Origin of the sequence: Streptomyces sp. NPDC050508 (assembly GCF_040655155.1) — a bacterium.
Taxonomy (GTDB): Bacteria; Actinomycetota; Actinomycetes; order Streptomycetales; family Streptomycetaceae; genus Streptomyces.
In genome coordinates, this window is the sequence record NZ_JBFAJJ010000010.1 from 1 (window position 1) to 54,872 (window position 54,872).

A 54,872-nucleotide genomic window follows, 5' to 3' on the forward strand; every position below is an offset into this window, starting at 1 on the left:
CGCCGCCCATGCCCGCCCCGCCCCTGGGGGCTGCCGCCCCCAGACCCCCGCTTCGGCCCTGAAGGGGCCTCGTCCTCAAACGCCGGACGGGCTGAATCCAGCCCCTCCGGCGTTTGAGGAGCGGGGTCTGGGGCGGAGCCCCAGGAGGATGGGACGGGTAGGGGCGGCGGGGGCGAGATCCCTCATCATGAAGGCATGCGCGCTGCCCGTCTCATCAAAATGGTGCTGCTGCTTCAGGCCCGCGCCTCCATGACAGCCGCCGAGCTGGCCAACGAGCTGGAAGTCTCCGAGCGGACCGTCACGCGGGACGCGCAGGCGCTGTCCGAGGCGGGCGTGCCGGTGTACGCGGAGCGGGGGCGGGCCGGGGGCTATCGGCTCGTCGGTGGGTACCGGACCAGGTTGACCGGGCTGGGCCGTAGCGAGGCCGAGGCGCTCTTCCTCAGCGGGGTCCCGGGGGCGTTGCGCGAGATGGGGCTGGAGGACGCCGCGTCGGCCGCTCGGCTGAAGGTGTCCGCGGCCCTGATGCCCTCCCTGTCGGATGCCTCGCGGGCTGCGGCCCAGCGGTTCCACCTCGACGCGCCCGGATGGTTCACCGAGCCCAGGACACCCGAGCTGCTCCCCGCCGTGGCGGACGCCGTGTGGGACGACCGGAGGCTGGTCGCGCGGTACCGGCGCGGGGACTCCGATGTGGAGCGGGAACTGGAGCCGTACGGGCTCGTGCTCAAGGCGGGCGTCTGGTATCTGTGCGCGCGGGTCGCGGGCCGTGATTCCTTCCGGGTGTACCGGATCGACCGGTTCACGGCGGCGGAGGCGGGTGCCGAACGTTTCGTACGCGAGAAGGATTTCGATCTTCCGGCGTTCTGGGCGGAGCGGGCGGAGCAGTTCGCGCGGTCGATCCTGCGGGCCGAGGTCGTGGTGCGGCTGTCGGCGGACGGGGTGAGGAGACTGCCGTACGCCGTCGATCCCGCCGCGGCCCGGGAGGCGCTGGACGCTGCGGGCGGGCCGGACACCGACGGCGGGTGGGTGACGGTGACCCTCCCGGTGGAGTCCGAGGAGGTGGCCCACAGCCAGCTCGCGGGGCTCGGCCCGGACGTGGAGGTACTCGCCCCGGAGAGTCTGCGGGCGCGCTTCACGGACGACGCGCTACGGCTGGCCGCTCTGTACCGCCGCCCATAACGATCTGCCCCGCTCCAGGTGACAATCCGCTGCACTCCACGTGCGCGCCACCTCTCCAGGACCGATGCTTGACCCGTGATGGACGAGACGGAGTTCTGGGAGCTGGTGGACGCCACCCGCGAGGCCGCCGACGGCGACCCCGAGGAGCAGGCCGACCTGCTGGTCGACCGGCTTCTGCTGCTGGACCCGGAGTTGGTCCTGGACTTCGCCCGTCATTTCGAGGCCCGCTACAACCGCGCCTACACCTGGGACCTGTGGGGTGCCGCGTGGGTGCTGCTCGACGGGGCGAGCGACGACGCCTTCGACTTCTTCCGGTGCTGGCTGATCGGCCAGGGCCGTGAGGTGTACGAGGGTGCCGTGCACGACCCGGACTCGCTGGCCGACCTCATCGACGACTTCGACGACGAGATCGACGGCGACGGGGAGGAACTGGGGTACGCGGCGGACGAGGCGTACGAACAGCTCACCGGTGCCGTCGCCCCCGACCTGGGAATTCCGCCGGCGCCCGCGGAGCCGCTCGGAGCGCCGCTCGACCTGGAGAACGAGGCGGTGCTGGCGGAACGGTTCCCGAAGCTGCGGGAGAGGTTCCGGCAGGAGTGAGAGGGGTACGGCGATGGATGCCCCCACCCACTCATCCATCCATCGACCGGATTCCAGTGAGGTCACCATGGCTCGCATACCGTACCCGGAGCGTTCCGCCGAAGCCGAAGCCGTGGACGCGCTCCCCACCCGGCTGAACGCGTTCCGCATGCTCTCGCACGCCCCCGACATGACGGGTCCGGCGATCGATCTGGGCATGGCCGTGCTCGGGTCGTCCTTGCCGGTGCGGCTGCGCGAGTTGGTGGTGATGGCGGTGGCGGCGCGTACGGACTGTGCGTACGGGGCCGTCCAGCACCACCCGGCCGCGCTGGACGCGGGGCTCACCGTCGACCAGTTGGCGGCGGTCGCCGAACTCCGTTGGGAGGAAGGGAAGTTCGACGCGGTCGAGTCGTTGCTGCTGACCGCGACCGAGGAGCTGATGGCCCAACACACGCTCACGGACGCCACGTTGGGCACCCTGCGCGAGCACTTCACCGACCGTCAGGTGGTCGAGCTGATCACGACGGTCGGGTACTACACGATGCTCGCCGGCCTCCTGAACGGCCTCGGCGTGGACATCGATCCGGTGGGCGAGAAGTACCTGGGGCTGGGCCGTCGTTGACCGGATCACCGTTCAAGCATGTCCTGCAGGAGACGTACTTTCGCCCAAGTCCCCTCGTCCACAGGGGTGTACGTGGTGAGCTTGATCTCCGAGCGCTCGCCGAACCACAACTGCGTGTAGTCCAGGGTCAGTACGCCGACCTCGGGATGCAGGTAACGCTTCGTGAAGTTCTCCGGTGCCCGCACGTCGTGCTGGTCCCACAGGCGCTCGAAGTCCGGTGACTCCTGCCGCAACCGGGTGACCAGACTCTTCCAACCGGGCTCGGCGGCGTGCGCTGCCATGCCGGCGCGGAACCGGCCGGCCAGGCGCGCGGCGGCGTCCTCCCAGTCGAGGGTGCCGGCCCGCCACCTCGGTGACGTGAACACCAGCAGCAGTTGGTTGCGGTCCTCGAACGGCAGATGCTCCAGTCCGCCGACCATCCGCTCGTAGGTGCGGTTGTAGGCGAGCAGATCGAACCGGGTGTTGATCACGGCGGCCGGGATCGGCTCCAGTTGACGCATCATCACCAGCATGGCGCTCGGGATGGCCTTGCAGTCGCGGTCCATCGGCGGCTCTGGATGTCCGGCCAGCGTGTAGAGGTGGACCCGCTCGTACGGATCGAGTCGCAGCGTGCGCGCGATCGCGGCCAGCACCTGCTCGGAGACGTTGATGTCCCTGGCCTGCTCCAGCCACGTGTACCAGGTCACACCCACACCCGCGAGCTGCGCGACCTCCTCGCGGCGCAGCCCCGGGGTGCGCCGACGGCCCGTGGCCGGCAGACCGGCCTGCTCGGGGGAGATGCGTTCCCGCCTGCTGCGCAGGAAGGACGACAGCTCCCGCCGCCTGATCTCATGATCGGTCGGCTGGGCCGGCTGGGCCGGCACAGCCTCCAGGGACGTCGTCATGCATCCACTGTGTCACTGCACGGAGCCTGTTACCAGTTAGTGCGAATACCTGGATAACCACGCTCTGGCACCTGCATAAGTCAGGCCCCAGAGTGGTGTCACGGCTTCGGACCTCACGACCGAGTCGCCCGCCCCGTGCACCCGCACACCACTGTTCCGGAGGTCACCGCCATGCCTACTGTCACGCCTACCACCATGACCCTGAAGTCGACGGTTGCCCTGGTCACGGGTGCCAGCAGCGGCATCGGTCAGGCCACCGCCCGCCGACTGGCGGCCGAGGGCGCCACCGTCGTGCTGGTCGCCCGCCGCCAGGATCGGATCGACGTGCTGGCCAAGGAGATCGCCGAGCAGGACGGCCAGGCCATCGCGTTGGCCGCCGATCTGACCGACGCCGACGTCACCGCCGACATCGTCGCCACCACCGTCGAGCGGCTCGGCCGGCTGGACATCCTGGTCAACGCGGCCGGCGTCATGCTGACCGGGGACTCGACGCAGGCCCCGCTGCGCGACTGGGAGCAGATGGTCGACATCAACGTGAAGGGGCTGCTGTACGTCACCAAGGCCGCCCTGCCGCACCTCGTCGAAGCCGCCGTCACGAGCCCGCGCCAGGTCGCCGACGTGGTCAACATCAGCTCGATCGCCGGCCGCTTCGCCATTCCCTCGGGCGCGGTGTACAACGCGACCAAGTTCGGCGTCACCGCCGCGACCGAGGCCTGGCGGCAGGAGTACGCGCGACGCAACGTCCGCTTCTCCGTGGTCGAGCCGGGCCTCACCGAGACCGAACTGTTCGGCCACCAGCAGCCGGCCGTCCAGGAACGCATGGCGGCCAGGTTCGCCGACGTCGAAAAGCTGCACGCCGACGACATCGCCGAGGCGGTCGAGTACGTCGTCACCAGCCCGCGCCGCCGAGCCGTGGCCGAGATCGTCATCCGTCCCACCGACCAGGTCTGAGAGAGCCAGTCCCGCTTCCGCTTCTTTCTCCGGTTCCCCGTAACGGTGTGTCGACTCACATGTCACAGGGGCGTCCTGATGCGACTCCGGTCACAACGCCCGCCCGGCTGCGGATGTCTTACGAGACATCAACGCCCGCCCTGCCAGGGCGAGTTGACGGACAAGTGCCGTCCACAGCCACCCCGGAGGGGTCATGTTCCCGATTGTTCGCCCGCGCTCGATGATTCTGCTCGGTGCCGCCATCATCGTCCTGGGGGGAGGCGCATTGGCGGGTGCCCTCCTGTTCGCCGGCGAAAGCGCCGAGGGCAGCGAACTCAACGACCCCGATCCGCAGGCCGTCAGCGACATCGCCGTCTGCACGGACGTGAAGGTCCACGCATGGGTCACGATGAACGTCGGGACGGTTGCCCGACCCGACAACAAGAAGGTCGACTACGACGTCGACGCCACCGGTCACGACCATGATCCGTTCGGCCGTACATTGGCCAAGGGCTGCAACAGCGCCTCCGGAGCCTTCGGGACCCGCGTGGAGTTCAAGGCACCGGGCCTGAACAAGGGCCGACCGTTCTACGTGACCGCACCGGCCGACCGCGCCCACGTCCTGGTCCTCCGCCTCACCCAGCACGCCGACGGCACGGTCACCAGCACGCAGGATCTGGTCGCCGTACGCTGACGCCCCAGCAGAACCGGGAAAGGTGAGATACCGACAAATGACGCACTCCGCAGGCCCGCCCGCACGCGGGCGCCGCCGCCCGAGCCTGCGGCACTGGCTGAGACCTCAAAGTTCACAGACGCTCGTCTTCGGCATCATTTTTGCCGTTGGCGGGCTCGCCGGTGGGGTGCGCTCTGCGATGGACGGCAAGGGGATCTGGACGATCCTCGGCACCTTCGCCGTGGGGATTTTCGGCTTGCTCGTTGTTGTGGGCTTCTTCGTCAACTACGAGGACCGGCGAGGCCGTCGCTGAGGTCGAGCCCGGTGTTGCGGGACGACTCTCAGGCGGCGGTCCGGCGGCGGGTCGTGTCCGTCGGGATGTAGGCCTGCGTCTGGTCGGCCCGTACCGCGTGGTGCATCGGGGCGGCGTTGGCCTGGTCGAGTGCGGAGGCCGTGACGGCGGCCGGGCCCAGGATGACCGTCGCGACCGCGCAGACCACCGCCCAGGGGCCGCGGGCGGACTTGGCCCAACCGGCCGACTTCTCCGTGGTGTTGGAGTGACTGCTGTTCATTTTCCCCACCTCCAGTCAGTGCGTGTGCATGACGATAGGGAGCTTGTCTCGGGGGACTCGGTGAGTTGCCTGCGAGAAACCTGTGAACGCCGGTCGGGGCCGATCGAGGGGTCGGATCATCGGCTCGTACCGGGCCCCGTTGAGCTGGGTGAAGGTACGTGCCGAGGCGCGCAGGGGTGGCTTGACCCGGCTGCACTTCGGCAACGTCGAGGAGCTCGACGAACCGATCTACGCGAGCACGACGAGTTCCCGGCACGGGCTCGCCACCGTCGAGATCCAGACCACCGACGAGCCGCTCTACCGTGCGTTCTTCACCGAGCTGGCCCACCTGTCCGACCGCCCGATCGCCTCGTGACACACGCCTGACAACGCGGCCCGCACCAGGGCGATCCCGTTGAGCGACACGGGAGTTGGCTCCGCAGGGGCGGGGACCAGTCCCGCGCAGCGGCGGCAGATGCCCGTACTCACCCCTCGCGGCAACGGGTCGCGGCACTCGCCGCACTCCGCCAGGGTCCCAACTGGCTTGCGTGGAGCGGGAATTGTCGGAGTCCGGGCTTCCAGGCGGTACGTGACGAGGGCGGCCGGGGAGCGGACGGGGTGGGGCAGGTCGGTGGTGAGGGCCTGACGCAGGTCGGCCTCCGTCGCCCCGCTCTCCAGCCAGCGGGCCGCGAGGGGAGCCAGCCGCTCGACCTCTCGGGCACCGAGACGCAGGGCGGGGGTGCGGTCGCCGAGGCGGGCCAGGAAGTTCGCGGCGCCGGTCTCCAACTCGCCTGGCGGCACAGGCTGGTTGGGGGTGTTTTCCTCGGTGTTCTCGCCCAAGGGGTATGCGCCGACGACCTGGTCCGCCCCGCCCCCGACCGGCGGGTCCTGGTCACTCGGATCAGGAGAGGGACGTACGGTCCCGAACGCGGCGGCGATCTCCTCCGGTGCGGTCAACGCCACGTTGGACACGAGGACTTGGGTGGACCACTGACCCGTCTCGGGGTCCTGGCTGCGCCGGGTGTGGAGGTAACCCTCTTCTTCCAGTTGCCGCCGGGCCTTGCGGACGGCGAGGCGGCCTTCCGGCATCTTCTCGCCGATGGACTGCACGGTCTCCCTCGAACCCTCGGGGAGGGACAGCGCCCACTGGAGGAGTCGTACGGCGGTCCCGTTGAGGCGGGGATGCCGGATGATCTCGTTCGGGGTCTGGGAGAAGAAACGGGTGGGCGGGATAGCATGCTGGAGCATCGCGATGGACCTCTGATCCACTCGTCGGTGAAGGCCCTCAGATTGGTGTTGGCGCACCGCTGAGGGCCGCTCCGTGTTGGACGCACGGAGGGTGAGGACGTGACTACTTTAGCGCCGACTGTGCGGCCAAGTTTACGAAAATCATCCATTCGTCCAGCGAAGACACCCCTTGCCGGACCCCGCCGGGGGACCCTCCTCGCGAAAGTGTGACACTTCGGGGCAGAGTGTCACACTTTTGTGGCCCACCCCCTGGGGTCGGATATCTCCGCCAACCGCCCAACCAACATCCGTGTTACTGACATCAATGTCAGTAACTTTGATGTCAGGCCTGCCGGACCGCGAGTTGGGCAACGTGGCAGCCGACGGCGAGTGGCCCAGCGGACTTACTTGCGGCATGGAGCCCCTGAGTCACTTCCCGGCGCTGAAGCCCACGAACGCCGTCCACTCGTCCAGCGAAAACGCCAGCGTGGGGCCGGACTTGGCTTTCGAGTCACGGATGTGGACCGTGGGGTGGGCTTGTTCCAGGGCGACTTCGAGGCATTCGCCGCCGGCGTCACCGCTGTGCCTGGACTTACGCCAATCCAGCGCGGCTTCAAGGCACTCACCGCCCTCCGCGCCGCTGTACGTCGACTTCCGCCATTCCAGGGCGACTTCGAGGCATTCACCGCCCTGGCTACCGCTGTAGCTGGACTTGAACCACTTCAGGTCGGCGGTCATAGCTCCCCTGCCATCTGCTCGATCACCTTCACGGAGTCGCTCGGCGTGAGCGCCTGCGTCCGGATCATGCCATAGCGCTGCTGGAAGTTGCCGACCTCTTCTCGGTCGTCGATCACGAAGCCGTAGGACTGCCCTTCGACGTAGGTGACCCACCGGCGTTCCTTCGTCTCCAGCAGCGTGAAGGGGCCGTCGAGACCCGCATGGCCCTCGTATCGCATCGGCATGACCTGGATCGAGACGTTCCTCATCTCCGAGAGTTCGAGCAGCCGCTCCAACTGCCCCTTGGCCACGGCCGGTCCCCCCATCGGCCGACGCAGTACCCACTCCTCGATGACCAGTGCGAGGGAGACGGCGGGCATCCGCGTCAGCAACTTCTGCCGTGCCAGCCGCGCCTCCAGCAGGCGCGCGAGCTCTTCGTCGTCCAGCATGGGGCAGTACTCACCGAGCACCGCACGCGCATACGCCTCCGTCTGAACCAGGCCGTGCACCACATGCGTGTTGAACGTCCAGACACTGACCGCCTCAGCCTCCAGATCCACGTACTCCCCGAACCACGACGGATGCGGACTCCGCTCCAAGTGCCCCGCGGCCGCCTCGATCGCCACCCTCTGTTGAAGGAACTCCGCCGTCTTCGCCACGAACCGGGGACTCGGCATCCGTTCGCCCCGCTCCACCATGGCCACCTGCGACGCCGAGTACCCGACGTACACGCCCAACTGCTCGCGCGTGCTGCCCTGTGCGTCCCGCAACGCCCGCACCACCGCCCCGAACATCTTCATGCTCGACGAGCCCTCAGCACCGTCCTGCACAGCCAACCCCCTTTGCCCGCACACTCCTTTGTGTGCCACCGAAAGTCCTGTTCAGGCTAGCCACATATAACCCACCGTGAGGGCATGCACACGCAATCACCCCCCGAAGTGGTCCTCCAACTCCTCGCGGAACCAGAGGGGTTCGCCGCCGTACGCCAAACTGTCCGCGAGCAGCTCACCACCTGGGGGTACCCCGAACTCGCAGACGCCGCAACGCTCTGCGTGACGGAGATGCTGGCCAACGTCCACCGCCACGTGAAGTCCCCGGAGTGCGAACTACACCTCCGCACCCTCCCGGAAGGCGGCGTTCGCGTGGCCGTCGCCGATCGTTCGCCCGAACTGCCCGTCTGGTACACCGAACCCGACTGGGATACGGAAAGCGGACGGGGCATCTTCCTGATCGCGTCCGTGGCGAGTCAGTGGGGCGTCACGCCCAGGCAGGGCCGACGCGGCAAGCAGGTGTGGGCGGAGTTCACAGCAGTGAAGTCTTGACCCGCCCGGTGAGCCCCGGCTTACGGTGGCCGCCGCCGAACAGGAGCGTCGCGCCCATGACCAGCCCGTACGTGAAGGGGATCACCCGCGAGGAACACCTCGACCATCTCCGCCTGCACCCCGACGCCAGCCATCTCCAGATCCCCGAGTGGGCCGACGTGAAGCCCGACTGGACGGCGGAGAGCGTCGGTTGGTTCGAGGGCGAGGCGTTGGTCGCCGTCGCGCTCGTGCTGTACCGGGCCTTCCCCGGCACCGGTCGCTTTCTCGCCTACCTCCCCGACGGGCCCGCGATCGACTGGCACAGCCAGCGTCCGGAACGGTACCTGGACCCCCTCATCGAGCACCTGGAGAAGGAGGGCGCGTTCTCGGTCCGCATCGGCCCCCCGCTCGTCGTCCGGCACTGGGACGCGGCCACCGTCGCGGCGGGCATCGCCGACCCCTCCGTACGGCATCTGCGGGATCTGCCGACGGACGGGATCGACGGGTACGCGCTCGATGCCGCCGAGCGGCTGAAGCGGCTGGGATGGCGGCGGTGCAAGGAGAACGACGGGAGTGGGTTCGGGCTGGGCCAGCCTCGCTATGGGTGTCAAATCCCCTTGGCGGGGCGGTCGGTGAACGAATTGCGGGCCGCGCTCTCCCCCAACTGGTTGCGGTCGCTACAGACGGCCGAAGCCGGCGGGGTCGGGGTCTTCTGGGGCTCGGCCGACGATCTGCCCGCGTTCCACCGTCTGTATCGGGCGACGGCGGAGCGGGACGGGTTCAAGCCCCGCCCCCTGGACTACTTCCGGCGCATGTGGCAGGCGCTGAACGCTGAGGACTCCGACCGACTGCGGATCTACCTCGCCGAGTACGACGACGAGGTGCTGTCCGCCGCGCTGATGATCAGTGTCGGTCCGCGGGTCTGGCACTCGTATCCCGCGTCCGGCCGCCGGGGGCGTGAACTGCGGCCCAGCAGCCTGCTGTTGTGGCGCATGCTGTGCGAGGCACTGGACTCGGGCGCGGACACGTACGACCTCCGCTCCATCACCCCGTCCCTCGTCGCCGAGGACCGCCTCGTCGGCCGCCTCCTCTTCAAGACCGGCGCGGGCGGCCGAGCAGTGGAGTACCTGGGGGAATGGGAACGCCCGGTCGGCAACCAAGGGAAGGTCCTGCAACGGGCGTTGGGGGTCTATCTCGGGCGCAGGTAGGAACTCGCGTCCGTCTTCTCATCCCCCTGCTCATGTCCCTGTCCATGTCCTCGCCCGGGTTCCAGCACATACCTGGCCACATCGAGGACGCCCGAGCGGAAGCCCGCCTCGCACCAGGCCAGGTAGAAGCGCCAGGTGCGTTGGAACGTGGTGTCGAAGCCCAGCGTCGTCAGTCGGTCGGCTCCGGTCTCGAAGCGTTGTCTCCAAAGGAGGAGCGTCTGCGCGTAGTGGAAGCGGAAGCGTTCCTCGTCGACGATGTGCAGGGACTTCTGTCCGGCAACCGCGGCTTCGATGGAGGTGACCGACGGAAGGGCCGAGCCGGGGAAGATGTACTTTTTGATCCAGGAGTTCGAGTCGCGCATCTCCAGCATCCGGTCATGACGCATGACCGTGGACTGGAGGATCACCCGGCCGCCTGGAGCCACGAGCCGGTCGAGTGCCGCCAGGAACTCGGGGAGGTAGGCGTGTCCGACCGCCTCCATCATCTCGATGCTGAACACGGTGTCGTAGCGGCCCTCGACCTCGCGGTAGTCCCCGAACTGGACGTCGGCCCGGCCGGCGAGAGCCGCCCGCTCGACCCGCTCACTGATGTACCGGTACTGCTCCTTCGAGAGGGTGACGGCCCGGACCTCGGCTCCCTTCGCCGCGGCGCGAAGCGCCAGTTCGCCCCAGCCCGCGCCGATGTCGAGGACGGTCCGGCCCGGCCCCACGCCGGCCTGGCGGAGCAGGCGGTCGAGTTTGTAGTCCTGCGCCTGCGTCAACGCGTCCGCGCCGGTGCCCGGTCCCACCGGGAAGACCGCGCTGGAGTAGGTCATCGTGTCGTCGAGGAAGACTTCGAACATCTGGTGGGGCAGGTCGTAGTGACGCGCGACGTTCTGGCGGGCGTTCTCCGGGGTGTTGTCATCGCTGTCCGGCCGCCGGTCGGTGACCAGCGGGCGCAGTCGCCTCGCGGCACGCGGCACGATCCGGTCGATGCCCTCCGCGAAGACCGTGAGCAGCCCGGCGAGGTCGACGCTGTCCCATTCGGCCGCCTGATACGACTCGCCCACACCGACCAGCCCGGCGGAACCGATGCGCCGGTAGAAGGCATCCGGGTCATGCACGATCAACGCAGGGGCTTCGGAAGAGCCCGCACCGAAAACACTGCCGTCGGGATGAACGATCCGCAGCGCCAGCGGCGCCACACTTCTCCGCAGGAAAGCACGCGCCGTCCAGGCGCGCACCCTGGATTCCGGGACCGGGCCGAGATCCCACCATGCAGCATTCCCGTCGGGCACGTCACCGCTCCTCGCTATATAAAGAAAGAACTGAAGAACACCGACTTGATTATCAAGAGGAGCTTGGTCCATGTCCGGTTCACTCGACCAGTCAGCCCAGCGCCTCAAGGCGACCGCGCAGTTCCAGGCACTCGACTACGACGGCAACGGCTATATCGAGCTGTCCGACTATCACCAGGCAGTCGACGGCCTGTTGGCGGAGTTCAGCGTGGACGGTGACGCCCCGGCGGCCCTCGACGTCCGCGAGCAGTACGTCGCGCTCTTCGACCGGCTTCGGGCCCGCGCGGACACCGATCACGACGGCCGGGTCAGCCGGGAGGAGTTTCTCGCCTCGGTGACCGGAAGCGTCGGGCGGTCGGGCGGTCGGGCGATCCGTCCCGTCGCCCATGCCGTCTTCACCGTCTGCGACCAGGACCGGGACGACCACCTGACCACCGAGGAGTTCCACCGCTTCGTCAAGGCCATCGGCGGCGCCGAAAGCCAGGCGGGCGCCGTCCTGTCGTACTTCGCGCCCGACGGCCGGATCTCGCGGGACGCCTTCACCGAGTTGCTCACACAGTTCTACGCCGACGGCGATCCGAGCAACCCTCTCGTCCATTTCTTCGGCTGAAACCGTCGACATGACTCCGCCGGTCCCCACCGAACTCCAGATCCGCAAGTTCCGCAAACGCTTCCGGGTCCTGGATTCCGACGGAAACGGCGTCCTCGACGCTTCGGACTACGAAACCGTCGCACAGCGCCTCCGGCTTCGATTCCACCTCCGCGAAGCATCACCGGAAGCCGATCGCATTACGGCTGTCTACCGCGAACTGTTCGCCAGGATGCACAAATACGGTGACCTGAACAACGACCACGTGATCGACGAGAACGAATTCGTCACGACGACCACGTGGAGTCTTCTCGGCCGCCCGGACGGCTTCGACCATGCGATCCTGCCGGTCCTCCACTCGATCGGTGAGGTCTGCGGCCTGCGATCCGACACCGTCCTGACGGACCGGCTCTTCGAAGACCTGCTCGCCGCCGAGGGCGTCACACCGCCCGACATCCTGGTCGCGCACGCCCATCTCCTGGACGCGTCAGGCTCGTTCACCTTCGCCGACCTCGTCCAGGCCAACCGGGACTTCTACTGTTCGGCCGACCCCGCCGACGCCGGCAACTGGCTGCTCGGAGACTTCTGACCGTCGAGTCCAGGCCAGGGCGGGACGGGTAGGGGCAGCGGGGGGGCGATTCACCGCCCCTGCAACCGCGCCGCCCGTTCCCGAACCTCCGGAAGCCGCGCCAACAACGCCGCCCCCGGGCAACTCGTCATGTACCCGTCCTTGTGCCCCGCCAGCGCGGGCAGGATCGCGGTCGTACCGCTGGCGTACCGGCTGAGGCTGTTGCTGGACACCAGCCGCGCCTTCGCACGCGGATCAACATCCGCGAGCCCCAATTTCCAGGCGGCCAGCGCAGCAATCGCATCGGTCATCACCTTCGGCACCGCCATCCCCGCCGTGAACGTCCCGATCGCCGCGATCCCCGCCGTACGGTGGTTGAACCCCTGCGTGTGGGCCCCGGTGACGGCCCGGTCGACGCCCCCCGCCCGCCCCTCGTAGATCGTGCCGCAGTGGTCGACGAGGAAGTTGTAGCCGATGTCGTCCCAGTCGCGGACGCCGGTCTGGCCCGCGTACAGGTAGCGGATGATGCGGGGCGCGTCCGCGCAGTCGTAGCCGTTCGGCGAGTCCGTGTGGTGGACGAAGACGGCGACGACCTTGTCGTCGTAGCGCGGCGGCGGCTGCGCGTGCCGGGAGAGGGCGTCCAACCAGGCCGAGCGCGGGACGATGCGCGGCTTGGGCGCGGTGTGCTGGACGGCGGCGGGGCGGGCCGCGACGGGCGGGCGTACGGCGGCCGTGGCCTTGTGGCCGATGCCGTTCGCGCACAGGGCCAGCACCAGGACGGCGGCGAGGCCGGGCACGCAGGCCAGCACCACGAGCGCGGAGCGGGGTATTCGCCCGCGCCACGATCGCCTTCGCGCACTCAGCGTTCTTCTTGGGACACGCATGGTCACACTCTCGGCCGGAAACACTCAGTCCGCGATGTGTGCTGTGCCACCCGGTGGAACCATCGTCCTGGTGCGGCACGTTTCTGCAGGTACACGCACGCGTGGTCGGTTCCCGGGGGCCACGCGCGCGTGACTGATCAGTGGGCCCGTTCCTCGCGTACTAAGGGTTCCGAGAGAAAGGCGGCTCCGTGGACCTGCTCGACCTGCTGTTGTTGCTGGTGATCCTCGCCTACGCGGCGTCCGGATACCGGCGCGGCCTCGTCGCCGGATGTGTGTCGCTCGCCGGGTTCGTGGGCGGTGCGGTCATCGGTGTGTGGGTGCTGCCGTGGGTGATGGACCTGGTGACACCGGGGACGACGACGGCGACGGTGACCGCCGTGCTCACCGTGCTGGCCCCGGCGGTGATCGGGCACGAGTTGGCGGGGCGGCTCGCGCTGAAGCTGCGCAAGGAGCTGGACCAGGGACCGCTGCGGGTGGCCGACGGGATCGGCGGGGCCGCGGCGAACTCGGTGGCGGTGATGATCGTGGCCTGGGTGGCCGCGAGCGTGCTGGGCGCGTCCTCGTCCGCCACGGTCACGACGGCGATCCAGGACTCAACGCTGCTGGGCAGCGTGCAGAAGCTCATGCCGGACACGACACCGACGTGGTTCTCGCGGGCGACCTCCGCACTCACGGAGGCGGGCTTCCCGCAGGTCTTCAACCCGTTCGAGAACGCGTCCACGGCCGAGGTAGCCAAGCCCACCGGCGACAGCGTCACGGCCGCCGCGACGAACGCCTCCAAGCGGAGCACGGTCAAGATCGAGGGCTCCTCGGGCACCCAGGGCCGCGAGGGCAGCGGCTTCGTGTACGCCCCGCAGCACGTGATGACCAACGCGCACGTGGTCGCGGGCATCGACAACCCGAGCGTCCGCATCGGCGGGGTCGGGCGGTCGTACGAGGCGCGGGTGGTCCTCTTCGATCCGCAGAAGGACGTGGCCGTGCTGTACGTGCCGGGGCTGTCCGCGCCGGTGCTGCGCTTCGACGACAGCGCGGCGCGCGGCGACTCTGCGGTGGTGGCGGGCTATCCGCAGGACGGCGACCTGAACCTGCAGGCCGCGACCGTCGCCAACCGCGTGAACGCGACCGGGCAGAACATCTACAACAACGGGACGGTCACCCGCGAGATCTACTCGATCCGCTCCACGGTCCGCCCCGGCAACTCCGGCGGCCCGCTCCTGACGACCGGCGGCAAGGTCTACGGCGTCGTCTTCGCCCGCTCCACCCAGGACGACGAGACGGGGTACGTGCTGACGGCCGACGAGGTCTCCGGGGACGCGCAACGCGCGGCGACCGCCACCGCCCGGGTGGACACGGGCGACCTGGTCACCTCATAGGTCACAAGGATCGGCCCATGAAGACGTCGTCGACGTACTCCCCGTCGAGCAGGAACTCCTCGGGCAGTACGCCCTCGACGGCGAACCCCTCGGCCTCGTAGAGCTTCCGCGCCGGGGTGTTGTGCCCGAGCACGCGCAGCGTGAGCCGGCGTGCGCCCCGGCGCCGGGCCTCCTCGGCGGCGGCCCGGATCAGCGCCCGGCCGACCCCCTTGCCGCGGGCCTCGTCGGCGACGGCGAGCCCCTGGATCTGCCGGACGTGCGCGTTGCAGGCGAGCGGGGTGGAGAAGCCCAGCCGGACGTAACCGACGATCCTGCGGTCGAGTTCGGCGACCAGATGATCGGCGGGCGCGTGCCGGTCGTCGAAGAAGGAGCCGTACGGCGGCTGCGGCCTGGGCATGACCGCGTGCAGGTGGGACCAGGTGGCGCGGTCCAGTGCGCCGAGTTCCTCGTCGTCGTCGGGCAGGGCGATGCGTATGTGCGGCTCGGACATGTGGGCCACAGTACGGCGGGGGCGGGGCGGTCCTCATGAGGGTTTTATGGATCAACGAGGCAGGATGGGCGCCATGGAACGCTCGCGAATCGCGGTGACCGGCGCCTCCGGTCTCATCGGCAGCGCACTGGTGCGGTCACTGACCGCGGACGGGCACGAGGTGGTGCGCCTGGTGCGGCGGGCAGCCAAGGGTGCCGACGAGGTGTGCTGGGACCCCGAAGGGCAGTACGTGGACGCGGCCGGGCTCGACGGGTGCGACGCCGTGGTCAACCTGGCCGGCGCCGGGGTCGGCGACCACCGCTGGACGGACGCCTACAAGAAGACCGTCCGCGACAGCCGCGTCCTCGGCACGGCGGCCCTCGCGGAGGCCGTGGCCGCCCTGGACCGGCCGCCGCGGGTCTGGGTGAACGGCAGCGCGATCGGCTTCTACGGCGAGACCGGCGACCGTACCGTGGACGAGGACGCGCCTCCCGGGGACGGTTTCCTGCCCGCGCTGTGCGTGGAGTGGGAGGAGGCCACGGCGCCCGTGCAGGAGGCGGGCGTGCGGACGGTGTTCGCGCGGACCGGGCTGGTCGTGGCACGTGAGGGCGGGGCGTGGGCCAAGCTGTTCCCCCTCTACAAGGCGGGCCTGGGCGGGCGGTTCGGGAACGGGCGGCAGTACTGGTCGTTCGTCGCGCTGCACGACGAGGTGGCGGCGATCCGGCATCTCATCGACACCGAGGGCCTGTCGGGACCCTTCAACCTCACCGCGCCGAACCCGCTGACGAACCGTGAGATCGCGGCGGCCATGGGGCGCGTGATGCATCGCCCGTCCCTCTTCACCGTGCCGGCGCCCGCGCTGAAGCTGGTGCTCGGCGAGATGTCGGGGGATGTGCTGGGCAGTCAACGGGTGCTGCCGAAGCGGCTGTTGGAGTCGGGGTTCACCTTCGCGTTCCCGGAGATCGAGGGGGCTGTCCGGGCTGCGCTGCAAGGGGCGGGCGCGCGGTGACGAGCGCCTGACAGCCGATGATGACGCACGGCGACCGTATGCGACCGCCGTGCGACCGTGCCCTGCGCATGCGCGACTCCCCTTGACCGATCACGGCCCTAACCTCGACCCGAACTCGGGTATCCCTGAAGGCTGTTGGGGGCATGACGTCTCCACCGGCCGCTCAACGTCGAGGAGGGGCACGTGTCTGAGCCCGCGTACCAGGCGGACGTCGTCATCGTGGGAGCCGGCGTCGCCGGACTCGCCGCGGCGCATCGGCTGACCAGCGCAGGAGTAACGACCGTAGTCCTGGAGGCCGCCCCTTACGTGGGGGGCCGTATGTCGACCGAGAAGGTCGACGGGTTCCGGCTCGACCGGATCGGACAGTTCCTGTCCAGCTCGTACCCCGAACTCCGCCTGACCCCGGGCCTCGACGCCCTGGTCCTGCGCCCCTTCGCCCCAGGAGTCCTCCTCCACAGCGACGGCCGCCGCCACCGCGCGGGCGCCCCGGCGCCCGGAGGGAGCGCATGGGGCGCACTCCACGCGGTACGCGCCCTGGCGAGCGCCCCTCGGACGGGGTCTCCGTGGGGCGGGACGGTACGGAGGGGCGCCCTGTGGGGCGGACCGGTGCCGAGGGGACGCGGGGGCGTGTCCTGGGCCGCGTCGGCGCCCGGGGGCAGGCCCGCACTCAGGGACCGAACGGGCGCCTCCTGGGGCGGGCCCACGCTCAAGGAACGGCCGGTGGACGCCCGGGGGCCCTCGCCCGTGCCCAGGTCGAGGTCCGGTGCGCCGCTCGGCGGTCCCGTCGACCAGGCCCGGCTCGGCGCCGCGCTCACCCGGCTCGCGGGCACGCCGGTCGAACGGCTGCTGTCCCGGCCCGAGTTGCCCGCCGCGCAGGCGCTCGCGGCCCGCGGGGTACCCGCCCGCACCATCGACGGGTTCCTGCGTCCGCTGCTCGCCGCACTGCTCTGCGACCCCGAGTTGACCACCTCCAGCCGCTGCGCGGACCTCGCGCTGCGCGCCTTCGCGGGCGGCCGGCTGTGTCTGCCTGAGGGCGGGGCGGAGATGCTGCCCGAGGTGCTCGCCGCGGCGCTGCCGCCGGGCACCGTGCACACCGGCGTGCGCGTGACGGCCGTATCGACGACGTCGGTGACCACCGCCGAGCACGGCGAGATCCGCTGCCGGGCCGTCCTGGTGGCGACGGACGCCCGCGCGGCGGCCGAACTCCTGCCCGGCCTGCGCGTACCGGACTTCCACCAGGTGACGGTCGTGCACCACACGACCGACGACCCGCCGACGACCGGAGCCGCCCTCCTCCTGGACTCCGACCGCGGCGGCCCCGTCGCGCACACCGCGGTCGTCAGCCAGATCGACCCGAGCCGCGCACCGGCCGGCCGCGCACTCGTCTCGTCGACGGTCCTGGGCCCTCCCCCACCGGACGTCGAACCCGCCGTACGCACGCACCTGTCCCGCCTCTACGGCACCTCGACCACCCGCTGGGAGACCCTCGCCGTCCACCACACCGCGGCGGCCGTACCCGCCATGCGCCCACCGCACGATCCACGGCGCCCCGTACGGCTGTTGGCCGGCCTGTACGTTTGCGGCGACCACCGGGACACGAGCACGGTGCAGGGGGCGTTGCACTCGGCACACCGGGCGGCGTCGGCGATCGTGGCCGACCTGGGCGCGACGGGCTCGATGCACAGGGCGGACCCGATCCCCACAACACAGGCCGCCTGAATTCTTTTACGGGCGCGGGGCTGTATCGATATGCGGCTCCGCCGCGTGGGCGCGACCAGCCCCGCCCACCTCACCCGAACGCGGCGACCTTGTCGCGATACCCCCGCACCGGCGCCGCGTCCTTGTACGGCTCAAGCCGACGCTCGAAGTCCCGCACGTACTCGACCGCCCGCACCGACCGCATCTCCGCGGCCTGCCCCGCCGCCTCCGCCCCCAACACACAGGCCTGATCGAGCTCCCCGAGCCCGAGCCGGGCGGAGGCGAGAACAACCCGGCAGAACAGCCGACTTCGGGCATACGCAGGCGCCCGCAACTGCAACGACCGCTCCGCGTGCTGCGCAGCCGCACGGAACTGCTGCAGATCCCGGTGCGCGTGCCCGAACTCGTCGGCGAGCTGCGCCTCGTCGAAGAACCGCGCCCAGTACGGGACTTCGTCCCCCGCGCGCGCCGCTTCGAGGGCGCGCTCGGCCCGTACGAGCGCGGACGTGCACGCCCGCACCTCCCCGAGCACCCCGTGCGCCCGCGCCTCCACGGCGTGCAGCAGCGCCTGCACGACGGGCGGGGCGCTGGTCCCGACCCCCTGCTGCGCCACCCGCGCCAGCTGCACGGCCTCCCGCCCGTGCCCCAGGTAGACGGCCTGCCGGCTCATGGTGATGAGCACGTACGAGCCGTAGGCCCGGTCCCCGGCCGCCTGCGAGAGCCGCAGCGCCTGCACGAAGTACCGCTGGGCGAGCCCGTGCGCGGCGATGTCGTACGACGTCCAGCCCGCGAGCCGGGTGAGGTCGGCCGCCGCCGCGAAGAGGCGCCGGCCGGTCTGCTCGCCGTAGGTGCCGCGCAGCATCGGCTCGGTCTCGTGCTCCAGGTAGCGCACGAGGGCCTGCCGGGCGTGGCCGCCGCCGTAGGCGTTGTCGAGGGTGCGGAAGAGTTCGCCGACCGAGCGGAGCGCGGAGATGTCGCCGCCGGTGACCTTCTGGCCGGGGCCGCGTTCGGCCGCCCCGCGCTGGCGGGGCACCGCGGGGCGGCCCTGCGGGGGCACGCGGTTGGCGGCTTCGGCGCGGCCGACCCGGTCGTCGGCGCGGCCGATGAGCCAGTCCCGGCTGGGCACCACGAGCCCGGCCGGGGTGAAGGCGATCTTGCGCAGCTCGGCGTGGCTGCCGGAGTCCTTGCGCCACAGCCCGCTGACGATGTCGACGGCCTCCTCGGGGGTCGCGGCGAATTCGAGCCCCGCGTACACCGGCGCGCAGGCGTCCAGCCCGAGGTCCTGCGCGGTGAGCCGGCGCCCGAGCCGCCGGGTGAAGACCTCGGCGATGAGGGCGGGGGTGGTGCCGCGGGGCTGCTGCCCGCGCAGCCACCGGGTGACCGACGTCTTGTCGTATCTCAGATCAAGCCCGTGTTCGAGACCGAGTTGGTCCACGCGACGGGCGAGCCCCGCGTTGGAGAACCCCGCTTCTGCGATGAGCGCGGCGAGCTGACGGTTGGGAGTGCGCTGCGCGGGTCGTTCCGTCATCTGCGGTGCGGTCTCCTGCCTTTCGGGCCTCACAGAGGCCGCATGCGGCCGCTGCCTGCCCGGATTGCCTGTGAGCAGCCCTTTTGGCCTCGTGAACGGCGCGAATGTAGCGGAGCGTAAGCAGCCCGTCGCACATTCCGACGTGCATTCATCCGATCGTGTGAGGATTGGTCGTAGGGCTGACGGTTCCGGCCGCCCGGTGGGCTGTCAGCGGTCGGTCGTACAGTGGCGTAGGCATGTTTCGTGCCTTACGACTCGTAGGTGCTGCTGAGGAGGCGCTTGCCGTGGGTGAGTTGCGGTTCGTCCGGATGGGGTTCGGCGCGGACGCCGTCGAATACCAGGAGGCGTGGGACGAGCAGCGCCGGGTGCACGCGGCCCGCTTCGAGGACGCGCTCCCCGACATCGTGCTGCTCCTGGAACACCCGCCGGTCTACACCGCGGGCCGCCGCACGCAGGACAACGAGCGCCCGCTCGACGGCACCCCCGTCATCGACGTCGACCGCGGCGGCAAGATCACCTGGCACGGCCCCGGCCAGCTGGTCGGCTACCCGATCCAGAAGCTGCCCCGCCCGGTGGACGTCGTCGCGCACGTACGCCGCCTGGAGGAGGCGCTGATCGGCGTGTGCGCGGAATTCGGCGTGGAGACCAGCCGGGTCGAGGGCCGCAGCGGGGTGTGGGTGCTCGGCGATCCGGTGGAACAACGGCCGCCGATCGGCGGCCTGTCCCTGGACTTCGACCCCCGTCTGCACGACGAGGAGTTCGACCCCCGGATGAACGGCCCGGAGTACGCCCCCTCGAACGCGGGCCAGCGCCGCGAGGACCGCAAGATCGCCGCGATCGGCATCCGCGTCGCCAAGGGCGTCACGATGCACGGCTTCGCGTTGAACGTGAACCCGGACAACAGGTGGTTCGACCGGATCATCCCGTGCGGGATCCGCGACGCGGGGGTGGCTTCGCTGGCCGCCGAGTTGGGCCGGGACGTGACCATCGGTGAGGTGCTGCCGGTGGTGGAGCGGCACCTGAAGGATGTGCTGGAGCACGCGGACCTGAAGCCGAGGCCGATCGAGAAGACACCAACACCTGTCAGCTCGTAACTCCGGCAACTGTCAGCCCGTCCGGCGTTTGAGGACGAGGCCCCTTCAGGGCCGAAGCGGGGGTCCGGGGGCGGCAGCCCCTGGCAGGCCAGCACCAACACAGAGCCACCAAATCAACGGGCGTACCCTGGGTCACGCCGAGGAATCAATCGCTAGGGAGCCCATCGTGTCCGCAGTCGCACCCGACGGACGCAAGATGCTGCGCCTGGAGGTCCGGAACGCCCAGACCCCCATCGAGCGCAAGCCCGAGTGGATCAAGACCCGGGCGAAAATGGGTCCCGAGTACACGAAGATGCAGGCGCTCGTGAAGAGCGAGGGTCTGCACACGGTCTGCCAGGAAGCCGGCTGCCCCAACATCTACGAGTGCTGGGAGGACCGCGAGGCGACCTTCCTCATCGGCGGCGACCAGTGCACGCGGCGCTGCGACTTCTGCCAGATCGACACCGGCAAGCCCGAGGCCCTGGACCGCGACGAACCGCGCCGGGTCGGCGAGTCCGTCGTCACCATGGACCTGAACTACGCCACGATCACCGGCGTCGCCCGCGACGACCTGGAGGACGGCGGCGCCTGGCTGTACGCCGAGACGGTCCGCCAGATCCACCAGCAGACGGAGTCCCGCGAGGCCGGCCGCACCAAGGTCGAGCTCCTGGCCCCCGACTTCAACGCGGTCCCGGAGCAGCTCGCCGAGGTCTTCTCCTCCCGCCCCGAGGTCTTCGCGCACAACGTCGAGACGGTCCCCCGCATCTTCAAGCGCATCCGCCCCGGCTTCCGCTACGACCGCTCGCTCAAGGTCATCACCGAGGCCCGCGACTACGGCCTGGTCACGAAGTCGAACCTGATCCTGGGCATGGGCGAGACCCGCGAGGAGGTCAGCGAGGCGCTGCGCCAACTGCACGAGGCGGGCTGCGAGTTGGTCACCATCACGCAGTACCTGCGGCCGTCCGTGCGTCACCACCCCGTGGAACGCTGGGTCAAGCCGCACGAGTTCGTCGAACTGAAGGAGGAGGCCGACCAGATCGGCTTCTCCGGCGTCATGTCCGGCCCGCTGGTGCGCTCTTCGTACCGCGCCGGACGGCTCTACCAGATGGCGATCGAGAAGCGCGGAGCCTACGTGGCCTCGCAGGCGGTCTGAAGCAAGACCGTGTGAATTCGCGCACAAGCAGCTACCCGCCAGTAGCGCCCGCTGTCGACGCGGCCCTGACCGTCCTCCCAGATGAGGGCGTCCATCAGGGCCGCGTCAGCGTTTGGGCCCATCGCATCAAGGCTTCATTGGCGTTTGACCGGTCGGTCACGCCCTGGTAACACCAAACAGTGACACTGCATTCACAGCACGTAGACCCATACCCAGAGCCGTTCCGAGGGGGGACCTCCACGATGCAGGCCGCGCCCGTCCGTGCCACCGCCATCCCGTCCGTCACCGACGCCCTGCGCGCGGTCGAGTCGCTGCTGATGGGCAGCGGCCAGCGCACCGCCCGCCGCAACGCCTGGACCTCCGTCCTGGAGGACCGCCGCCGCGCCAAGGACCGGGTCGAGGCGCAGCTCGTCCTGGAGCAGGCCCTCACCTCGCACTCCTGAATCCCCACCCTGCGGGCACCGCCGTCGTCGGCACTCCCGCGGGCACGTAGACTTCCCCGCATGGCGAGGAAGGACACGACAGCGGAAAACGCTGCGAACCCCGGGCGACTCAAGCAGATCGCTCTGACCTACAAGATGACCCGCAAGGCCGACAAGAAGATCGGTCTTGTGCTCGCGGCTGTCGGAATCGTCACCTTCGGTGTCTTCCTCGCGATCGGTTTCTTGCTCGGGCACCCCATCTATCTGGGCATTCTCGGCCTGTTGCTCGCCTTCCTCGCGGCGGCGATCGTCTTCGGACGACGCGCCGAGCGCGCCGCCTTCGGGCAGATGGAGGGCCAGCCGGGCGCTGCCGCCGCGGTACTGGACAACATCGGCCGGGGCTGGACGACGACTCCGGCGGTGGCGATGAACCGCAGCCAGGACGTGGTGCACCGCGCGGTCGGCAAGGCCGGCATCGTGCTGGTCGCCGAGGGCAACCCGAACCGGGTGAAGTCCCTGCTGGCCGCCGAGAAGAAGAAGATGAACCGCATCGTCGCGGACGTCCCCGTGCACGACGTGATGGTGGGCACCGGCGAGGGCCAGATCCCGCTGAAGAAGGTCCGTACGACGATGCTGAAGCTGCCGCGCGTACTGACCGGCCCGCAGGTGACGGCCACGAACGACCGGCTGCGCGCGATGGGCGACCTGATGAGCAACATGCCGTTGCCGAAGGGCCCGATGCCGAAGGGCATGAAGCTCCCCAAGGGCGGCGGGAAGGCCCGCTGACCCTGCCGTAGGGCGATCCCCGTCAGGCCAGCGTCCTGAACGCCCGGTCGTAGTACACCATCGGGGACCCCTCCCCCAGTCGCACACCCGTCACCCGGCCGATCAGGACCGTATGGTCCCCGGCCGGGTGACGTGCGTGTGCGGTGCAGTCCAGTTCGGACAGGGCCCGCTCGACCGTCGGCAAGCCTCCCGGACCGATGCACAGGCCGCCGGACGCGAACTTGTCGGTGCCCTTGGTGGCGAAGCGCTGGGCGAGCGAACGGTGGGCCGGGGCCAGCACGCTCACGGCGAAGCGGTCGCAGTGCCCGAACGACGGCGCCGAGTCCGCCGAGTTCGCCAGGCAGACCAGGACCATCGGCGGCTCCAGCGAGACCGAGCAGAAGGAACTGGCCGTGAACCCGCGCGGCGTACCGTCCGCGCAGCACGTGGTCACCACCACGACGCCCGAGGGGAAGCGGGCCATCGCGGCCCGGAAATCCTCGGGCGCCACAGTCGCCCGTGCTGCTTCCAGTACTTCCTGACGCTCCGGCATGACGGTGCACCACCTGTCGGGCCTCGCGGAGGCCACCGCGGGTTCAGCAGCCTCGGGGCAGCCTCGGATGCGGCTCACCGACAGTGATCGGGATCGCCACCCGGGTCCAGATCGACTATGCGGTCACCGCCCCGGCCCGGCAACCGGGGCTGGGGCCGACCAGGGTCAGAACCAGGCCGGGTCCAGGTCCAGGTCCAGCGCCGGGACCAGGGCCGGGACCAGGGCCGGGACCTGGACCGGGTCCAGCGCCGGGGCCGGGGCCGGGACCTGGACCGGGTCCAGCGCCGGGGCCGGGGCCGGGACCTGGACCGGGTCCAGCGCCGGGGCCGGGGCCGGGACCAGCGCACCGACAACTGGGGCCTGGTCGGCGCACCAGCAACCGGGACCGCGGCCAGCCAGGGTCAGAGCCAGGCCGGGTCCAGGTTCGGGGCCAGCGCCAGGTCCGGGACCGGGGCCGGGATCGGGACCCGGACCGGGGCCGGGGCCGGGATCGGGACCGGTCCCGCGGCCGGATCAGCGCACGGCGCCCGTCCGCTGTTCGTCGGCGGACAGTGCCCAGGCGCCGTAGGCCGTGCCGGTCGTCTCGAAGGAGAGCGCCACGTGCGAGGCGGCGCTGTTCACGTCCCGCCAGAAGCGCTGTACGGGGTCGGACGAGGACTGTCCGGACGTGCCGCCGGCGCGGAAGACCCGGTCCACCGCCGAGACCAGCAGTTCCACCGCCAGTCCGAGGTCCCGGGCGCCCCGGACCGCCGCCTCGCCGTTCGGAGGGCACTGGGTGCCGTCGGCGACCGCCGCCGTACGCAGGATCAGGAGTTCGGCGGCGTCCACCTCGGCGGCCGAGCGGGCCAGCGCGACCTGTGTCGAGGGCTTCTCGCCCACGGCCTGTCCCCGGCGGTCGACGCGCGAGCCGGTCCGCGCGATCCAGGCCCGTAGTGCGCCCCGGGCGGCGCCGACCAGCGGAGCGGCGAACGGCAGACCGTTCACGGCGTGCATCGGGACGATGTGGCAGTGCGTGTCCGAAGCGGGCGCCCAGCCGGCATGGACCGCCGACCGTGCCCGGGTCCGGTGCTCGGGCACGAAGACGTCGGAGAGGAGCAGGGTGCCGCTGCCGGTCCCGCGCATCCCCACGGTGAACCAGCTGTCCACGATGGCGAAGTCGGCCTTCGGTACGGCGAAGAAGCTCACTTCGGGCCGCGCCCCGGGGTCCGCGGAGCCCTCGGCGGGGACGGGCGCGCAGGCGAGCGCCCAGTCGGCGAAGTGCACCCCGCTGATGTACTTCCACTCACCGCTCAGCCGCCAGCCGCCGGCCACGGGCTCCGCCTTGCCGGACGGCACGAGGGCGCTGGCCAGCAGTACGTCCGGTCCGTCCGCCCAGATCTCCGCCTGTGCCTCCTCGGGCAGGAACGCCGCGTTCCGCCCGCCGTAGGCGGCCAGCGAGGCCGCCCAGGCAGCCGACGTACAGCCCTCCCCCACCAGGCCGACCGCGGAGGTCAGTTCGGAGAAACCACCGGCTTCGCCGCCATGGGCCACCGGTACGAAGTGCCGCGCGAACCCGGCGTCCCGTACCCCCTCGACCACCGGCGGGGAGAGCCGCCGGGCGGTCTCCGCCTCCTCCGCGTACCGGGCCGCGATCTCGGCGACCATCGGCGCCCGGGTCACGATCGTCGACTTGCTGCCGTCCGGCATCCTGCCCACCACCTCCGTCGGGAACGGCGACAGTGTCCCGGGCGAGGTCCGCTCCCGGCCGGACCTCGGGCCGTGACCGGCCCACCGTCACCCGCCCGGCGCGGCAAAGGGGGCGCCAAGATCGCTCCGGGCGCCCCCTCCGTCGTACGACTGCTGCTTCTCCGCCAGATCCGTACCTCTAGATCCGTACCTCGACCGTGCGCGCCAGCCGGTCGTGGAGTCCCCGTCCGTCGCGGTCCCAGATCAGGGCCGGGATCGCGATGCACAGCAGGGCGGTACGGAACAGGGCGCGGAGGAAGTTGGGGCGGCCGGTGTCGAGGGCGGCCACGCGGAGGCCGAAAAGGCGCTTGCCCGGGGTGAATCCGATCGTGCCGACCGTGAGGACGCCGAGGACGAAGAAGACGAGCAGAGCCCAGTTGCCGGTCGCCCCCGGCTTGTAGCCGTGGGTGACCAGGCCGTATGCGATCAACAGGCACAGACCCCAGTCGACGGCGAGGGCGCCGAGGCGGCGGCCGGGGCGGGCGATCGAGCCGGGGCCCGTCTCCGGCAGGCCCAGCTGCTCGCCGCGGTAGCCGAAGTCGACACCTGCTTGTTCGGCGGCCGCCCGGGGCCCGGAGAGCCACGAGCCGATTGCATCCCTGTTGTCCACCCGACCACGGTACTGCCCGCGTTCTGGCATACGGACAGGAGGGGCCGGGCGACCCAAGACCGGTTAACTTGGGCGAAACAAATGGGTCACGCCTGAGAAATCCCCCGTCCCTAAGGTCGGGCACGGCGTGTGCCACCGCACTGGCCGCACGAACGAACTACCACCCCGGCACGGACGGTCGGGAGTAGGAGGAGCTGGATGTTCCAGAACGCCGACGAGGCCAAGAAGTTCATCGCGGACGAGGACGTCAAGTTCGTCGACGTCCGATTCTGCGACCTGCCGGGTGTGATGCAGCACTTCACGCTGCCGGCGACGGCCTTCGACCCGGACGAGGAACTCGCCTTCGACGGCTCCTCGATCCGCGGCTTCCAGGCCATCCACGAGTCCGACATGGCGCTCCGCGCCGACCTGTCGACCGCGCGCGTGGACCCCTTCCGCCGCGACAAGACGGTCAACATCAACTTCTTCATCCACGACCCGATCACGGGCGAGCAGTACTCCCGTGACCCGCGCAACGTGGCGAAGAAGGCGGAGGCGTACCTCGCCTCCACCGGTATCGCGGACACCGCGTACTTCGGTCCCGAGGCCGAGTTCTACGTCTTCGACAGCGTGCGCTTCGAGACCAAGGCGAACGAGTCCTTCTACCACATCGACTCCGAGGCGGGCGCCTGGAACACCGGTGCGGTCGAGGACAACCGCGGTTACAAGGTCCGCTACAAGGGCGGCTACTTCCCGACCCCGCCGGTCGACCACTTCGCCGACCTGCGTGCGGAGATCTCCCTGGAGCTGGCCGCGTCCGGCCTCCAGGTCGAGCGCCAGCACCACGAGGTGGGCACCGCCGGCCAGGCCGAGATCAACTACAAGTTCAACACGCTGCTCGCCGCGGCCGACGACCTCCAGCTCTTCAAGTACATCGTGAAGAACGTGGCCTGGCGCAACGGCAAGACCGCGACCTTCATGCCGAAGCCGATCTTCGGTGACAACGGCTCGGGCATGCACGTCCACTCGTCGCTGTGGGCGGGCGGCACCCCGCTCTTCTACGACGAGGCCGGCTACGCGGGTCTGTCGGACCTCGCCCGCTACTACATCGGCGGCATCCTCAAGCACGCTCCTTCCCTCCTCGCCTTCACCAACCCGACGGTGAACTCGTACCACCGCCTGGTCCCCGGCTTCGAGGCCCCGGTCAACCTGGTCTACTCGCAGCGCAACCGCTCCGCCGCGATGCGTATCCCGATCACGGGCTCCAACCCGAAGGCCAAGCGCGTCGAGTTCCGCGCGCCCGACTCCTCCGGCAACCCGTACCTCGCCTTCTCCGCGCTCCTCCTGGCGGGCCTGGACGGCATCAAGAACAAGATCGAGCCGGCCGAGCCGATCGACAAGGACCTCTACGAGCTGGCCCCCGAGGAGCACGCGGGCGTCGCCCAGGTCCCGACCTCCCTCCCGGCCGTCCTCGACCGCCTTGAGGCCGACCACGAGTTCCTGCTCGCGGGCGACGTCTTCACGCCCGACCTGATCGAGACGTGGATCGACTTCAAGCGCACGAACGAGATCGCACCGCTGCAGCTGCGTCCGCACCCGCACGAGTTCGAGCTGTACTTCGACGTGTGATCGAACCGTTCCTGGTGTCGTCCGGTGCCCCGCCTTTCTTCGGAGAGGCGGGGCACCGTCGTGCGGGGACTGTTTGTCAGGACGCTGTCAGGCCAACAGATCAGCGACGACCGCATTGATCTCCGCGGCTACGCCGTCCTCCGCGAGCGCCTTGCGAATCCATCGGCGCTGGGCCTCGAATCGCACGGGTGGCAGCTCGACACCGGCCGCCACGTGTTCCGCTCGTTCTGCGTGGGAGACCAGTGTGCGGTGGGCCGCGATGTCTCCGTTGTAGAGCGGGATGGGCAACCGGAACACGTACTTGTCGAAATCACGAGGGTTGTGTTCCCCACGGCCCTGTAGTGGGCGGACCGCTGCGGTGAGGAAGTCCGAGTTCAGGACCGCGGTGAGGAAGCGGGCTTCGTCGAGGTTCTCTGCCGGTCCCCAGTAGAGTTTGTGCTCAATCACTGCGACGGGGTCGGACACGACAACGGCCGCCATATACATACCGCTGGCGCTGTAGACGACCCGGTAGTGGGTCGCTCCCAACTGTCGGACCAGTTTGCGCCGGTAGTCGAGCTGCTCCACGAGACTGAGTCGGTCGCTGGAACGGTGCTGCTCCCAGACCGTCTCCGCCTGCCGCCACCATTCGGAGAGCCCCGGGTATCGATCCAGCTCCGCGATGCTCCCGTGCAATAGCTGACGACCATCCCAGGGAATCACAGCTTGGCGAGGCTCCAGGCAGCGGAAGGGCAGGATCGACTCACCGAGGTACAGAGACCTGATGAACCGCCTCTCAACCGCTCCACGCAGCGAGGGGACATTGCACCACCTCTTGTTCTCCCGAGCGGAGCGACGGCTGTGCACCATCTGCCGTCCGGCGCCCGAACCGAGAGGCCCGGGATTCTCGGGCTCCACGACGAAGAGAAGGCGTGGTACCACCGTCGCTCCCTGGGAGAAGCGGTCCGCGTAGAGAGATTTCCCGCGAGGAACGCCCTCCTCGGCAACCAGCCTCGTGATGTTCGCGGCCGCCTCCGCCCGTGAGGCTGTGGCGGTGGAGAACCTCCCGGACCACACTTCCGGCGGCTCGGCAAGGGGCTTCGGGCTGCCGTCGAATTTCTCACGGCGACCGAAGACGACACAGGCGGGGACGGGGAAAAACGTGGGCTTGATCCCGGCCAGGTCCCACGGGCGGTCGAAGGAGACTGCACAGTGTTCGGACGGGACGTCGTAGTGCCCGGATCGGAAACCCTCGTACTGCTGTCGCGACAACGTCGCCAAGGGCATGACGTAACCGAATCGGCCGCCGGGGCGAAGATAGAGCTCGACGCATCGCGCGACGAACAACGCGGACAGATCAACGTTTGTGGTGAGTGGACCGCCTGCCCAGATGTTCCTGGCCCGGCTCATCGCGCGGAACGACACCTGTTGCGGCTTGGTCATGTAGCGGTAGGCCAGCCAGGGCGGATTGCCGACGAGTACGTCGATGCGGTTGTCCTCTCGGGTGAGCCACACCGGTCGTGCCAGGTTGCGGACGTAGTAACCCCAGATGTGGTCCCTGTCCTCGTCGTGGAGCCTGCACATGGTGGCGAACGTCCGCTCGACGACTGGGCGGTCGTCCGGGTGGATCCCGAACCGCTGGAAGACCCCATCGAGAGGCCTGGGGGCGGAACCTCGGTCACGTTTCGTCGCTCGTTCGGCGAGCTCGTTGATCAACTGGTTGAAGATCTGGGCGTCTTGGAGGACGCGTTCGGGGAACGTCAGATCGTCCTCGTCGGCGGATTCCCCGGCGGCTTCAGGCTGAACGACGTACATGTCGCGTCGGCCGGAAGTCGGAATGCTCAGTCCTCCGGCGGAGAACAGCGTCGACTCCTGCCCCCAGCGCAGAGAGTCGCTGAGGTATACGGGCACAGACAGCGCCGGGCGGTCGGTGGCCTGCAGTCGGCTGCGCCCGATGGCCAGAAGGTATGTGACACGGGCGAGCGTGACGGCGACCGGCTGAACGTCGATACCGATCACGTGTGACATAAGACCGCTGATGGCTCGGGCGCTGGGCACGTCTGCCGTCTCCGCCGCCGACAGGTAGTGGCGAACCGCGTGGAACAGGAAGGTGCCGCTGCCACAACTGGGGTCGAGCACGCGTTGGTCGAGCGGATCGGTCACGCACGCGGCGATGATCTCTTCAGCCAGCCAGTCCGGCGTGTAGTACTCGCCGAGCCGATGGCGGGTGGACGTGCTGATGATGGACTCGTAGAGCACCTTCATGACGTCGAAGTCAACGTATTCCCAGGCGAACCGGGTCAGCCGCCGCGCCAGACCTTTGACAAAGCGTTCGCCCTCCGGTGCATCGGCCATCCAGTCGAAGAAATCAGCTTCGATCACTCCGTCGATCTGGCTCTCCGAGAACAGCTTGCCCGACATAATGGCGGCGGCAACCCTCTGCTCTTCGGGACGGAAGCCCATGACGGCGTGCCCAATCACCTTGGCCATGGTGACGAGCAGTGTGTGATTGAGGAACAGGTCGTCCTCGTCGCTGAAGTTGGTGCCCATTGCCGTGGTCAGCAGCCGAGCCCAGAGTCCTCGTTTCATCCGCACGGACGGCAGGTCGCGGTACTTCTCGTAAATCGCCGTCAGTTCAGCCGCATCGACGGCGTGGGCGGGGCTGTCCGCTCCGAGTTTTCCCTCGATCTCCTCGCGGGTCGGCCTGATCTTCTTCCGGGTCGCGAGCACGGATTCGAGCCACCGCAGCAGCCCTTCGACGTCTGGGGCGGATAGCGCGACCGTACGGCAGGCCACTTGGCGCGCTCGGCCCTCGGCTCGGTGCAGGAGTCGCCATTCGGCGCCATCGGTGAGGATTCCCACGTAGGGGACGCCCGCTGCCGAGCTGTGTTCGCTGAGGTAGGCGCCCAGTTCACGTTCTGCGGCGTTGGCCACGCCAGCCACGCGAAGGTCCGCGCGGACCTCGACGACGGTGGAGCCGGCCTCGATGTCGATGCGACGCCGGTCCTCGTCCAGCCCGTCGATTCCAACGCCCAGGTCGTACTCGTCCAACCCCAGCTCACCGTTGAGCAACAGCTGACGCACATCGGCCTGAACGGTGGCCTCAAACCGTCGCCGGTTCCGGTCCGCAAGACGGCGCACGAGTCCGTCCACCCCCGTGCCCCGGGGCGGGAACACCGGCAACGGGCCGATCGGTGGAGTGAGCTCGCCGGGTTGGCCAGTCAGTTGGCGCAGCAGTAACTCGGCCCCACCGAGCGTGTAGTCGGAGACGAAATATCGGGAAAAGGACTTCGGCCCCATCCACCGAGGAATGTCATGCTCAGAGCACCCGGGCAGCACGACAGGCAGGATTCGCTTCGACTCCTTCTGCTGATCCGCGTAGAGGAACTCCCGGAAGAGCATGGCCTCCCACTGGACGCCACGGCCTTCGTCACTCCGTGACTCGCCATCCGCCCGCTGCCGGTACTGAGGCGACGCGATCATCAGCACGAACCGTGCTGCGCGTACCTGTCGCAGCATCCACAGCGGCCAGTCCTGGCGCTGTTCGGCCGCGTCGAGATCGCACCGTGCGTCAATGCCCTGGCTCCGCAGGAAGATCCAGAGCCTGCGTACCCGTTCCCTGTGCTCGTCGTCATCGTGCGCGTAGGAGATGAAAACCCGAACGAGCGGCGAAACCGCGGATTCCCCCTGCAGCGACACACGTCCTCCCCCGTCGAAGACGAACGCACCCACCCCTGTGCAGACGATCCATCCGAATGGGGCGGATACCGGGCGTCAATGTCCGGACCAGGGGCGACGCACATGGGTGCGTCCACACACCGTGTGAGGGAACGGACACGCCCGGAGTGCATGCCTCCTCATTGCGGGCGCCTGACGATCCGGTCCACCGGACCGTGCGGCCCCGTGGCCAGTGCGGCACGCAGCAGGGATATGAACTCCCGCTGCGCACCTCGTATGTGCCACGCCGAGGCATGAATGACGTGGAGCCCGGTCCCCTCCAGACGATGACGACGGTGGGCGGCCTGCGCGTCGTCGATCTCCAACACCACGCCGTGCCGCGGCCAATAGGCATCCGGTGTGCCCAGCCCGACTCCGTCCAGCAACAAGGCTTCGTGCCACAGGGGTTGCGGCAGCCCGGCTCCTTCCATGAGTGACCGGACTGCGGCCTCCGTCCCGGATCGCACCCCGGCACCGACCTCCTGGAGGACAGTCGCGACGTCCGGCCGTCGTGTCAGCCGGGCAGCCCTCAGCTCACGCTCCAGCTCGTCCGGTCGTACGGCCTGCTCCCGCAGAGCCGCGTGGACCAGAGCGCGGACGCGATGCACGTCCGCGGTCACGCGAATCACGTCGGTCAGCGTCCGAGCGACAGGAGCCAGGGGCAGTTCGGTGACCGTGCCGACAGATGGCACACTATCCGCCGGCATACGGCGGGTACGCGAGATGCGCACCCACCGGTACGAGCGCACTGAGCAGTGGTGTGGCACCAGAACGTCGATGACGCCAAGGTCCGCCGGATGCGGTGCCGCCCGAACCACTCCGTGCAGGGCCAGTGCGGCCTCGCCGCTCAGCACAGCCTCGTGTGGCGGCAGGCTTCCGTGGCGAAGGGCACGGGCCGCGGCGTAGCACAGCGCCGCCCAGCACCGCTGCTCGGCGGAGAGTGGCCCAGAGTGCAACACGACCACCTTCGGCAGGGGCTGCTGCCACGGCCCACCAGTCCGGCACCTCACAGAGATGGTGTTGTGCGGCACGCCGATGGCATGTAATTGGCCGCGTGCCACGACCTGGCACTGTGCGTCGGAAAGAGCGCCGAGGGCTTCCTGGTACAGGCGTGAAGTCATGCCGGAGAACATCCCCAACAGCGCTGGGGCGCCAGGCACCCTCCGCCCACCGGCCCGAAGTGTTCTGTCTCCTCCGCTATCCGTTTCACAGAGCCGGCACGGACGAGAGATCATTCCTACGGACCGACACGGTTGTTCGAGAGGAGTAAACGGGGATGGGACAACAGGACGACGAGGAGCGGGAGTTCGACCTCAAGTGGGCCGACGGGGCCGCGCACAAGGAGCCGTCCGCGCGGGCCCGGATGCTCGCGGCCCGCTGGAAGGAGAACCCTCCGGGGCCGGTGCCGTTCCGGGGTGAGGCCGAGGGGGTGGGGCCGCGGCGGTCGTCCTGGATATCGGCGGTGATCGTGTTGGGGGGTGTCGCCGCGGTGATCCTGCTGCTGGGGTGGGCCGACTTCCGGGCGCCCTTTTAGGCGAGCGGACGACCGTACCCGGATTCACAGGGACCTTTTGCTCCGCCTAGGGCCGTTCGGGACCACTTCATGGGAAGGCGTGGGTGCACACTGGGCGGTGGGACGAGTGCCTGACTGCGGGGTGATGGCAGATGCAGAGCCGCTTCCGGAGCGACCGGCGGTTGACCGTACGTATGGGTCTGACGCTGTTCCTGCTCGGGCTGTTGTACGTGGCGTTCGTGGCCGCGTTGATCGTGTTGCTGAAGTCCTGGGTGCTGGTCGTGGTGATCGCCGGTGGGCTGCTCGTCGCGCAGTACTGGTTCTCCGACCGGATCGCGCTGTACGCGATGCACGGGCGGATCGTGGAGCGGGAGGAGTATCCCGAGCTGCACGGTGTGATCGACCGGCTGTGTGCCGTGGCCGACATGCCGAAGCCGGTCGTCGCCGTGTCCGACATGGATATGCCGAACGCGTTCGCCACCGGGCGGAACGCCGACAACGCCGTCATCTGTGTGACCACCGGACTGCTACGGCGGCTGGAGCCGGCCGAGCTGGAGGGTGTGCTCGCGCACGAGCTGTCGCACGTGGCGCACAAGGACGTGGCCGTGATCACGGTGGCTTCGTTCCTCGGGGTGCTCGCCGGGCTGATGGTCCGGTTCGCGTTCTACTCGCAGATCTTCCGGGGGCGGAAGGACCAGAACACGCTGGCCGTCTTCGCGGGGATCATGGGGATCTCGGCGGCCGTGTACGCGATCAGCTTCCTGTTGATCAGGGCGCTGTCGCGGTACCGGGAGCTGGCGGCGGACCGGGCGGCGGCACTGCTCACCGGGAAGCCCTCGGCGCTGGCCTCCGCGCTCACCAAGGTCGACGGTGACATCGCCCGGATCCCGACCAAGGACCTGCGGACCGCGCAGGCCTTCAACGCCTTCTACTTCACACCGGCCACCGGCGCCGAACCCGGTATCTCCAAGTACTTCTCGACCCACCCGAGCCTGGAGCAGCGGCTCGACCAACTGGGGCGGATCTCCGCCGAGTTGGGTGAGGCGGCGCGGCCCGGGAAGGCGGACTGAGGATGGGGTTGCTGGACATCCTGCTCGGCCGTACGAAACCGGTCGCCCCCGATCTCGACCAGCTGTTCGCGCTGCCCTCGGCGGCCGTCACGCTGGAGGCGGCGGCCGGGTTCAAGGCGACCGGGCGCGGTGCGGTGTGCTTCGCCACGGTGGAGGGCGGGGCGTTCGAGCAGACGCACCGGGAGGTCCAGGCGCTCCTGGACGCGGACGCGGAGCGGACCGGGCCGCCGGTGGAGTTGACCCAGGACAAGTACGGCTACTCGTGGCTGGTCTCGCGCCGGGCACCCGATCAGTTGTCGGCGCTGGTCAACGACCTGCACGCGGTGAACAGCGCGATGGAGGTCAACGGTTTCGGGCCCCAACTCCTGTGCTCGCTGGCCGGGTTCGAGGATGACGGCGGGCGGCGGCTGGCGCTCGTCTATCTGTACAAGCGCGGCACGTTCTTCCCGTTCGCGCCGCTGGCCGGTGACGGGCAGCGGCGCGACAGCTCACTGGAACTGCAGGTCAAGGCGATGCTCGGCAACGACCTGCGGATCGAGCAGGATCTGAGCCGGTGGTTCCCGGTGTGGGGCGCCCCCGGGTTGTGACGGGCGCCCCGGCTCCGGTGACTCACTCACCTCACTCGTCGAACTCGTCTCACTTGCTCTTCTCGCTTCACTTGCTCTTCTCGCGCGCCTGCCGGCGGGACTCCAGAGGGCGCTCGCGCTGGTAGCGGCGCTCCCACTTGGCCTGCTTGTCACGGCGGTCGCGGTACGCGCGGTAGCTCGACGGTACGGATCCCGAGGAGGAACCTCCGGCCGACGAGGCTCCGCCGCCCGACGAGGACGACGTGGACGACGTGGAGTCCCTGCCGTACTGCAGGTAGAGGAAGAGCACGGCGACGGCGGCGAGCCACCAGACGTGGTTTCCGAATCCTAGGACGACCAGGACGACGGTCCCGGAAATGACGATGGTGCCCATGACGGGCCTCCGTGGGCGTGGATGTGGTGTCTGAGCGGTACGAACTCTGTTCCGACAGGGCGCTGGGGGTGGGCGGCCGTCCGTCGGTGGTTGGGTGCGATAGAGACTAGCGCCGACTCCGCAGGGTGACGCCTCTCCTGCGAGAAGCGGTGGTGACCTGCTCCGCAATGCGTCTCCAGCGTAGGGAGTCGGTCACTCGGTGTGCATCTTCTTTTCTCCGGGTGCGTAAGTGGCATGAGCGAATGGGGAGATGAGCGTGGGTGCCGTGTGGGGATCAGATGCCCGGTGAGGCCGTGACCACGCCCGCCGCGACGGCCGCGCCCAGGGTCGCGTGGTCGGTGGTGGTCTGGGTGGCGTAGGACAGGGCGAAGTCCGCTACGGCACGTTCGAAGGTGTCGTTGCCGCCCAGGTACGCGGCGATGGCGATGCGGTCGCCGGAGCGGGCGTGGGCGCGGGCCAGGGCGGTGCCGCAGAGGCGGGCGTAGGCCGTGAGGGCCTCGGGGCTCATGCCGGCGACGTCCGCGGAGCCCTTCATGTCGCGGAGCTGGCGCCAGTAGAAGGCTCGGCCCTGCGGTCCCGTCATCCAGCCGAGGAAGATGTCGCTGGCCGCCTGGAGCAGGCGCTGGCCCGCTACGACACGGTGGCCGGGGTGGACGTACGGTCCGTTCGGCAGATGCTCCTCCAGTACGGATTTCCGCGCCTCCTTGATCTGCAGGAACAGCGGGTCGTCCTGGTCGCGCCCGGCGAGCAGCACGATGAAGCAGCGGGTGCCGACACTGCCGACGCCGACGACCTTGCGGGCCGCGTCGACGAAGCGGTAGCGGTCCAGGAGCAGGCGGCGCTCCTCGGAGAGGGTGGAGCGGTAGTCGCTGAAGATCTTGCGTACGGCGGCCATGTCCGAGGCGCCGGCCGGTTCCAGGAGGGGCGGGTCCTGGACGATACGGCGGCGGCCGTCGACGGTCTCGGTGAGCTTGCCCACGGCGTGCAGGCTGGTGCGGCGGCGGGCGCGGGTGAGGCTGGACTCGACCCGGCGGCGGTGGCGGGCGGAGCGGACCAGGGGCAGCAGGCTGTCGGCGTCGATCCGGTCGTACCAGACGGCGAGTTCGCCCTTGCGGGCCAGATCGCGGAGGGCCGTACGGTACGCGGCGGTCGCCTCCAGCGCGGCGCGGTGGGCCTTCGTGTCGCCGTGGCCGTTCTCACGGGCGGCGACGGCCACGCTGGCGGCGAGACGTTTGACGTCCCACTCGAAGGGGCCCGGGAACGTCTCGTCGAAGTCGTTGAGGTCGAAGAGCAGGGCGCGTTCCGGGGAGGCGTACAGGCCGAAGTTGAGGAGGTGCGCGTCGCCGCACAGCTGCACCGTGAGCCCGGTGTGCGGCTGGGAGGCGAGGTCGGCGGCCATGACGGCGGCCGAGCCGCGCAGGAAGGCGAAGGGGGAGGCTGACATGCGGCCGTAGCGGATCGGGAGGAGTTCCGGGAGGCGGTCGCGGCCCTGGCGTTCCAGTACGGCGATCGGGTCCGGGCGGTCCACGGAGGGGACCCAGCCGGCGTGTGCGGAACGGGCGACGCGTTTGCGCGCCGCGCGGCCTCGGGTGGCTCGGTCGGCCGGTGTGGTCATGTGCCGTGTCTTTGCATGCCTCCGCCTCCTTGCTACGCAGTGAAACCGGGAGGTGCGGTGAGCGCATGTCATGGGGGGCGATCGGGTGAACCGGGCGCCCTCGAACACAGGGCGCCCGGCACCGTGGCTCAGCAGCTCAGCGCGAGTACCGCATCAGTGCTCGCACCATGTGACACGTCGTGTCCGACGGCGCGTGGACGCCGATCAGCTCGGCGGTGCTGCGGATCGTCTCGTTGCGGGCCTGGTTCGGGACGTACACGCCCGAGTCGAGCAGGGCGATGGCCAACCGCATCGCCTTGAGGCGGCGGTTGTGCGTGACGTACCAGTCCCGCGGGCGTCCGGGCGGCAGCGGGCGCTTCTCCACGGGCACGTAGGGCAGGTCGAGTTGGACGGAGCGCTTCGCGGTGGACTGGGTCGGCAACGGCTTCGGCTTCAGTGCGGCAGCGGGCACGGACATCCTCCTGTCGCGGTCAGGGTGCCGTCCGGACCGCCCGGCGACACCCTCGAACACTGCTTCTATTCTACTGCCCGCCACTGACAAAAGCCCCTGGCCACAAGGGCTGCCGGGGGTGCTGTGACGCAGGTGGAAGATGAGTTCTCGCGTACCGTGAACGCCATGGAGATCTGGATCAACCCGGCCTGTTCCAAGTGCCGAAGTGCCGTGAGTCTGCTCGACGCCGAGGGGGCGGAGTACACCGTCCGCCGCTATCTGGAGGACGTGCCGAGCGAGGGCGAGATCAGGAACGTACTGGAGCGGCTCGGGCTCGAACCGTGGGACATCACGCGCACGCAGGAGGCCGTGGCGAAGGAGCTGGGGCTCAAGGAGTGGGCGCGGGACGCGAGTTCGCGGGAGCGGTGGGTGAAGGCGCTCGCCGAGCATCCGAAGCTGATCCAGCGGCCGATCATCACGGCGGACGACGGTACGGCGGTGGTCGCGCGCAGTGACGAGGCCGTACGGGATGCGATGTCCCGGTAGCCGGGCCGGAGTTCGGGTTCGGGCCCTCGTAGGTCAAGTGGCCGATGCCCGTTCGTGTCGGGGTGATAGAGGGTTGCTGGACATCGCGCGTCGTACTGAGCGGAGAGTCCATCACGATGATCGACCGTCGCAGTGTTCTCAGGACATCCGGCGCCCTGGCCGCCGGCGGCCTCGTGCCCGTCGTCGCTCCGGGCCGGGGGCGGAATGGATCCGGCGGTGCGTCCCAACTCCGGCCCGGTGAACGGTATGTCGACGTTCCCGGCGGTCGGGTCTGGGTGAACGTCGTCGGCAGTGGGCGGCGGCCGGCGCTGCTGGTGCTGCACGGCGGGCCGGGTGCGGGCCATGACTATCTTGAGTCCCTCGGTGATCTGGCCGACGACCGGCCGGTCGTGTTCTACGACCAACTCGGCTGCGGGCGTTCGGAGAAGCCCGACGATCCCGCGCTGTGGGTGGTCGACCGGTTCGTCGCCGAGCTGGAGGCGGTCAGGCGCGCGCTCGGGCTACGCCGGTACCACCTGTACGGGCACTCGTGGGGCGGCTGGCTCGCCATCGAGTACCTGTTGCGGCAGCCGCGTGAGGTGAGCGCCGTCGTGCTGGCCAGTACGTCCGCGAGCGCGCCTCAATTCGTCGCCGGTACACGGCAGTTGCGCACCCTGCTGCCGGCCGACGTGCAGCGCGTCCTCGACGAGTACGAGGCGAAGGGCGACTACACCGCGCCCGAGTATCTCGACGCGGTGAACGTCTTCTACGCGAACTTCTTCTGCCGTCTGGACCCGTACCCCGAGGCCCTGTTGCGCAGTGCCGCCAACGTCGACGGCAACCAGGTGTACGCCACGATGAACGGGCCGAACGAGTTCGTGATGACCGGCAACCTCGCTTCCTGGGACCGGACTTCGAAGCTGCGCCGGATCAGGAGGCCCGTCCTGCTGACGCGGGGGCGCTACGACGAGTTCGCCGTGGACTGCACGGACACGCTGGAGGAGCGGCTCCCCTTCACCGAGCGGGTCGAGTTCCCGCACAGCGCGCACATGGCGATGTGGGAGGACCGGGAGGCGTACATGCGCACTCTGGCGTCGTTCCTGTCCGACTGGGACCGGGCGGCGGCGCACTGAACCCCAACACCCTTGTGACGCACGTCACTTATGTGACTCCTGTGTCCGCTGAGTTACATCGTTCGGCATCCCGTACATAGCGGCGTACGGTCCCCTACCCCACAGGAGACGCGCATGTCGCGCAGGAGAACTGTCAGCACGAAGAAGAAGCTGGCGCTGCTGGTCACCGCCGCGGCGGTCGCGGGTGGCGGGGCCTTCGCCCTGGCCACCACGTCGAACGCGTCGCAGTCGACGGCACAGAACGCCAAGACGCTGTCCGCCGCGAACTCGACGGTCTGCCAGGGGCTCAGCACCGCCCTCGGCAACAACCAGAAGTTCATCGACGGCCAACGCGCCGCGCCCGACGCCCAGTCGGCGGCGCGGATCGCCAACCGCGAAGCGGTCATCGCGCAGATCAAGGTGCAGCAGAAGGCGTCCGGTTGTGCGGTTGGGGAGTCGGCTCAGGGCTCCCAGACCACGCAGCCGGCGCAGTCGGCACCCGCGGGTGCGGGTACGGCGACCAAGACCGCGACCCCTCCCGCGAGCAACGCCGGCGGCGGAGCCGCTGCCGTCGGCAGCCAGGTGTGCAACGGCTCGACCGTCACGCTCTCCGGCGAGGCCGGTGCGCCCGCCGCGTCCAGCAACCAGTTCCCGGCCGGTACGACGCTGAAGGTCACCAACCTGGACAACAACAAGTCCACGACGGTGAAGGTCACTTCGGTCTCCGGCAGCTGTGTCCTGCTGAACAACGCGGCCTTCGAACAGGTCCGTGAGCCCGGCAAGTTCCTGATCCGCCGTGCTCTGATCCAGAAGGTGGGGTGACGCTCAGGATCCGAGAAAACCGGTGAGGTGACGGCCCAGTCGCTCAGGCGCGGCGTGCGGCAGCGCGTGATGGGAGACGTCCGGCAGGATGTCCGTCTCCACGTGCGGCAGCACATCGCCCGCCCGGGCCGCCACCAGGTGCGTGTCATAGGTCCTGCTGCTTCCGGCCAGAAGCAGCAGGACCGACGCGTTCAGCCCGCGCAGTGCGTCCGGCGCCGGGCGGGGACCGGTCACCGGTTTCACGGACGGGAACCCGGCGCCCGCCTCCTGAAGACGGAGCCAGTCGGGGTCCAGCGGAACTCCCCCGGTCTCCCACTCCAGGAACGCGCGGACCCGGCGCGCGGTGGGCCGGAGCAGCATCGGCAGCGCGTGCAGCAGGTACGCCGTCTCGAACCCGGCGAAGCACTGGGTCGGGTCGAGGAGGAACAGACGGCGTACCCGGTCGGGCGCGTGCAGTGCGTAGTGCAGCGCGATCCAGCCGCCGTACGAGTGCCCGCCGAGGTCGACGGCCGGCGTCATCGATGTCACGCCCAGGCCGTCGAGCAGCGCGTCCAGCCAGGCCGTCAGGTCGGCCACGGTGCGCGGGCGCCGGCCGACCAACGGAACGCTGCGGCCCGGGAAGCCGATCAGGTCGACGGCGTGGACGCGGTGGGCGGGGGCGAGCTGGGCGGCCTGGGCGTACCAGGACGCCGAGGTCGCTCCCCCGCCGCCCGGCAGCAGCACGAGCGGACGGCCGTCGGCGGGCCCGCACACATTCACGTACGTCTCCCCGAACGGCGTCGGGACGGTCACCGCCTCCCGGTCCTCGGGCCACTTCGCCATGACCTTGTCGTAGGCGGACTCGAAGCGGTCCCTGTCGTATGGACTCCGGATTCCCATACTGCTCACCTCTCCCTCCCCTCCATTGTCCCCGGGCCGTAGCGGTCGAACTCGGCCTGCACAGTGCCCGGTTCGCGAACCAGAACGGCATGCATCCCACCGACGTACGCGCCCTGATCGCCCTCATGGACGGTGGCCAGGGTCCGCGAGGCCGTGGCCGAGGGCTAACCCCATCGCATACGAGCCGTACGGCAACCGCCGTCTGCGACTGCGAACAGTCGCCCGGGAGTGGGTGGGGTGAATCGCGCCACAGCACCACCCGGTAACACGGGGTTCACCATCGAGCAATGATCGGGAAATCGCATGTTGACAGGCTGCCGGGCATGAATCGCGGCGCTCCAGTGCCGCTGCGCCGCAGCACCCGCAAGTGCGACGAATGACCCACCCCGAAGGATGTGGCCCGTGACCTTCAAGGCTGAGTACATCTGGATCGACGGCACCCAGCCGACGGCCAAGCTCCGTTCCAAGACGAAGATACTGGCCGACGACGCCAAGGGTGCCGAGCTGCCGATCTGGGGCTTCGACGGGTCGTCCACGAACCAGGCCGAGGGGCACTCCTCGGACCGCGTGCTCAAGCCGGTCGCCAGCTTCCCGGACCCGATCCGCGGCGGCGACGACATCCTCGTCATGTGCGAGGTCCTTGAGATCGACATGACGCCGCACGAGTCCAACACGCGTGCCGCGCTCGTCGAGGTCTCCGAGAAGTACGCCGCGCAGGAGCCGATCTTCGGCATCGAGCAGGAATACACCTTCTTCGACGGCGCCCGTCCGCTCGGCTTCCCCGAGGGCGGCTTCCCGGCGCCCCAGGGCGGCTACTACTGCGGTGTCGGCGCCGACGAGATCTTCGGCCGCGAGATCGTCGAGGCCCACCTGGAGAACTGCCTGAAGGCCGGTCTCGCGATCTCCGGCATCAACGCCGAGGTCATGCCCGGCCAGTGGGAGTTCCAGGTCGGCCCGGTCTCCCCGCTGGAGGTCTCCGACCACCTGTGGATCGCCCGCTGGCTGCTCTACCGCACCGCCGAGGACTTCGGCATCTCCGCGACCCTCGACCCCAAGCCGGTCAAGGGCGACTGGAACGGCGCGGGCGCGCACACCAACTTCTCCACGAAGGCGATGCGCGAGGGCTACGACGCGATCATCACCGCGTGCGAGTCCCTCGGCGAGGGCTCCAAGCCCCTCGACCACGTCAAGCACTACGGCGCCGGCATCGACGACCGCCTGACGGGCCTGCACGAGACCGCCCCGTGGAACGAGTACTCCTACGGCGTCTCCAACCGCGGCGCCTCGGTCCGTATCCCGTGGCAGGTCGAGAAGGACGGCAAGGGTTACATCGAGGACCGCCGTCCGAACGCCAACGTCGACCCGTACCTGGTGACCCGACTGATCGTCGACACCTGCTGCGCCGCCCTGGAGAAGGCCGGCCAGGTCTGATCGACCCCCGCTCGCACGCTCGTACCGAGAGGCGTCCACCGTCGTGGTGGGCGCCTCTCCGCGTTCTCGGTGACGTTGCGGACGTGTGTCTGGTTCAATGGGCGCATGGGCAACTACCAGAAGTGCGGAGCGACGGGTCGCCATGACCTTGAGCCCTTCTGGCCTTCCCGTCAGCACCATGACTTCGACCGGGTGTGTTGTCGCGCGATGAACGCGCCGGCCCTCTAAAGCCGTACCACCCTCGGCCTCCGGCCTGCGCGACTCGACGTACGTCCCTCGACGAACCTCTCGCGCGAAAGAGCTGACCTCTCATGGCGATCATCCGTTCTCTCCCCGCTCTCCCCTCCACCACGCTCGACGCCCCCGCTCCGAACGCTCCACGGCACCATCTCCGCGCCGTGGACCGGGACGAGGTGATCGACGTGACGGAGTTCCTTCCGCCGGGTGCCACCTGGCTGCCCGCGCCCCCGCACACACTGCCCACGCTGCCGGGGCAGCCGCCGATGGTCGGGTACCTGGTCCTCATCCCGGCCGACAGCCCGCACCTCGCCCGGACCAACCCGGTCACGCAACTCCCCGACGAGGCCGAACCCCTCGTCCGCATCGACACCCTGCAGCGCACCGCCCAGCTGAACGGCTCTGAACTCGACCTCACGTACCTGGAGTTCGAGCTTCTCGCCCACCTCGTCGCGCACCCCAACCGGGTGCACACGCGCGACCAGCTGGTCACCACGGTGTGGGGCTACGGACACGTGGGCGACGGCCGTACCGTCGACGTCCACATCGCCCGGCTGCGCCGCAAGCTGGGCGTCGAGCACCGCAAGGCGATCCAGACGGTGCGGCGGGTCGGGTACAAGTACACGCCGCCGACCGCCCGTTGATCGTCTGCTGACGGCAGATCCGTGTTCCGTTCCGTGACCCGCGCGGGCAGAGTCGCCGGTATGAGACTTCTGGTGCTGGGCGGTACGGAGTTCGCGGGACGGGCCGTCGTGGAGGCTGCCCTCGGTCGGGGCTGGGAGGTGACCGTCCTCAACCGGGGCCGGCACGAACCCCCGGCCGGGGTACGGGCGTTGCGAGGTGACCGCACCGCGCCCGGCGGGCTCGCCGCGCTGGCCGAGGGCGAGTGGGACGCCGTGATCGACACCTGGTCGGCGGCGCCGCGTGCGGTCGACGACGCGGCGCGGCTGCTGGCCGACCGGGTGGGCCGGTATGTGTATGTGTCGAGTTGCTCGGTGTACGCGTGGGCGCCGCCCGCGGGGTACGGGGAGGACGCGCCGCTCGTCGAAGGTGCCTTGCCCTCCGCCGACAAGACCGATTACGCGCGTGACAAGCGGGGCGGGGAGCTTGCCGCGCTCGGGGCGTTCGGGGCGGAGCGGTCGGTGTTCGCGCGGGCCGGGTTGATCCTGGGGCCGTACGAGAACATCGGGCGGTTGCCGTGGTGGTTGGGGCGGGTCGCGCGGGGTGGGCCGGTGCTGGCGCCCGGGCCTCGGGATCTTGCCCTTCAGTACGTCGATGTGCGGGATCTCGCGGAGTGGCTGCTGGGTTCGGTGGAGCGGGAGTTGAGCGGGGCGTACAACCTCGTCTCTGCACAGGGGCACGCGACGATGGGGTCGTTGTTGGACGCGTGTGTGCGGGTCACCGGTGGGGCGGCTGAACTGCGGTGGACCTCGGCGGAGGTCGTGCTCGGGGCTGGGATCGAGCCGTGGACTCAGTTGCCGGTGTGGATTCCGGCCGGTAGTGAGGGGTACGACGCGTTGCACAGTGGGGATGTTTCTCGGGCGCTTGCTACGGGGCTGAGGTGCCGGTCTGTTGATGAGACGGTGAGCGATACGTGGCGTTGGTTGCAGAGCGTTGGTGGGGTTGCGCCGCAGCGGGCCGGCCGGCCGGCGGTGGGGCTTGACCCTGCTTTGGAGGCGACGGTGCTTGGGGTTCCGTTGGAGAGGTAGTTCGTTGGCTGCGAGCCGGTGGGGGCTGGGTGCGCAGTTCCCCGCGCCCCTAAAAGCCGCAGCCCGACGGTGTTGCCAGCGCCACCCCCACTATGGTGGGCGGGCCCCGTGACCCGGGCACCCCCGCTCGGCGAGACTGACCGTATGGACACGAACAGCGAGCGTGGGCGGGCCCGGGTCGTTCTCATGGCAGGGCTGCGTGCTCTTGGTCTCGCTCTCCTCTCCCTCTACGGGTCGCTCGTCCTCCTTGTCCTGACCGTCGTGTCCCTTGTGGTCGTTCCGCTCGGTGTCGGGCTGTTCACCACACCCTGGGTGCTCGGCGCTGTCCGCGCCCACGCGAACCTGCGGCGGCTCCTCGGCGCGGAGTGGTGCGCGGTGCGTATTCCGGCGGCGTACCGGTCCGTCCCCGTCGGTGCGCGGCCGTGGACGCGGACCTTCCGCATGCTCGGGGATCCCGCCACCTGGCGGGATCTGCGGTGGCTGCCCGTCGACATGATCGCCGGGTTCGTCACCGCGCTGGTGCCTGCCGCCCTGGTGTTCTATCCGCTGGAGGGGTTCGCGTTGGCGTTCGGGTTGTGGCGGGTGTTCACGGACGGGACGTATGTCGGGTGGTGGTACGGCTTCGTGCCGGTGAGTGGGCAGGGCAGTGCGCTGCTCGCGGGGCTGCTGGGTGTCGCGCTGCTCGTCGCCTCCTACTTCCTGACGCCCGCGCTGCTCCGCGTCCACTTTCTGCTGACGCGTTCCGTGCTCGCCCCGGGGCAGGGTGAACTCGCCGAGCGGGTAAGGGTGTTGACCGAGACGCGGCGTGATGCCGTGGACACCTCGGCCGCCGAGCTGCGGCGTATCGAGCGCGATCTGCACGACGGTGCGCAGGCCCGACTGGTGGCCATGGGGATGGATCTCGGCACGATCGAGGCGCTGTTGGAGAAGAACCCGGCGAAGGCCAGGGAGCTTCTGGCGCGGGCCCGTCAGTCGTCCGTCGAGGCACTGGGCGAGCTGCGCGATCTGGTGCGCGGTATTCATCCTCCGGTGCTGGCGGAACGTGGACTCGGGGATGCCGTGCGGGCGTTGGCGCTGCGGATGCCGGTGCCGACGGAGGTGAGTGCGGAGCTCGGGGGCGGGCGGGCGGACGCGCCCGTCGAGTCGGCCGCGTACTTCGCCGTCAGCGAGGTGCTCACCAATGCCGTCAAGCACTCGGGTGCCGACCGGATCTGGGTCGACCTGCGTCACGCGGAGGGGGCGTTGCGGATCTCCGTCACCGACAACGGCAGGGGTGGCGCCGTGGTCGGGGCGGGGTCGGGACTCTCCGGAGTCGAGCGGCGACTGGGTACATTCGACGGCGTCCTGGCCGTCAGCAGCCCCGCGGGCGGTCCCACCATGGTGACCATGGAGATTCCGTGCGCGTTGTCCTAGCCGAAGACCTGTTCCTGCTGCGGGACGGGCTGGTCAGGCTGTTGGAGGCCTACGACTTCGAGATCGTCGCGGCGGTGGAGAGCGGGCCCGAACTCACCAGGGCGCTGGCCGAGTTGGCGCCCGACGTGGCCGTGGTCGACGTACGGCTGCCGCCCACGCACACCGACGAGGGGCTGCAGTGCGCGTTGCAGGCGCGGCGGGAGCGGCCGGGGCTGCCGGTGCTCGTGCTGTCGCAGCACGTGGAGCAGTTGTACGCGCGGGAGCTGCTCGCCGACGGGACCGGCGGGGTGGGCTATCTGCTGAAGGACCGGGTGTTCGACGCGGAGCAGTTCGTGGATGCCGTGCGAAGGGTGGCGGGTGGTGGGACGGCGATGGATCCGCAGGTCATTCAGCAGTTGCTGGCGCGGCGGGCCGCCGACGACCGGCCGCTGGGGCGGTTGACGCCCCGGGAGATCGAGGTGCTCGAACTGATGGCGCAGGGGCGGTCGAACGCGGCGATCGCGGGGCAACTCGTCGTCACGGAACGGGCGATCGGGAAGCACACGTCCAATATTTTCGCCAAACTGGGACTGGAAGTCTCGGACGACGACAATCGCCGCGTGCTGGCGGTATTGGCCTATTTGGACCAGGGACGCTGAGTACTAGCTGTGAGTCGATCACAACTGCCGGTGTTTAAGGGCCAGTTGGGAGGGGACTTATGCAAGAACCTCTCATCAATTTCTGAGACGGCTGAACACTCCTGGGACCCACTGCGTATCTGAGGGAGCCGCTTCACTCCTGTCGGGCGCCTCGCTGCCCCGCAAGGAAGTCAGAGGAGTTCCATGGGACGCAATGATCGTAAACGCCGTACGCCGCTGGCCACCAAGGCCATTGCCGCATCGGCTGCCCTAGCGCTCGGTGGGGGCGGGCTGCTCTGGGCACAGATGAACGCTTCGGCGCACGAGTCCAACTCGGGCCAGAACTCGACCAAGGCCGCCACCGCGGCAGCACAGGTCGCGACGATCGCCTGCCCGGACGTCGGCCAGCAGCTGACGAACGTGCCGCAGAAGGCTCGTCAGGGTGTCGCCACCGAGCTGGCGAACCTGGACAAGCAGATCACCGAGGCCTACGCCCGGCTCGCCTCGACGCGTCAGGCTCAGGCGAACGACGCGAGCTTCGTGCAGAACGCGATCGTCGGCCCCCTCAAGGAGAAGCGGGCCGCGACGATCGACCGCATTCGCATCGACATCCAGCGAGTGGGCGGCACCGTCAACGCCACCGCACTGAAGCAACTCGCCGCCTGCACCACGCAGAACGCCACCAACACCACCACGGCGGGTCGTGGCGGCGGTCGGGGCAACGGCGGCGGCAAGAACAACGGCGGCGGGCAGAACACCGCGGCACCGAGCGCGAGTGCGAGCGCCAGTGCCTCCGCGGCGCCCCCCGCCAACAACGGTGGCCAGGCCGGCAACGGCCCGACGGCGGCCGACTTCGTGGACATCACGAAGGTGGCGAACAACGTGCTGGCGAAGCCGCAGAACAGCGGCCAGGCTTCGACCGGTTCGTTCACCACCAAGTGCGGTGTCAACGCGAACAAGAACCACAACACCGACAACGTCATCGTGGCGCCCGGCGTGACCAACGGCGCGCACCACGAGCACGACTACGTCGGCAACCAGAAGGTCAACGCGTTCTCCACGAACGACTCGCTGCTGGCCGCCCCCTCCAGCTGCCAGAACCAGAGTGACCTCTCGGCGTACTACTGGCCGGTCGTGCGTGTGCAGGACGGCTCGCAGGAGTTCGACGCGAACGCGCTCGGCGGTGGCAAGGAAGGCAACGTCGGCAAGATCCTGACGCCGGCCCAGGCGCAGATCAAGTACGTCGGTTCGCCGGCCAGCAAGGTCGTCGCGATGCCGCAGTTCCTGCGCATCATCACCGGTGACGCCAAGACCCTCACCAACGGTCTGGCGAACGCCAACGCGCACTGGAGCTGCACCGGCTTCGAGAACAAGGTCCAGCTGACCGAGCAGTACCCGATCTGCCCGCAGGGCAGTCAGGTGGTCCGCACCTTCGCCTTCCAGAGCTGCTGGGACGGCGTGAACATCGACAGCGCCAACCACCGTACGCACGTGGCCTTCGCGGACCCGGCGAGCGGTGTCTGCGGGAACGGCTTCAAGGCCATCCCGCAGCTGACGATGCGCCTGGTCTACAACATCACGCCCCCCACCCTCCAGGCGGACGGCACGGTGAAGAACGCCTACGCGGTGGACGGTTTCCCGGAGCAGCTGCACAAGGCTTCGACCGACCACGACGACTTCATCAGCGTCACCAAGAACAACCTGGCGGCGAAGATCGCCAACTGCGTGAACTCCGGCCAGAAGTGCCAGTGAGCGCGACTAGCAACCGGTAGGACCCGGTAGCACGAAAGCGGGCGGTGGGTTTCTCCCACCGCCCGCTTTCGTGTGTCCGTACGAGGAGTTCAGCTGGTGTGCTTCGAGTGGTCGGTGCCGATCTCCTCGTCGCCGCCGAGCGTGGTCTGCAGCTTCTTGACGATCTTGTCGGTGCCGACGGCGACCCACTTGCGGCCGACGAGGTAGAAACCGCCGTAGTCCTTGGCGTCGTTGATCCACTCGCGCTGACCGCGGTCGGTGGCGAAGGTCGCGAGGACGAACTTGCCGTAGCTCATCTTGCAGATGGCCTGGCGGAGTTCGTCGGCGTCGGTCTGGATGTCGGGCGTGCACTTCACCTTGGCCGCCAGGCTCTCCAGGCTGCCGGTGGCCGCCGTCGGTATGGTCGCGGCCTTGGTGTCGGCGCCGCAGCCCACCAGCGCCAGCGCCGCCGTGGCGCCGGCCACCGCGAGCATCGGTCGGGTCAGCCTCATCTGTCGTTCCTCCGGTCGTCCGGTCAGCAGCATGCCGCAGTCGGCCCCGGCGAGGGGCCTTCTCCTCCGATACGGCTCCGGGGCGCCCCGCGCTCAAATCCATGGTCATCGGCTGTACACGTGTGCGAAGGTGGCGCCCGTGAACCAAGACTGGGAAGACCGTGTGACCGCCGCCTGGGCGACCTTCGACGCGTATCCGGAGGAGCGGGCGGCCGAGTTCCGGGCCGTGATCGACGCGCTCGTCGCCGAGCTGCCGGACGGCGGTCCGCTGGGCCTGTTCGAGCGGGCCAGTGCCTGGGACTCGACGGGGCACTCGGACAGGGCGGCTCCGCTGTACCGGGAGGCGCTGGCGCTCGGGCTGAGCGAGCAGAGCGGTTACAAGGGCCGTCGCGCGAAGATCCAACTCTCCAGTTCGCTGCGGAACATCGGGCAGGCGGAGGAGGGCGTCAAGCTGCTCACTCCCGAACTCGACGGCCCCTCGGACGAGTTGGACGACGCGGTACGCGCGTGTCTCGCCCTGTGTCTGTCCAGCCTGGGCCGCGACCGCGAGGGCCTGTCCCTCGTGCTGGGCGCCCTCGCACCCCATCTGCCGCGCTACCAGCGGTCGATGGCGAACTACGCGCGGGCGCTGGTCGAGCCGGAGGACTGAGTCGCCCGGGTGGCGGTGACCAACTCACCATTCGCTCGTTTTGCTGAACGTGCAGTCACAGGATGTCGCCCAGCGCCCCGCAGCTTCACCCACCGACCCGGTCGTCGATGTCGAACAGGCCGAGGCCGCGCTCGTCGAGCACTATCCACGGCTCGTCCGGCTCGCCTATCTGGTGCTCCCCCCGAGCCTCGGCCGCAACCGGCGCGTCCTGACCGCGCACGCCCTCACCCAACGCGCCCTGCCCAGAGGCCGCGCGTCGGCATCGGCGATCCCGGCCCAGTCGACCGGCCGGGACGGCGACCCGGGCTACGCCTTCGTCCGGCTCCGGGTCGTGCGTACGGCACTGGAGGCGGGCCTGCCCCTGTCGTTCCGGGCGTGGCCCAAGCGGTCCCAACTCCCGCCGCTGCTCCCCCAGGTGTGGGGCCTGCGGCTCTTCCCGCGCTCGGGCGGCGCCGACGAACTCGCCCTGGACCAGCGGCTGTCGGCCCTGTCCGGCCCGGCCCGTGCGGTGTACGTGCTGCGCGGCCTGGAGAAGCTGCCCGACGGCGACGTACGCAGGGTGCTCGCGGCAGCCGGCGTAGACGCAGAAGAGGTGGACGAGGCGCTGGGCGAGGCCGACGAGACGCCCGCGCAGTACGAGCTTCTCAACTCCCCCGAGTTCGACCCCTGTTCGCTGCACGCGCGGCCCACCGACCTGATGCGCCGCCGCCAGCACGGCAAGGCGGCGCTCGCCGCCGCGGCGGCCGTCGCCGTGTGCGGTGCGCTGCTCGTGCTGCCCGGCGGCGGCTGGGGCCCGGACGGTGCCGCCGCGCCCGCCTACGCGGAGAACCCGGCGGCCGAAGCCGCCCTGAACCCGGGCAAGTTGACGAGGATCGCGCCCACCGCGTGGGAGGTGTCCGCGCGCAAGGACTTCTCCGTCTGGCCCGCCCGCGGCGACCTCACCGAGGACACCGCCCTGCTGCGCCGCGCCCTCGCGGTCTGGGCCCGCCCCGGCGAGTCCGTCCAGGTCTCGGCGACCCCCGGCACCCAGTCCGGCGGCCCGGCCGGACCGGCCCAACTCCTGTACGCGGGAACGGTCGACAACGCGCGCGTGGTGATCCTCTACGACGGTCTGCGCATCGCCCGCTACGCCGAGCCGAAGGACGGCACCAAGGGAGCCGCGCTTGACTTCGCGCGGGTCGACGGCGCGACCGGCACCGAGGCGAACGCGGTGGTCCTGGACCGGGCCGACGGCAACGTCCGTTATCTGACGGCCCCTTGGGTGAAGAAGGCGGCCGAGCGGGACCTGCTGAAGCCTCGTGCCGGCGCACTGCCCATGACCCTCACCGACGGGATCACCTCGCCGCTGGCCAGCCCGGCCCAGGAGACCGGCGCGTGCACGTCGTGGAACGTGCTCCAGCTGACCGACGACACCGGCACCCGCCTGATGAGCGACCTCGGCGAGCTGGTCCCGGCGCACCTCACCGCGGGGCGGCCCGGGGCGGCCCGCGAGGTGTCCGGTGCGGAGGCGCAGCACGCCTGGGCACCCTTCGCCTGCTCCCTCGGCGCGATGCGCTCGCTGGGCGTACGGTCCGTGAACGCCTGGCAGTACGCCGCGCAGCCGCTGCCCGACGCGAGCGGTGCGGCGGCGTGGGTGTGCACGCGGGCCGAGACCTGGCGGGGCGGCGGCGAGCGGGTGCTGGCGCAGTTCCGCACGCCGGGCGGCACGTACGGCGCGGTCGCCGCGAAGGCGCAGGACGTGGCGGCGTGCGGGGCGCGTGACCCGCACGTACTGGCCGGAGTGCTGTGGAAGTCGGCGGCGGGCAACTGGTTCCTGCTGGCCGCGGGCAGCAAGGGCACGGAGACGGTCACGGCGACGGGCGGCGTGACCGGCTCGGCGCGGGGCGGCCTGCTGGCCGTGAAGACGAAGCAGGGCGTTCAGGCCGAGCTGAAGGGGACGCTGGGCGACGGCAGCACGATCAGCGGCCTCCGCTAGACATCCATCGACCCGCGCTAGCTGACACTCGCGTCAACAAGTCCCCGCACAAGGGTTCCGCACGGACTTACCCGTCAGTACATTGACGCCATGTCCAACAAGCCGCTCAAGGCCCGAAAGGTGTCCTTCTCCTGGGAGGGCACCCCGCTGCACTGGGTGCCCGGTGATCCGTTCACCACGCACACGATCAATGTGCTGCATCTGCTGCTGCCCGCCGGTGAGCGGTGGTTCGTGCACGTCTACAAGCAGGTGCTGCCCCTCATCCGGGACGAGCGACTACGCGCGGACGTCATCGGGTTCATCGGCCAGGAGGCGATGCACTCCCAGGCGCACGACGAGGTCCTGCCGCACCTGAAAGAGCTGGGGCTCGACCCGACGCCGTACACCGCGCAGGTCGACTGGTTCTTCGAGAAGCTGCTCGGCGACCGCACCCTGCCGCCGGGCCGGGCCCGCAAGTGGTGGCTGCTGGAGCGGGTCGCGATCATCGCGGCCATCGAGCACTACACGGCGTTCCTCGGCAACTGGGTGCTGAACGCCGAGGAGTTGGACCGGCGCGGCGCCGATCCGACCATGCTGGACCTGCTGCGCTGGCACGGCGCCGAGGAGGTCGAGCACCGCTCCGTCGCCTTCGACCTCTTCATGCACGTCGACGGCAGCTACCGGCGGCGCGCGCGGACCTGGGCGACCGCGTTCGCCGCGCTGATGTTCCTGTGGCAGCGCGGGGCCCGCTTCTTCATGGCGAACGACCCCACCCTCGTCGACGCCCACGCGAGCATCAAGGACTTCTACGTCGCCGGGAGGCGGGGCACCCTGCCCGCGACCGGGGACATGCTCAGGTCGATACCCCGGTATCTGAGCCGCGCCTATCACCCCTCCCAGGAGGGCAGCACCGAGCAGGCCGTCGCGTATCTCGCGTCCTCGCCCGCTGCGGTGGCCGCCGAGAAGAGGGCGGAGTAGTGCCGAAGCCGCTCACCGTCGCCGTCCTGGCCGGCGCCGCACTGCTGACCCGGCGTGCGCTGCGGCGCCGCGTGCAGGCCTCGCCGCTGTGGCCGCTGCCCGCGCTGGACCCGCCGATCTCCGGCCGGCCGCGCACCCGGGCACTGCGGCTACGGGTCGCCGCGCGCGAGACGGTCGCCGACGGGGTCGTACAACTGCGCCTGGAAGGGCGGGACCTGCCGCGCTGGGAACCCGGGGCACACATCGATCTGGTGCTGCCTTCGGGGCTGGTGCGGCAGTACTCGCTGTGCGGGGACCCGGCGGACACCTCGTCGTACACGGTCGCGACGCGGCTGGTCGGGGACGGTCGGGGCGGGTCCCGCGAGGTGCACGAACAGGTGCGGGTGGGCGCGGAGTTGGAGGTGCGGGGGCCACGCAATCGGTTCCCGCTCGTCGACGCGCCCTCGTACGTCTTCGTCGCCGGCGGCATCGGGATCACCCCGGTCCTGCCGATGCTGCGGGCGCTGCCGGAAGGCGTCAACTGGCGTCTGCTGTACGCGGGTCGGACGCGGGAGTCGATGCCGTTCCTGACGGAGGTCGAAGAACTCGGTGCGGAGCGAGTGACCGTCGTAGCCGGACTGCCCGATCTCGACGGGCAGTTGGCCGATGTACCCGAGGGAGCTGTCGTCTACTGCTGCGGCCCCGAGGGGCTCATGGCGGCCGTCGCGGAGCGCTTCCCGGACGTGCGGCTCGAACGGTTCGCGCCCCGGGCCTCGCTGGGCGGGGACGCGCCCTTCGAGGTCGAACTCCGGCGCAGCGGGCGGACGTTGACCGTGCCCGCCGACTCCACGGTGCTGGCCGCCGTACGGGCGGAGCTGCCCGACACGGTCTACTCCTGCGAACAGGGGTTCTGCGGAACCTGCCGACAGCGGGTCGTGGAAGGGGAGGTGGAGCACCGGGACGAGCTGCTGACGGACGCGGAGCGTGATGACTCGATGCTGATCTGTGTATCCCGGTCCCGTGGTGAGCGAATCGTGTTGGATATGTGAACGACCTTGGGTGGACCGGGCCGTTGAGGGCCGGTTCCGATCGGTAAGGTGTTCGCATGAGTACCGGGGTTCGCCGCAGAATGGGAGTCGAGGAACGGCGACAGCAGTTGATCGGCGTCGCTCTCGACCTGTTCAGCCATCGCTCGCCCGACGAGGTCTCCATCGACGAGATAGCCGCGGCTGCGGGGATCTCGCGACCACTCGTCTACCACTACTTTCCCGGCAAACTCAGCCTGTACGAGGCCGCGTTGCAGCGCGCCTCGGACGATCTCGCCGGGCGGTTCGTGGTCCCCGAGGAGGGCTCGCTGGGGTCGCGGCTGCTGCGGGCGATGGGCCGTTTCTTCGACTTCGTGGACGACCACGGGCCCGGTTTCGCGGCGCTGATGCGCGGCGGCCCTGCGGTCGGATCGTCCACCACCAACGCCCTCGTCGACGGGGTGCGGCAGGCCGCGTACCTCCAGATCCTCTCCCACCTGAAGGTCCAGGACCCGCCCGCCCGGCTGGAGTTGGTGATCCGCTCCTGGATCTCGCTCGTCGAGTCGACGGCACTGATCTGGCTGGACGGCAGGCGCATCCCGCGCGCCGAGCTGGAACGCCAACTCGTGCACGACTTCGGGGCGTTGGCCGCGGTGAGCGCCGCGTACGACGCGGAACTGAGCGGACTGCTGCGCGAGTCGCTCAGGAACGAGCCGGGCGACGGGCCGTTCAGCGACCTCGTCGTCCGGCTGATCGCGCTGGCGTCCTAGCGGCCGTACAACAACAAGCTCTAGCGCTCGAACTTCCGGTAGGACGCGTCCAGTTCGCGTACCTCGGCGGAGGCGTGCAGCACGGAGCCGTCCTCGTCGATGTACTCGCGGAGCAGTTCCAGGACCTTCTCGGTCAGCTTGGCCTTGGTCTCCTCGGTGCGCCCGGCGAGCAGGCCGAGGGTGACGTGCACGACGGTGTGTCCCAGCTCGTCGAGACCCTCGTATCCGAAGGCCGTGTACTCGCTCGGGCGGAACTGGGTCTTGCACGCCTCCGGCTTCGCGGCCGCGATCTCGACGACCGCCTCGTGCAGCGCACGGGAGAAACCGTCCTGGTCGAAGGAGATCGTGTGGGAGTGGTCGACGGTGATCTGCGGCATGGGATTCCCCTGTTCTAGGCCAACAACGGGCTCACCCTAGCCGCAGCGCCAGCATCGCGATGTCGTCGTCCCGGTCGACGCCGAAGCAGTCGAGGAGGGTGTCGCACAGGGCGTCCAGGCCGGGCAGGGCGCCGGAGGCGGCTGCGCGGAGGTGTTCCATGGAGGCCGTGAGGTCCGTGCCACGGGTCTCGATCAGGCCGTCGGTGATCATGAGGAGCCGGTCGGTGGGTTCGAGGAACAGTTCGGTGGGTGGCGGATGGGAGAGGCCCACGCCGAGCAGCGGGCCGGCCGCCTTGGCGTAGTCGGCGCTGCCGGAGTCCCGGATGATCAGCGGGGGGATGTGGCCCGAGTTGGAGATGAGGGTGCGTCCGGTGTCCGGGTAGACGAGGGCCAGGCAGACGGTGGCCGTGGTCTCCGGGTGGTAGTGCTGGAGCATCCGGTCCAGCCGCTCGGCGAGGACGCTCGGGTCGCTCTCGTCGACGCTGTAGGCGCGCAGCGCGTGCCGTATCTCCACCATGACGGTGGCCGCCTCCAGCGAGTGCCCGACGACGTCGCCGACGGCGAAGAGCACTCCCCCGCCGGCCTTCAGGACGGCGTAGAAGTCGCCGCCGATCTCGGTGTCCTGGGACGCGGGGACATACCGTACGGCGACGTCGACGCCCGGGAGTTCGGGCAGCCGGTCCGGCTTGGGCAGGAAGCTGCGCTGGAGGGTGAGGGCGACATGCCGTTCCACCTGGTACATGAGGAGCGGTTCGGCGGCGAGCGCGGTGGCCTGGGCGAGTTGCGCCAGCAGTGCCCCGGCCTCGGGGCCCACCCGGCGCAGCCCGCGGGTGGGGGCGGCGAGGCAGACCGGGGCCCTGCCCTCCTGGGTGAGGACCAGCGCCAGCCGGGCGTCGTGTTCCACGCCGGGCCGGAAGAACCCGGTGGGCCACAGCGGCGCGGGCACCGTGGTGATCTGCACCCCGGACTGCCCCTGGGAGAGCCGCCGCAGCAGCCGGGCCACGGTCCGGTCGGCCCCCTCGCCCGGCAGCGCGACGGAGGTGCGGTCCCGGGGAAGGCCGCGGTACAGCTGGTCGTCCCGGTCGAGGACGAACACGGCGGCGGGGGTGCCGGTGAGCCGTGCGGTGCCGTCGGCGGCGACCTCGACGAGTTCCTGGAGGGAGCGCGCCGCCTGGATGGTGACGATCATCTCCGACAGCAGGGTCAGCCGCCGTACGAGCGCCTGGTCGTCGGCGCGCAGCCGGGCGGCGCGGACCGCGGACCGGACCGCCGCCTCGATCTCCTCGGGCTCCGCGGGCACGGTCAGAAAGGCCTCGTCGCCCGCGTCGAGCGCCTGGCAGCGGTCGCGCGGGGGCGCGGCGAGGGCCGAGACGTGCACGACCGGCAGGCCCGCCATGCGCGGCCGTTCCTTGAGCAGCCGGCACAGTTCGAACCCGCTCATGTCCGGCAGGTGCACATCGATCAGCGCTACGTCGGGCAGGTTGCCCTTGCGCAGCCGCACATCGAGTTCGTCGAGCGCCTCGGCGCCGCTGCCGACCGCGAGGACCCGATGGCCGGCGCGGCTCAGCACACTTTCGACCGCGAACCGGCTCGCCGGCTCGTCGTCCACGACCAGTACGGTCGCGTGCGTCAGTTTGCCGTTGACGTCCATTTCTCAGACCTGGCCCTTTGACACACCGGTGGGGCAGGCCGGTGT

57 protein-coding genes are annotated in these 54,872 nt (G+C 69.7%); 36 read left to right on the forward strand and 21 right to left on the reverse strand.

Going from position 1 to position 54,872, the window contains the following annotated elements:
* Positions 1–195 precede the first annotated feature (195 nt).
* The 3 genes from AB0I69_RS27205 (at position 196) to AB0I69_RS27215 (ending at position 2,377) form a co-directional block, all read left to right on the forward strand.
* Positions 196–1,176, forward strand: a complete 981-nt coding sequence (locus tag AB0I69_RS27205) for a YafY family protein (RefSeq protein WP_363098318.1) — start codon at positions 196–198, stop codon at positions 1,174–1,176.
* 78 nt (positions 1,177–1,254) lie between these two features.
* A complete protein-coding gene (locus tag AB0I69_RS27210; protein ID WP_363098625.1) occupies positions 1,255–1,776 on the forward strand; it encodes a DUF4240 domain-containing protein in 522 nt (173 codons plus the stop codon).
* Positions 1,777–1,843: 67 nt separating this feature from the next.
* Positions 1,844–2,377 carry a carboxymuconolactone decarboxylase family protein gene (locus AB0I69_RS27215; protein WP_363098319.1) on the forward strand — a complete coding sequence of 178 codons (534 nt, stop codon included), beginning with the start codon at positions 1,844–1,846 and terminating at the stop codon, positions 2,375–2,377.
* Positions 2,378–2,382: 5 nt separating this feature from the next.
* Here the strand turns inward: AB0I69_RS27215 and AB0I69_RS27220 are convergent, their stop codons facing one another.
* On the reverse strand, positions 2,383–3,261 hold the full coding sequence (locus AB0I69_RS27220) for a helix-turn-helix transcriptional regulator (protein WP_363098320.1): 879 nt from the start codon (positions 3,259–3,261) through the stop codon (positions 2,383–2,385).
* A gap of 171 nt (positions 3,262–3,432) precedes the next feature.
* On the opposite strand from AB0I69_RS27220, the gene AB0I69_RS27225 reads away from it, so the two are divergent.
* The 3 genes from AB0I69_RS27225 to AB0I69_RS27235 all read left to right on the forward strand — a co-directional run bounded on the left by AB0I69_RS27225 (position 3,433) and on the right by AB0I69_RS27235 (position 5,177).
* Entirely contained in the window at positions 3,433–4,212 is a 780-nt protein-coding gene (locus tag AB0I69_RS27225; RefSeq protein WP_363098321.1) for an SDR family oxidoreductase, read from the forward strand.
* Between the two features lie 193 nt (positions 4,213–4,405).
* On the forward strand, positions 4,406–4,885 hold the full coding sequence (locus tag AB0I69_RS27230; RefSeq protein WP_363098322.1) for a hypothetical protein: 480 nt from the start codon (positions 4,406–4,408) through the stop codon (positions 4,883–4,885).
* A gap of 37 nt (positions 4,886–4,922) precedes the next feature.
* Positions 4,923–5,177 carry a hypothetical protein gene (locus AB0I69_RS27235; protein ID WP_363098323.1) on the forward strand — a complete coding sequence of 85 codons (255 nt, stop codon included), beginning with the start codon at positions 4,923–4,925 and terminating at the stop codon, positions 5,175–5,177.
* Between the two features lie 28 nt (positions 5,178–5,205).
* On the opposite strand, the gene AB0I69_RS27240 is transcribed toward AB0I69_RS27235, so the two are convergent.
* Complete coding sequence (locus tag AB0I69_RS27240; RefSeq protein WP_363098324.1) at positions 5,206–5,436, reverse strand: hypothetical protein; 231 nt, start codon at positions 5,434–5,436, stop codon at positions 5,206–5,208.
* A gap of 181 nt (positions 5,437–5,617) precedes the next feature.
* Between AB0I69_RS27240 and AB0I69_RS27245 the strand changes: the two genes are divergently transcribed.
* Positions 5,618–5,791: a hypothetical protein gene (locus AB0I69_RS27245; RefSeq protein ID WP_363098325.1), complete on the forward strand. Its 174-nt coding sequence runs from the start codon at positions 5,618–5,620 to the stop codon at positions 5,789–5,791.
* Here the strand turns inward: AB0I69_RS27245 and AB0I69_RS27250 are convergent.
* The 3 genes from AB0I69_RS27250 to AB0I69_RS27260 all read right to left on the reverse strand — a co-directional run bounded on the left by AB0I69_RS27250 (position 5,734) and on the right by AB0I69_RS27260 (position 8,189).
* Positions 5,734–6,663: a hypothetical protein gene (locus tag AB0I69_RS27250; RefSeq protein ID WP_363098326.1), complete on the reverse strand. Its 930-nt coding sequence runs from the start codon at positions 6,661–6,663 to the stop codon at positions 5,734–5,736. The genes AB0I69_RS27245 and AB0I69_RS27250 overlap by 58 nt on opposite strands.
* A gap of 408 nt (positions 6,664–7,071) precedes the next feature.
* The gene (locus AB0I69_RS27255) at positions 7,072–7,380 is read right to left on the reverse strand and encodes a DUF397 domain-containing protein (protein ID WP_363098327.1); all 309 of its coding nucleotides are present in this window, start codon (positions 7,378–7,380) and stop codon (positions 7,072–7,074) included.
* A complete protein-coding gene (locus AB0I69_RS27260; protein ID WP_363098328.1) occupies positions 7,377–8,189 on the reverse strand; it encodes a helix-turn-helix transcriptional regulator in 813 nt (270 codons plus the stop codon). Before AB0I69_RS27260 ends, AB0I69_RS27255 begins: the two co-directional genes overlap by 4 nt.
* Before the next feature lie 84 nt (positions 8,190–8,273).
* On the opposite strand from AB0I69_RS27260, the gene AB0I69_RS27265 reads away from it, so the two are divergent.
* Positions 8,274–8,681 carry an ATP-binding protein gene (locus AB0I69_RS27265; protein ID WP_363098329.1) on the forward strand — a complete coding sequence of 136 codons (408 nt, stop codon included), beginning with the start codon at positions 8,274–8,276 and terminating at the stop codon, positions 8,679–8,681.
* Positions 8,682–8,737: 56 nt separating this feature from the next.
* A complete protein-coding gene (locus AB0I69_RS27270; RefSeq protein ID WP_363098330.1) occupies positions 8,738–9,868 on the forward strand; it encodes a peptidoglycan bridge formation glycyltransferase FemA/FemB family protein in 1,131 nt (376 codons plus the stop codon).
* Here the strand turns inward: AB0I69_RS27270 and AB0I69_RS27275 are convergent.
* A complete protein-coding gene (locus AB0I69_RS27275) occupies positions 9,850–10,971 on the reverse strand; it encodes a cyclopropane-fatty-acyl-phospholipid synthase family protein (protein ID WP_363098626.1) in 1,122 nt (373 codons plus the stop codon). The genes AB0I69_RS27270 and AB0I69_RS27275 overlap by 19 nt on opposite strands.
* A 244-nt stretch (positions 10,972–11,215) precedes the next feature.
* Between AB0I69_RS27275 and AB0I69_RS27280 the strand changes: the two genes are divergently transcribed.
* The gene (locus AB0I69_RS27280) at positions 11,216–11,755 is read left to right on the forward strand and encodes an EF-hand domain-containing protein (protein WP_363098331.1); all 540 of its coding nucleotides are present in this window, start codon (positions 11,216–11,218) and stop codon (positions 11,753–11,755) included.
* Between the two features lie 10 nt (positions 11,756–11,765).
* A complete protein-coding gene (locus AB0I69_RS27285) occupies positions 11,766–12,323 on the forward strand; it encodes an EF-hand domain-containing protein (RefSeq protein WP_363098332.1) in 558 nt (185 codons plus the stop codon).
* 50 nt (positions 12,324–12,373) lie between these two features.
* On the opposite strand, the gene AB0I69_RS27290 is transcribed toward AB0I69_RS27285, so the two are convergent.
* Positions 12,374–13,114 carry a peptidoglycan recognition protein gene (locus tag AB0I69_RS27290; protein ID WP_363098333.1) on the reverse strand — a complete coding sequence of 247 codons (741 nt, stop codon included), beginning with the start codon at positions 13,112–13,114 and terminating at the stop codon, positions 12,374–12,376.
* Positions 13,115–13,374: 260 nt separating this feature from the next.
* Here AB0I69_RS27290 and AB0I69_RS27295 point away from each other — a divergent pair, with 260 nt between their 5' ends.
* Complete coding sequence (locus tag AB0I69_RS27295) at positions 13,375–14,559, forward strand: MarP family serine protease (protein WP_363098334.1); 1,185 nt, start codon at positions 13,375–13,377, stop codon at positions 14,557–14,559.
* 1 nt (position 14,560) lies between these two features.
* Here AB0I69_RS27295 and AB0I69_RS27300 read toward each other — a convergent pair whose 3' ends face one another.
* Positions 14,561–15,049 carry a GNAT family N-acetyltransferase gene (locus AB0I69_RS27300; protein ID WP_363098335.1) on the reverse strand — a complete coding sequence of 163 codons (489 nt, stop codon included), beginning with the start codon at positions 15,047–15,049 and terminating at the stop codon, positions 14,561–14,563.
* A 73-nt stretch (positions 15,050–15,122) separates the two neighbouring features.
* Between AB0I69_RS27300 and AB0I69_RS27305 the strand changes: the two genes are divergently transcribed.
* Both AB0I69_RS27305 and AB0I69_RS27310 read left to right on the forward strand, forming a co-directional pair.
* Complete coding sequence (locus tag AB0I69_RS27305; RefSeq protein ID WP_363098336.1) at positions 15,123–16,037, forward strand: TIGR01777 family oxidoreductase; 915 nt, start codon at positions 15,123–15,125, stop codon at positions 16,035–16,037.
* 183 nt (positions 16,038–16,220) lie between these two features.
* Positions 16,221–17,756 carry an NAD(P)/FAD-dependent oxidoreductase gene (locus AB0I69_RS27310; RefSeq protein ID WP_363098337.1) on the forward strand — a complete coding sequence of 512 codons (1,536 nt, stop codon included), beginning with the start codon at positions 16,221–16,223 and terminating at the stop codon, positions 17,754–17,756.
* 70 nt (positions 17,757–17,826) lie between these two features.
* On the opposite strand, the gene AB0I69_RS27315 is transcribed toward AB0I69_RS27310, so the two are convergent.
* Entirely contained in the window at positions 17,827–19,263 is a 1,437-nt protein-coding gene (locus tag AB0I69_RS27315; RefSeq protein ID WP_363098338.1) for a regulator, read from the reverse strand.
* A 284-nt stretch (positions 19,264–19,547) separates the two neighbouring features.
* Here AB0I69_RS27315 and lipB point away from each other — a divergent pair, with 284 nt between their 5' ends.
* The 4 genes from lipB to AB0I69_RS27335 all read left to right on the forward strand — a co-directional run bounded on the left by lipB (position 19,548) and on the right by AB0I69_RS27335 (position 22,697).
* Complete coding sequence (lipB, locus tag AB0I69_RS27320) at positions 19,548–20,357, forward strand: lipoyl(octanoyl) transferase LipB (protein ID WP_363098339.1); 810 nt, start codon at positions 19,548–19,550, stop codon at positions 20,355–20,357.
* A gap of 166 nt (positions 20,358–20,523) precedes the next feature.
* Positions 20,524–21,489 (forward strand): lipoyl synthase, encoded by a 966-nt coding sequence (gene lipA / locus AB0I69_RS27325; RefSeq protein ID WP_327404627.1) that lies wholly within the window; start codon positions 20,524–20,526, stop codon positions 21,487–21,489.
* A gap of 242 nt (positions 21,490–21,731) precedes the next feature.
* Entirely contained in the window at positions 21,732–21,932 is a 201-nt protein-coding gene (locus tag AB0I69_RS27330) for a hypothetical protein (protein WP_363098340.1), read from the forward strand.
* 60 nt (positions 21,933–21,992) lie between these two features.
* On the forward strand, positions 21,993–22,697 hold the full coding sequence (locus AB0I69_RS27335; protein ID WP_363098341.1) for a DUF4191 domain-containing protein: 705 nt from the start codon (positions 21,993–21,995) through the stop codon (positions 22,695–22,697).
* 22 nt (positions 22,698–22,719) lie between these two features.
* Here AB0I69_RS27335 and AB0I69_RS27340 read toward each other — a convergent pair whose 3' ends face one another.
* The 3 genes from AB0I69_RS27340 to AB0I69_RS27350 form a co-directional block, all read right to left on the reverse strand.
* Positions 22,720–23,229, reverse strand: a complete 510-nt coding sequence (locus AB0I69_RS27340) for a flavin reductase family protein (RefSeq protein ID WP_363098342.1) — start codon at positions 23,227–23,229, stop codon at positions 22,720–22,722.
* 513 nt (positions 23,230–23,742) lie between these two features.
* Complete coding sequence (locus tag AB0I69_RS27345) at positions 23,743–24,915, reverse strand: acyl-CoA dehydrogenase family protein (protein WP_363098343.1); 1,173 nt, start codon at positions 24,913–24,915, stop codon at positions 23,743–23,745.
* A 178-nt stretch (positions 24,916–25,093) separates the two neighbouring features.
* Positions 25,094–25,564, reverse strand: coding sequence for an RDD family protein (locus AB0I69_RS27350; RefSeq protein ID WP_363098344.1), 471 nt, complete (start codon positions 25,562–25,564; stop codon positions 25,094–25,096).
* 198 nt (positions 25,565–25,762) lie between these two features.
* Between AB0I69_RS27350 and glnA the strand changes: the two genes are divergently transcribed.
* Positions 25,763–27,172, forward strand: a complete 1,410-nt coding sequence (gene glnA / locus AB0I69_RS27355; protein WP_019064482.1) for a type I glutamate--ammonia ligase — start codon at positions 25,763–25,765, stop codon at positions 27,170–27,172.
* A gap of 87 nt (positions 27,173–27,259) precedes the next feature.
* Here glnA and AB0I69_RS27360 read toward each other — a convergent pair whose 3' ends face one another.
* Together AB0I69_RS27360 and AB0I69_RS27365 are read right to left on the reverse strand one after the other, a co-directional pair.
* Entirely contained in the window at positions 27,260–30,850 is a 3,591-nt protein-coding gene (locus AB0I69_RS27360; RefSeq protein WP_363098345.1) for an N-6 DNA methylase, read from the reverse strand.
* A gap of 158 nt (positions 30,851–31,008) precedes the next feature.
* The gene (locus AB0I69_RS27365; protein ID WP_363098346.1) at positions 31,009–31,497 is read right to left on the reverse strand and encodes a hypothetical protein; all 489 of its coding nucleotides are present in this window, start codon (positions 31,495–31,497) and stop codon (positions 31,009–31,011) included.
* Positions 31,498–32,144: 647 nt separating this feature from the next.
* On the opposite strand from AB0I69_RS27365, the gene AB0I69_RS27370 reads away from it, so the two are divergent.
* The 3 genes from AB0I69_RS27370 to AB0I69_RS27380 all read left to right on the forward strand — a co-directional run bounded on the left by AB0I69_RS27370 (position 32,145) and on the right by AB0I69_RS27380 (position 34,038).
* Positions 32,145–32,402 (forward strand): hypothetical protein, encoded by a 258-nt coding sequence (locus AB0I69_RS27370; protein ID WP_363098347.1) that lies wholly within the window; start codon positions 32,145–32,147, stop codon positions 32,400–32,402.
* A gap of 131 nt (positions 32,403–32,533) precedes the next feature.
* A complete protein-coding gene (gene htpX, locus AB0I69_RS27375) occupies positions 32,534–33,451 on the forward strand; it encodes a zinc metalloprotease HtpX (protein ID WP_363098348.1) in 918 nt (305 codons plus the stop codon).
* 2 nt (positions 33,452–33,453) lie between these two features.
* Positions 33,454–34,038, forward strand: a complete 585-nt coding sequence (locus AB0I69_RS27380; protein ID WP_363098349.1) for a hypothetical protein — start codon at positions 33,454–33,456, stop codon at positions 34,036–34,038.
* 67 nt (positions 34,039–34,105) lie between these two features.
* Here AB0I69_RS27380 and AB0I69_RS27385 read toward each other — a convergent pair whose 3' ends face one another.
* The 3 genes from AB0I69_RS27385 to AB0I69_RS27395 form a co-directional block, all read right to left on the reverse strand.
* A complete protein-coding gene (locus tag AB0I69_RS27385; protein ID WP_363098350.1) occupies positions 34,106–34,411 on the reverse strand; it encodes a hypothetical protein in 306 nt (101 codons plus the stop codon).
* Positions 34,412–34,685: 274 nt separating this feature from the next.
* Positions 34,686–36,026: a DUF2252 domain-containing protein gene (locus tag AB0I69_RS27390; protein ID WP_363098351.1), complete on the reverse strand. Its 1,341-nt coding sequence runs from the start codon at positions 36,024–36,026 to the stop codon at positions 34,686–34,688.
* A 136-nt stretch (positions 36,027–36,162) separates the two neighbouring features.
* Positions 36,163–36,477: a hypothetical protein gene (locus AB0I69_RS27395; RefSeq protein ID WP_033284269.1), complete on the reverse strand. Its 315-nt coding sequence runs from the start codon at positions 36,475–36,477 to the stop codon at positions 36,163–36,165.
* A gap of 165 nt (positions 36,478–36,642) precedes the next feature.
* On the opposite strand from AB0I69_RS27395, the gene AB0I69_RS27400 reads away from it, so the two are divergent.
* From AB0I69_RS27400 to AB0I69_RS27410, 3 genes are all read left to right on the forward strand, one after another.
* Positions 36,643–37,002 (forward strand): arsenate reductase family protein, encoded by a 360-nt coding sequence (locus tag AB0I69_RS27400; RefSeq protein WP_363098352.1) that lies wholly within the window; start codon positions 36,643–36,645, stop codon positions 37,000–37,002.
* 116 nt (positions 37,003–37,118) lie between these two features.
* Positions 37,119–38,114, forward strand: coding sequence for a proline iminopeptidase-family hydrolase (locus AB0I69_RS27405; protein ID WP_363098353.1), 996 nt, complete (start codon positions 37,119–37,121; stop codon positions 38,112–38,114).
* A gap of 114 nt (positions 38,115–38,228) precedes the next feature.
* Positions 38,229–38,915 (forward strand): hypothetical protein, encoded by a 687-nt coding sequence (locus AB0I69_RS27410; RefSeq protein WP_363098354.1) that lies wholly within the window; start codon positions 38,229–38,231, stop codon positions 38,913–38,915.
* 3 nt (positions 38,916–38,918) lie between these two features.
* Here the strand turns inward: AB0I69_RS27410 and AB0I69_RS27415 are convergent, their stop codons facing one another.
* The gene (locus AB0I69_RS27415; protein WP_363098355.1) at positions 38,919–39,794 is read right to left on the reverse strand and encodes an alpha/beta fold hydrolase; all 876 of its coding nucleotides are present in this window, start codon (positions 39,792–39,794) and stop codon (positions 38,919–38,921) included.
* 402 nt (positions 39,795–40,196) lie between these two features.
* On the opposite strand from AB0I69_RS27415, the gene glnII reads away from it, so the two are divergent.
* From glnII to AB0I69_RS27445, 6 genes are all read left to right on the forward strand, one after another.
* Positions 40,197–41,225, forward strand: coding sequence for a glutamine synthetase (glnII, locus tag AB0I69_RS27420; protein ID WP_033284207.1), 1,029 nt, complete (start codon positions 40,197–40,199; stop codon positions 41,223–41,225).
* Positions 41,226–41,536: 311 nt separating this feature from the next.
* A complete protein-coding gene (locus tag AB0I69_RS27425) occupies positions 41,537–42,106 on the forward strand; it encodes a winged helix-turn-helix domain-containing protein (protein WP_363098356.1) in 570 nt (189 codons plus the stop codon).
* Positions 42,107–42,166: 60 nt separating this feature from the next.
* On the forward strand, positions 42,167–43,171 hold the full coding sequence (locus AB0I69_RS27430) for an NAD-dependent epimerase/dehydratase family protein (protein WP_363098357.1): 1,005 nt from the start codon (positions 42,167–42,169) through the stop codon (positions 43,169–43,171).
* A gap of 144 nt (positions 43,172–43,315) precedes the next feature.
* Positions 43,316–44,584, forward strand: coding sequence for a sensor domain-containing protein (locus tag AB0I69_RS27435; protein ID WP_363098358.1), 1,269 nt, complete (start codon positions 43,316–43,318; stop codon positions 44,582–44,584).
* Positions 44,569–45,222 carry a response regulator transcription factor gene (locus AB0I69_RS27440; RefSeq protein WP_363098359.1) on the forward strand — a complete coding sequence of 218 codons (654 nt, stop codon included), beginning with the start codon at positions 44,569–44,571 and terminating at the stop codon, positions 45,220–45,222. The genes AB0I69_RS27435 and AB0I69_RS27440 overlap by 16 nt, the downstream gene beginning before the upstream one ends.
* A 183-nt stretch (positions 45,223–45,405) precedes the next feature.
* Positions 45,406–46,953, forward strand: coding sequence for a DUF1996 domain-containing protein (locus AB0I69_RS27445; RefSeq protein ID WP_363098360.1), 1,548 nt, complete (start codon positions 45,406–45,408; stop codon positions 46,951–46,953).
* A gap of 89 nt (positions 46,954–47,042) precedes the next feature.
* On the opposite strand, the gene AB0I69_RS27450 is transcribed toward AB0I69_RS27445, so the two are convergent.
* On the reverse strand, positions 47,043–47,444 hold the full coding sequence (locus AB0I69_RS27450; RefSeq protein ID WP_262063015.1) for a hypothetical protein: 402 nt from the start codon (positions 47,442–47,444) through the stop codon (positions 47,043–47,045).
* A 139-nt stretch (positions 47,445–47,583) separates the two neighbouring features.
* On the opposite strand from AB0I69_RS27450, the gene AB0I69_RS27455 reads away from it, so the two are divergent.
* The 5 genes from AB0I69_RS27455 (at position 47,584) to AB0I69_RS27475 (ending at position 52,799) form a co-directional block, all read left to right on the forward strand.
* A complete protein-coding gene (locus tag AB0I69_RS27455) occupies positions 47,584–48,093 on the forward strand; it encodes a tetratricopeptide repeat protein (RefSeq protein WP_363098361.1) in 510 nt (169 codons plus the stop codon).
* A gap of 49 nt (positions 48,094–48,142) precedes the next feature.
* Positions 48,143–50,068 (forward strand): hypothetical protein, encoded by a 1,926-nt coding sequence (locus tag AB0I69_RS27460; RefSeq protein ID WP_363098362.1) that lies wholly within the window; start codon positions 48,143–48,145, stop codon positions 50,066–50,068.
* Positions 50,069–50,158: 90 nt separating this feature from the next.
* Entirely contained in the window at positions 50,159–51,025 is an 867-nt protein-coding gene (locus AB0I69_RS27465; RefSeq protein WP_363098363.1) for a metal-dependent hydrolase, read from the forward strand.
* Positions 51,025–52,053, forward strand: coding sequence for a PDR/VanB family oxidoreductase (locus tag AB0I69_RS27470; RefSeq protein ID WP_363098364.1), 1,029 nt, complete (start codon positions 51,025–51,027; stop codon positions 52,051–52,053). Before AB0I69_RS27465 ends, AB0I69_RS27470 begins: the two co-directional genes overlap by 1 nt.
* 56 nt (positions 52,054–52,109) lie before the next feature.
* On the forward strand, positions 52,110–52,799 hold the full coding sequence (locus AB0I69_RS27475) for a TetR/AcrR family transcriptional regulator (protein WP_363098365.1): 690 nt from the start codon (positions 52,110–52,112) through the stop codon (positions 52,797–52,799).
* 20 nt (positions 52,800–52,819) lie between these two features.
* On the opposite strand, the gene AB0I69_RS27480 is transcribed toward AB0I69_RS27475, so the two are convergent.
* Together AB0I69_RS27480 and AB0I69_RS27485 are read right to left on the reverse strand one after the other, a co-directional pair.
* On the reverse strand, positions 52,820–53,176 hold the full coding sequence (locus AB0I69_RS27480) for an isomerase (protein ID WP_363098366.1): 357 nt from the start codon (positions 53,174–53,176) through the stop codon (positions 52,820–52,822).
* Between the two features lie 31 nt (positions 53,177–53,207).
* The gene (locus AB0I69_RS27485) at positions 53,208–54,827 is read right to left on the reverse strand and encodes a fused response regulator/phosphatase (RefSeq protein WP_363098367.1); all 1,620 of its coding nucleotides are present in this window, start codon (positions 54,825–54,827) and stop codon (positions 53,208–53,210) included.
* Positions 54,828–54,872: the final 45 nt, after the last annotated feature.

What these genes read in the sequence shown, in the direction of transcription:
- AB0I69_RS27205 (WP_363098318.1), top strand. Translation starts at nt 196, where the DNA reads ATGCGCGCTGCCCGTCTCATCAAAATGGTGCTGCTGCTTCAGGCCCGC.
- AB0I69_RS27210 (WP_363098625.1), top strand. Translation starts at nt 1,255, where the DNA reads ATGGACGAGACGGAGTTCTGGGAGCTGGTGGACGCCACCCGCGAGGCC.
- AB0I69_RS27215 (WP_363098319.1), top strand. Translation starts at nt 1,844, where the DNA reads ATGGCTCGCATACCGTACCCGGAGCGTTCCGCCGAAGCCGAAGCCGTG.
- AB0I69_RS27220 (WP_363098320.1), bottom strand. Translation starts at nt 3,261, where the DNA reads ATGACGACGTCCCTGGAGGCTGTGCCGGCCCAGCCGGCCCAGCCGACC.
- AB0I69_RS27225 (WP_363098321.1), top strand. Translation starts at nt 3,433, where the DNA reads ATGCCTACTGTCACGCCTACCACCATGACCCTGAAGTCGACGGTTGCC.
- AB0I69_RS27230 (WP_363098322.1), top strand. Translation starts at nt 4,406, where the DNA reads ATGTTCCCGATTGTTCGCCCGCGCTCGATGATTCTGCTCGGTGCCGCC.
- AB0I69_RS27235 (WP_363098323.1), top strand. Translation starts at nt 4,923, where the DNA reads ATGACGCACTCCGCAGGCCCGCCCGCACGCGGGCGCCGCCGCCCGAGC.
- AB0I69_RS27240 (WP_363098324.1), bottom strand. Translation starts at nt 5,436, where the DNA reads ATGAACAGCAGTCACTCCAACACCACGGAGAAGTCGGCCGGTTGGGCC.
- AB0I69_RS27250 (WP_363098326.1), bottom strand. Translation starts at nt 6,663, where the DNA reads ATGCTCCAGCATGCTATCCCGCCCACCCGTTTCTTCTCCCAGACCCCG.
- AB0I69_RS27255 (WP_363098327.1), bottom strand. Translation starts at nt 7,380, where the DNA reads ATGACCGCCGACCTGAAGTGGTTCAAGTCCAGCTACAGCGGTAGCCAG.
- AB0I69_RS27265 (WP_363098329.1), top strand. Translation starts at nt 8,274, where the DNA reads ATGCACACGCAATCACCCCCCGAAGTGGTCCTCCAACTCCTCGCGGAA.
- AB0I69_RS27270 (WP_363098330.1), top strand. Translation starts at nt 8,738, where the DNA reads ATGACCAGCCCGTACGTGAAGGGGATCACCCGCGAGGAACACCTCGAC.
- AB0I69_RS27280 (WP_363098331.1), top strand. Translation starts at nt 11,216, where the DNA reads ATGTCCGGTTCACTCGACCAGTCAGCCCAGCGCCTCAAGGCGACCGCG.
- AB0I69_RS27285 (WP_363098332.1), top strand. Translation starts at nt 11,766, where the DNA reads ATGACTCCGCCGGTCCCCACCGAACTCCAGATCCGCAAGTTCCGCAAA.
- AB0I69_RS27300 (WP_363098335.1), bottom strand. Translation starts at nt 15,049, where the DNA reads ATGTCCGAGCCGCACATACGCATCGCCCTGCCCGACGACGACGAGGAA.
- AB0I69_RS27305 (WP_363098336.1), top strand. Translation starts at nt 15,123, where the DNA reads ATGGAACGCTCGCGAATCGCGGTGACCGGCGCCTCCGGTCTCATCGGC.
- AB0I69_RS27315 (WP_363098338.1), bottom strand. Translation starts at nt 19,263, where the DNA reads ATGACGGAACGACCCGCGCAGCGCACTCCCAACCGTCAGCTCGCCGCG.
- AB0I69_RS27330 (WP_363098340.1), top strand. Translation starts at nt 21,732, where the DNA reads ATGCAGGCCGCGCCCGTCCGTGCCACCGCCATCCCGTCCGTCACCGAC.
- AB0I69_RS27335 (WP_363098341.1), top strand. Translation starts at nt 21,993, where the DNA reads ATGGCGAGGAAGGACACGACAGCGGAAAACGCTGCGAACCCCGGGCGA.
- AB0I69_RS27340 (WP_363098342.1), bottom strand. Translation starts at nt 23,229, where the DNA reads ATGCCGGAGCGTCAGGAAGTACTGGAAGCAGCACGGGCGACTGTGGCG.
- AB0I69_RS27345 (WP_363098343.1), bottom strand. Translation starts at nt 24,915, where the DNA reads ATGCCGGACGGCAGCAAGTCGACGATCGTGACCCGGGCGCCGATGGTC.
- glnA (WP_019064482.1), top strand. Translation starts at nt 25,763, where the DNA reads ATGTTCCAGAACGCCGACGAGGCCAAGAAGTTCATCGCGGACGAGGAC.
- AB0I69_RS27370 (WP_363098347.1), top strand. Translation starts at nt 32,145, where the DNA reads ATGGGACAACAGGACGACGAGGAGCGGGAGTTCGACCTCAAGTGGGCC.
- htpX (WP_363098348.1), top strand. Translation starts at nt 32,534, where the DNA reads ATGCAGAGCCGCTTCCGGAGCGACCGGCGGTTGACCGTACGTATGGGT.
- AB0I69_RS27380 (WP_363098349.1), top strand. Translation starts at nt 33,454, where the DNA reads ATGGGGTTGCTGGACATCCTGCTCGGCCGTACGAAACCGGTCGCCCCC.
- AB0I69_RS27385 (WP_363098350.1), bottom strand. Translation starts at nt 34,411, where the DNA reads ATGGGCACCATCGTCATTTCCGGGACCGTCGTCCTGGTCGTCCTAGGA.
- AB0I69_RS27390 (WP_363098351.1), bottom strand. Translation starts at nt 36,026, where the DNA reads ATGACCACACCGGCCGACCGAGCCACCCGAGGCCGCGCGGCGCGCAAA.
- AB0I69_RS27400 (WP_363098352.1), top strand. Translation starts at nt 36,643, where the DNA reads ATGGAGATCTGGATCAACCCGGCCTGTTCCAAGTGCCGAAGTGCCGTG.
- AB0I69_RS27405 (WP_363098353.1), top strand. Translation starts at nt 37,119, where the DNA reads ATGATCGACCGTCGCAGTGTTCTCAGGACATCCGGCGCCCTGGCCGCC.
- AB0I69_RS27410 (WP_363098354.1), top strand. Translation starts at nt 38,229, where the DNA reads ATGTCGCGCAGGAGAACTGTCAGCACGAAGAAGAAGCTGGCGCTGCTG.
- AB0I69_RS27415 (WP_363098355.1), bottom strand. Translation starts at nt 39,794, where the DNA reads ATGGGAATCCGGAGTCCATACGACAGGGACCGCTTCGAGTCCGCCTAC.
- AB0I69_RS27425 (WP_363098356.1), top strand. Translation starts at nt 41,537, where the DNA reads ATGGCGATCATCCGTTCTCTCCCCGCTCTCCCCTCCACCACGCTCGAC.
- AB0I69_RS27430 (WP_363098357.1), top strand. Translation starts at nt 42,167, where the DNA reads ATGAGACTTCTGGTGCTGGGCGGTACGGAGTTCGCGGGACGGGCCGTC.
- AB0I69_RS27435 (WP_363098358.1), top strand. Translation starts at nt 43,316, where the DNA reads ATGGACACGAACAGCGAGCGTGGGCGGGCCCGGGTCGTTCTCATGGCA.
- AB0I69_RS27445 (WP_363098360.1), top strand. Translation starts at nt 45,406, where the DNA reads ATGGGACGCAATGATCGTAAACGCCGTACGCCGCTGGCCACCAAGGCC.
- AB0I69_RS27450 (WP_262063015.1), bottom strand. Translation starts at nt 47,444, where the DNA reads ATGAGGCTGACCCGACCGATGCTCGCGGTGGCCGGCGCCACGGCGGCG.
- AB0I69_RS27465 (WP_363098363.1), top strand. Translation starts at nt 50,159, where the DNA reads ATGTCCAACAAGCCGCTCAAGGCCCGAAAGGTGTCCTTCTCCTGGGAG.
- AB0I69_RS27475 (WP_363098365.1), top strand. Translation starts at nt 52,110, where the DNA reads ATGAGTACCGGGGTTCGCCGCAGAATGGGAGTCGAGGAACGGCGACAG.
- AB0I69_RS27480 (WP_363098366.1), bottom strand. Translation starts at nt 53,176, where the DNA reads ATGCCGCAGATCACCGTCGACCACTCCCACACGATCTCCTTCGACCAG.
- AB0I69_RS27485 (WP_363098367.1), bottom strand. Translation starts at nt 54,827, where the DNA reads ATGGACGTCAACGGCAAACTGACGCACGCGACCGTACTGGTCGTGGAC.